Raw genomic sequence first — 57671 nt, 5'->3', positions numbered from 1 at the left:
ACTTTCTGATCCAGCGGAAGAAAAAGCCGTAGTGCGTTATGCCCGTGAACATAATCTCGGCAAGATTATTCTCGGTCGCCCGGCCTCGCGCCGCTGGTGGCGTCGGGAAACTTTTGCTGACCGACTGGCGCGCATCGCCCCCGATCTCGATCAGGTGCTGGTCGCGCTTGATGAACCGCCTGCCCGCACTCTTAATAACGCGCCAGATAGCCGCTCTTTTAAAGACAAGTGGCGGGTACAGATTCAGGGATGCGTGGTTGCCGCCGCGTTATGCGCCGTTATCACCCTAATTGCCATGCAGTGGCTGATGGCGTTTGATGCCGCCAACCTGGTGATGCTGTATCTGCTTGGCGTGGTGGTGGTGGCGCTATTTTATGGACGCTGGCCTTCGGTAGTTGCTACTGTCATTAATGTGGTGAGTTTCGATCTCTTTTTTATCGCCCCACGCGGCACGCTCGCCGTCTCTGATGTGCAATACCTGCTGACCTTCGCGGTGATGTTAACTGTCGGGCTGGTGATCGGGAACCTTACTGCTGGCGTGCGTTATCAGGCGCGGGTAGCCCGTTACCGCGAGCAACGCACGCGGCACTTATATGAAATGTCGAAAGCTCTGGCGGTGGGCCGCAGTCCGCAGGACATCGCCGCCACCAGCGAACAATTTATTGCCTCCACGTTTCATGCCCGCAGTCAGGTGCTGTTACCCGATGACAACGGTAAATTGCAGCCGTTAACACATCCGCAAGGAATGACGCCGTGGGACGATGCTATCGCGCAGTGGAGTTTTGATAAAGGCCTGCCTGCGGGTGCGGGCACCGACACGTTACCCGGTGTACCGTACCAGATTTTGCCGTTAAAAAGCGGTGAGAAAACCTACGGGCTGGTGGTGGTGGAACCGGGTAATCTGCGCCAGTTGATGATCCCGGAACAGCAGCGCCTGCTGGAGACGTTTACGCTGTTAGTCGCCAATGCGCTTGAGCGGCTGACGCTGACCGCCAGTGAAGAACAGGCGCGGATGGCAAGCGAACGTGAACAGATCCGCAACGCCCTGCTGGCGGCGCTTTCGCATGATTTACGCACTCCGCTTACGGTGCTGTTTGGTCAGGCTGAAATCTTAACGCTCGATCTGGCGAGTGAAGGTTCTCCGCACGCCCGTCAGGCCAGCGAGATTCGCCAGCATGTGCTGAACACCACCCGCCTGGTGAATAATTTACTCGATATGGCGCGAATTCAGTCCGGCGGCTTTAATTTGAAGAAAGAGTGGTTAACGCTGGAAGAAGTGGTCGGCAGCGCGCTGCAAATGCTGGAACCGGGTTTATCATCGCCCATCAACCTGTCATTGCCAGAACCGCTGACTTTAATCCTCGTTGACGGGCCACTCTTTGAACGGTTGCTGATTAATCTGCTGGAGAACGCGGTGAAATACGCGGGCGCACAGGCCGAAATTGGTATCGATGCCCACGTTGAGGGCGAAAATCTACAACTGGATGTCTGGGATAACGGCCCCGGTCTTCCGCCAGGCCAGGAGCAGACGATATTCGATAAGTTTGCTCGCGGAAATAAGGAGTCGGCAGTACCGGGCGTCGGGCTTGGGCTGGCAATTTGTCGGGCGATTGTGGATGTACACGGCGGCACCATTACCGCGTTCAACCGACCGGAAGGTGGTGCCTGTTTTCGTGTTACACTTCCCCAGCAAACTGCCCCTGAACTTGAAGAATTTCATGAGGATATGTGACAAACGTTCTGATTGTTGAAGATGAACAGGCTATTCGTCGCTTTCTGCGCACGGCGCTGGAGGGCGACGGTATGCGCGTCTTTGAGGCCGAAACGCTGCAACGCGGCTTGCTGGAAGCGGCAACCCGCAAGCCGGATTTGATTATTCTCGATCTCGGTCTGCCCGATGGCGATGGGATTGAGTTTATCCGCGACCTGCGCCAGTGGAGCGTAGTGCCGGTGATTGTGCTTTCCGCACGTAGTGAAGAGAGCGATAAAATCGCCGCGCTGGATGCCGGAGCTGATGATTACCTGAGTAAACCGTTTGGCATTGGCGAATTGCAGGCGCGTCTGCGCGTCGCTTTACGCCGCCACTCAGCTACCGCCGCGCCCGATCCGGTGGTGAAATTTTCTGATGTTACCGTCGATTTAGCGGCTCGGGTGATCCATCGCGGTGAGGAAGAGGTGCATCTCACCCCGATTGAGTTCCGCCTGCTGGCAGTGTTGCTCAATAATGCGGGAAAAGTGCTCACCCAGCGCCAGTTACTCAACCAAGTGTGGGGACCAAACGCAGTTGAACACAGTCACTATTTGCGGATTTATATGGGGCATCTGCGGCAAAAACTGGAACAAGACCCGGCTCGGCCTCGCCATTTTATTACTGAAACCGGTATTGGGTATCGGTTTATGCTTTGAATATTTATTCATTTTTTACACTTCTAAAAGAATTATTATTTTAAAATTAGCCCTGCTGAGACATTATTATTCAGCAGGGTTAATGCATTAACGAAACATAAACAATTAAATTACAAAATCAAAAAACAAAGCAACATTCTGTTTTGCACCGTCCATACTTTATGATTAACAACTTTTAGTTTGACCATTTTTTTGATCTTCTTCATAGATTAGAGACATTTCCTGGATAGAATAATTTTACCTTCAACTGATACAGAAAAAGGTAAAGGAAAATGGAAAATAATAACCGTGCAATGCCCCATATAAGGCGAACAACTCATATTATGAAGTTTTCCCATCGCAATAGCTTTGACTTTCATTTCTTTAATGCCCGCTAGTCTTCTGACTAAAGGGCACCTCAAAATACAGGTCTCCCTGTCTTTAAGCATCACAGGTTAATACCTGTATCCCTGGTGCTCATACATTGCTAACCCTTTTATACCCTTATTAATTCAGATCGCTACGTCGCAATCTGGACAGGTAGAGTATTGCCAGTTACCGGGCTGGTCGGGTTATTGCATCTACAAAAAGCAACCTACTGATTTATTTATCAGGGGTGATGTTTTGCTTTTTTCCGTCGTTATCAATTTCTCTTTTGAGAAATTGAGGACCTGCTATTACCTGAAATAAAGAGATGAAAAATGTCAGAATTAAAAATTGCCGTTAGTCGTTCTTGCCAGAATTACTTTTCCACTCATCGTGTATGCGTGAATATTGAAGAAACTAATTATATTGACGTTGCTGCCATTGTTTTATCGGTCGATGATGTTGAACGTGGAAAACTCGATGAAATAGACGCTACTGGCTATGGCATTCCTGTATTTATTGCCACGGAAAATGAAGAACATGTGCCTGCAAAATACCTGTCACGTATTTCGGGTGTCTTCGAACATTGCGAAGCGCGGAAAACGTTTTATGGTCGCCAGTTAGAAACCGCTGCCAGTCATTATGAAACCCAGTTACGCCCACCTTTCTTCCGCGCCCTGGTCGATTATGTCAATCAGGGTAACAACGCATTTGATTGCCCCGGTCATCAGGGCGGCGAATTTTTCCGTCGCCATCCGGCAGGTAACCAGTTTGTAGAGTATTTTGGTGAAACTCTTTTCCGTTCTGACTTGTGCAACGCCGACGTGGCAATGGGTGACCTGCTGATTCATGAAGGCGCACCGTGTATCGCACAACAACACGCAGCAAAAGTGTTTAATGCCGATAAAACCTACTTCGTTTTAAACGGCACCTCCTCTTCAAACAAAGTGGTATTAAACGCACTGCTGACACCGGGCGACCTGGTGCTGTTTGACCGCAATAACCATAAATCTAATCACCACGGGGCGTTGCTACAGGCTGGTGCAACACCGGTTTATCTGGAAACAGCACGCAACCCGTATGGCTTTATCGGTGGCATTGATGCGCACTGCTTCGAAGAAAATTACCTGCGCGAACTGATTGCAGAAGTCGCACCGCAGCGGGCAAAAGAGGCTCGTCCGTTCCGCCTCGCGGTTATTCAGTTAGGCACCTACGACGGTACAATTTATAACGCCCGTCAGGTAGTGGATAAAATTGGTCATCTGTGTGACTACATTCTGTTTGACTCCGCATGGGTCGGCTACGAGCAGTTTATCCCGATGATGGCCGACTGTTCACCGCTGCTGCTGGAGCTTAATGAAAACGATCCGGGCATTCTGGTTACGCAGTCAGTCCATAAACAGCAGGCGGGTTTTTCCCAGACATCACAAATTCATAAAAAAGACAGCCATATCAAGGGGCAAAAGCGTTATGTACCGCATAAACGCATGAACAATGCCTTTATGATGCATGCCTCTACCAGCCCGTTCTATCCGCTGTTCGCGGCACTGGACGTCAACGCTAAAATGCATGAAGGCGTAAGCGGTCGCAATATGTGGATGGACTGCGTGGCGAATGGCATTGATGCCCGCAAACTGATCCTTGAAAACTGTCAGCATATTCGTCCGTTCGTTCCTGAACTGGTGGATGGCAAGCCATGGCAGTCATATCCCACCGCTGAAATTGCCAATGACCTGCGTTTCTTCCAGTTTGTACCAGGAGAACACTGGCACTCTTTTGAAGGCTACGCAGAAAACCAATATTTTGTCGATCCGTGCAAGCTGCTACTGACTACCCCAGGCATTGATGCACGTAACGGCGAATATGAGGCATTCGGTGTTCCTGCAACCATTCTCGCTAACTTCCTGCGTGAAAATGGTGTCGTTCCAGAAAAATGCGACCTTAACTCCATTTTGTTCCTGCTGACTCCGGCAGAAGATATGGCCAAACTACAGCAGCTTGTCGCCCTGCTGGTACGTTTCGAAAAACTGCTGGAAGATGATGCGCCTCTGGCGGACGTACTGCCTTCCATTTACAAACAGCATGAAGCCCGTTACGCCGGTTATACCCTGCGTCAGTTGTGCCAGGAAATGCACGACCTGTATGCCCATCATAACGTGAAACAACTGCAAAAAGAGATGTTCCGTAAGGAACACTTCCCTCGCGTCAGCATGAATCCACAAGAAGCTAACTACGCCTACTTACGCGGTGAGGTGGAACTGGTTCGTCTGCCGGATGCAGAAGGGCGTATCGCAGCCGAAGGTGCCCTGCCTTATCCTCCGGGCGTGCTGTGTGTTGTTCCGGGTGAAGTCTGGGGCGGTGCAGTTCTGCGTTACTTCATTGCCCTGGAAGAAGGCATTAACCTGCTGCCAGGTTTTGCGCCGGAATTACAGGGGGTCTACATCGAAGAACATGACGGTCGCAAACAGGTCTGGTGCTATGTCATCAAATCAAGCGAAGCACAAAGCGCCCTGCTGAAGGGAGAAAAATTATGAGTCAGGCTAAAGCGAATAAAATGGGCGTCGTGCAGTTAACCATACTGACGATGGTCAACATGATGGGTTCCGGCATCATTATGCTGCCGACCAAACTAGCCGAAGTCGGGACGATCTCGATTATCTCCTGGCTAGTGACGGCTGTAGGATCAATGGCGCTGGCCTGGGCCTTTGCAAAATGCGGTATGTATAGCCGTAAATCAGGTGGTATGGGGGGTTATGCCGAATATGCCTTCGGTAAATCCGGTAACTTCATGGCGAACTATACCTACGGTGTGTCACTGCTGATTGCCAATGTCGCCATCGCTATTTCCGCCGTTGGCTACGGTACTGAGTTGTTTGACACAACCCTTTCGCCTGTTCAGATTGGTCTTGCCACTATTGCTGTGCTGTGGGTATGTACCGTGGCTAACTTTGGTGGTGCACGCATTACCGGGCAGATCAGTAGCATTACCGTGTGGGGTGTCATTATTCCGGTAATTGGCCTGTGCATTATCGGCTGGTTCTGGTTCAGCCCGACGCTTTACGCCGACTCCTGGAACCCGCATCATGCGCCGTTCTTTAGCGCGGTTGGTTCTTCCATCGCCATGACATTGTGGGCTTTTCTCGGTCTGGAATCGGCCTGTGCGAACGCTGAAGTGGTAGAAAACCCGGAACGTAACGTGCCAATTGCTGTTCTTGGCGGTACGTTGGGTGCGGCAGTAATTTATATCGTCTCTACTAACGTTATTGCCGGGATTGTGCCAAATATGGAGCTGGCAAATTCAACGGCACCGTTTGGTCTGGCCTTCGCACAGATGTTCACGCCAGAAGTCGGTAAAGTGATTATGGCGTTGATGGTGATGTCCTGCTGCGGTTCATTGCTCGGCTGGCAGTTCACCATTGCCCAGGTGTTTAAATCTTCTGCCGATGAAGGGTACTTCCCGAAAATTTTCTCTCGTGTAACCAAAGTGGATGCACCGGTTCAGGGAATGTTGACCATTGTGATTATCCAGAGTGGATTATCGCTGATGACCATTAGCCCGTCGCTGAACAGCCAGTTCAACGTGTTGGTTAACCTGGCCGTGGTGACCAATATCATCCCGTATATTCTGTCGATGGCGGCACTGGTGATCATCCAGAAAGCAGCTAATGTTCCGGCTGCTAAAGCGAAAGTGGCTAACTTTGTTGCCTTTATTGGTGCAATGTACAGCTTCTATGCGCTGTACTCGTCTGGGGAAGAGGCCATGCTGTATGGCTCCATCGTGACCTTCCTCGGCTGGACACTGTATGGTCTGGTATCACCCCGCTTTGAACTGAAAAATAAACACGGTTAATAAAGCGAAGTAAAAAAGGGCGATCGAATGATCGCCCTTTGGGATTATTAACAAAGTGCTCGTTGTTCATGCCGCAGGTGGCGCAAGCGCCTTATCCAGCCCACAAAATCGCGAAAATTCAATATATTGCACTATCCTCGTAGGCCTGATAAGCGTAGCGCATCAGGCAGTCATAAGTAAAAAGGGCGCTCTTCCGACCGCCCTTTTCTTATTTAATGTGTTTACGCGTTTTTCAGAACTTCGCTAACAATCTCAACCGCTTCTTTCTCGATCTGCTTACGATGTTCTTCACCAAGGAAGCTTTCGCAGTAGATCTTGTATGCGTCTTCCGTGCCTGACGGACGCGCGGCGAACCAGCCGTTGTCGGTCATCACTTTCAGGCCACCGATAGAAGCACCGTTGCCAGGCGCTGCGGTCAGACGTGCCGTAATCGGGTCGCCTGCCAGGGTGCTGGCGCTCACCATTTCCGGAGACAGCTTAGACAGCGCCGCTTTTTGCGCGGAAGTCGCAGCTGCCTGCAAACGGTTGTAGCTCGGCGCACCAAAGCGTTTCGCCAGTTCGTTGTAGTGTTCCTGCGGGTTCTTACCGGTGACTGCGGTAATTTCCGCAGCCAGCAGACACATGATGATGCCGTCTTTATCGGTCGACCACGGCGTGCCGTCGAAACGCAGGAAGGAAGCCCCCGCGCTTTCTTCGCCGCCAAAGCCGAAGCTGCCGTCGAACAGACCATCAACAAACCATTTGAAGCCTACCGGTACTTCCACCAGCTTGCGACCCAAATCGTTGACCACGCGGTCGATCATCGCAGAAGAAACCAGCGTTTTACCGACGGCAACATCTTTGCCCCACTGCGGACGATGCTGGAACAGGTAGTTGATCGCCACCGCCAGGTAGTGGTTCGGATTCATCAAACCAGCCGGAGTTACGATGCCGTGACGGTCATAATCCGGGTCGTTAGCAAACGCCAGGTCGAACTTATCACGCAGCGCCAGTAGACCCGCCATCGCACACTCGGAGGAGCAGTCCATACGGATCGCGCCGTCTTTATCGAGGTGCATAAAGCGGAAGGTTTGATCGACCTGATCGTTAACGATGGTCAGGTTGAGGTTGTAATACTCGCCAATGCGCTTCCAGTATTCGATACCGGAACCGCCCAGCGGATCAACGCCCAGCGTCAGGCCAGCTTTCTGAATCGCCGCCATATCAACGATATCAGCCAGACCTTCCACAAACGGCTGCACCAGATCCTGCTCTTTCACATGACCGGATGCCATCGCTTCGTCGAGGGAGATACGCTTCACGCCTTTCAGGCCATCAGCCAGCAGTGCGTTGGCCCTGTCTTCCACCACTTTAGTGACGTTGGTATCAGCCGGGCCACCATTTGGCGGATTGTACTTGATACCACCATCTTCCGGCGGGTTATGGGACGGCGTAATCACGATACCGTCTGCCAGCGGGCCACCTTTTTTATTGTGAACCAGAATGGCATTGGAAACGGCAGGCGTCGGGGTGAAACCATTGTTTTCCTGCACAATAACGTCTACACCGTTCGCTGCCAGCACTTCCAGTACGGAAATGAACGCAGGTTCGGACAGGGCGTGAGTATCTTTACCCACATAGCAAGGGCCAGTGATGCCGTTTTTCGCACGTTCTTCAGCAATTGCCTGAGCGATCGCCAGAATGTGCGGCTCGTTAAAGCTGTGGCGCGCTGCACTGCCACGGTGACCGGAAGTACCGAATTTCACCGCGTGCTCCGCATTCCCTGCTTCTGGTTTCAGTACATAATATTGCGCCGTCAGTTGGGCGACGTTAATCAAATCACTCTGTTGTGCAGGTTGACCTGCACGATTGTGGATTGCCATTGCTTTGTCCTTTATCTGCAACGTTGTTTTAAATTGTCCCGCAAACCTTCTCAATCAATTCCGCCGGGAATTGCATCGACTGCATGATATGTTCAATCATGCTGCATTTACGGCCAGTGTTAGTGTTGGTGATCACCCAATACGGCGTGCCTGGCACATGTTTCGGCTTGGTCTGATTACCATTTTTCAGCAGCGTTTGTTCATCTGCCGCAAAGTAAACGCGCGTGCGACCGTGCAACGATTCCGTTGCCTCGGCAAACGCCTGGGCGTCAAGAGAATATAGTGTAGACAACAGCAGCATAAAGCGGTTGACCGCGCGCTTCTGCTCTGCGTATTCATCGGAAAGCAGAAGTTCACGCATTGCGCGTACTTTGTCTTTAATCGTTTTGATCGGCTTCGCTTCGACGATAGCAGGCGACGCAATGCGAACCTCTTTCGTCACCGGAGCAGCAGGCTGTGATGCGGCGGAAAATTTCAACATGCGCCGTAAAATGTCGGATGCGCTCTCGCCGATATGCTTAGTGTGGCTGGCAATATAGCTGTAGAGTTCATCATCAACTTCAATCGTTTTCATCTTAATCCAGTGCGGTGTCTTAGCTGAATACAAGTCGCCAGGAGTATATGAATAAATCCCGGCAGCGGATAGCGTCAAGCCTGGCTTGCAGAAAAACTCGGATTAAACCTTATTTGTTGCAGCCCTGTGGCACAATGGTCAACATAATACCCTAACCCGACTTCGCGAAAAAAAGAACTTTGCCATGAAATTGAATATCCGCGCGCAATCTGCACAAAACCAGCATAATAATTCTCCCATCGTCCTCGTCCACGGTTTGTTTGGTAGTCTCGACAACCTCGGCGTGCTGGCGCGCGACCTGGTGAGCGACCACGATATCATCCAGGTAGATATGCGTAACCACGGACTTTCACCGCGCGATCCTGTGATGAATTATCCAGCAATGGCGCAAGATCTGCTGGATACGCTGGATGCACAACAGATCGAAAAAGCGACGTTTATCGGTCACTCTATGGGCGGTAAAGCCGTTATGGCGCTAACTGCACTGGCCCCCGACCGCATCGATAAACTGGTGGCTATCGATATTGCCCCCGTCGATTATCACGTTCGTCGTCATGATGAGATTTTCGCAGCCATCAACGCCGTCAGTGAATCCAACGCGCAAACGCGACAGCAGGCAGCAGCGGTGATGCGCCAGCATCTGAATGAAGAAGGGGTGATTCAGTTTCTGCTGAAATCTTACGTTGATGGTGAATGGCGTTTTAACGTGCCAGTGTTGTGGGATCAGTATCCGCATATTGTTGGCTGGACGAAAATTCCGGCATGGGATCACCCTGCCCTGTTTATCCCCGGCGGTAATTCACCGTATGTCACTGAACAATATCGTGATGATTTACTGGCGCAATTCCCGCAGGCTCGGGCGCATGTGATTGCGGGTGCGGGTCACTGGGTACACGCAGAAAAACCTGATGCGGTACTGCGCGCCATCCGTCGCTATCTCAATGATTAACGCAACTGATTAAAAACCCAGCGTCTGCGTCGCTTTCCGCGCGTGGGCGTTGGCGTGACTCATCGCGCTGATGTATTATGGCGCGCTATCCATCCGGGCAGACGCCCGGCTGATTGTTTCCCCCGAAGTCACCAAGATCATGGCCAAAGAACAAACGGACCGTACGACATTAGATCTGTTCGCGCACGAGCGTCGACCGGGACGACCGAAAACCAATCCGCTTTCGCGCGATGAACAGCTGCGTATTAATAAACGCAACCAGCTAAAACGCGACAAAGTACGTGGTCTTAAGCGTGTCGAACTGAAGCTGAACGCGGAAGCTGTCGAGGCGCTGAATGAGCTGGCAGAGTCGCGCAATATGAGCCGTAGCGAACTGATCGAAGAGATTTTGATGCAGCAGTTGGCGGCACTGCGTAGTCAGGGCATCGTTTAAATTTCCACTTTCATGTAGCACAGTGTGCAGTCCTGCCCGTTTGCTGATTCCGCAAGACTGCCTGTTCTGCTATGATTGCCTTTATCCGTGGGCAATTTGCCACCCCCATTTCAATAAGTTTCAAGAGGTTATTTCACTCATGGCTATCACTGGCATCTTTTTCGGCAGCGACACCGGTAATACCGAAAATATCGCAAAAATGATTCAAAAACAGCTTGGTAAAGACGTTGCCGATGTCCATGACATTGCAAAAAGCAGCAAAGAAGATCTGGAAGCTTATGACATTCTGCTGCTGGGTATCCCAACCTGGTATTACGGCGAAGCGCAGTGTGACTGGGACGACTTCTTCCCGACTCTCGAAGAGATTGATTTCAATGGTAAACTGGTTGCGCTGTTTGGTTGTGGTGACCAGGAAGATTACGCCGAATATTTCTGTGATGCATTAGGCACTATCCGTGACATCATCGAACCGCGCGGCGCGACTATCGTGGGTCACTGGCCAACTGCGGGCTACCATTTCGAAGCGTCAAAAGGTCTGGCAGATGACGACCACTTTGTCGGCCTGGCTATTGACGAAGACCGTCAGCCAGAACTGACCGCTGAACGCGTGGAAAAATGGGTTAAGCAAATTTCTGAAGAGCTGCATCTCGACGAAATTATCAACGCCTGATGTGATGCGGTGTAGGCTAATGCCTACGCCGTATTAATAGATAATGCCAATCAAAATAATTGCTACAAATTTGTAACTTTTGCCGTAGTACCTGTACAATGTTCCAGTATTGAAGTGGCCTTGCCGATGTAAATGTAAGCTAAGCCACGTTTTTATTAACAATATTTGCCAGGGACTTGTGGTTTTCATTTAGGCGTGGCAATTCTATAATGATACGCATTATCTCAAGAGCAAATTCTGTCACTTCTTCTAATGAAGTGAACCGCTTAGTAACAGGACAGATTCCGCATGACTGATAACAATACCGCCCTAAAGAAAGCTGGCCTGAAAGTAACGCTTCCTCGTTTAAAAATCCTGGAAGTTCTTCAGGAGCCGGACAACCATCACGTCAGTGCGGAAGATTTATATAAACGTCTGATCGATATGGGTGAAGAAATTGGTCTGGCTACGGTATATCGCGTACTGAACCAGTTTGACGATGCCGGTATCGTCACCCGCCACAATTTTGAAGGCGGTAAATCCGTATTTGAACTGACCCAACAACATCACCACGATCACCTGATCTGCCTCGACTGCGGCAAGGTTATTGAATTTAGTGATGAATCTATCGAAGCGCGTCAGCGTGAAATAGCCGCGAAACATGGCATTCGCCTGACTAACCATAGTCTCTATCTTTACGGTCACTGTGCCGAAGGCGATTGCCGCGAAGATGAGCACGCGCACGAAGGCAAATAAGCCAGCCTGAACGAGAAAAGCCAACCTGCAGGTTGGCTTTTTTATACACTGGAAATAAGAAAAGCGAGAGTTACAGCCCTCGCTTGAGGTTGTTGATAAACTGGCTCACTTGTCAATGTGGGTACGTTTTTCCCCTCACCCTAACCCTCTCCCCGAAGGGGCGAGGGGACTGTCCGAGTCCTTTTGGATTTTGTCACCAGTTTGATGCAAAAGTTACAGCCCTCGCTTTTTTGTTTTTACTGCGTAGCGTTATTACTGCGAATTTCCTGCCAGACTTTATCACAATCGGTTTTCACTGCCTGGTCATTACCGGTTTGCGTTGCGCGCAGACACTGCTGATAATCCAGCACCCGTACACTTTCCTGGTCGGCAAACTGCTGATGTTGTTTCTCTTTCTTCAGCACGTTTAACACGCTCTGGCAGGCCTCAATTTTTTCCGGCGAGCCTTGTGCGGTATTGATACAGGCGCTGTATGCCTCTTTCAGACGGCTGTCTTCCTGTGGCGCGGTCGATTGCGCACAAGCCACCAGCCCCGATGCCATCATGGCGATGAGAATCAGTTTTTTCATAGCAAATTCCTCAAACGTGCGGCAGGTGAAATGCCTGCCGCATCGGGCATCAGAAGATAGTGAACGGTGCGATAACCATGAATTTCACGTCACGCTCATCCTGGAAGATGTTGCCGTAACCGCCGCCCCAGCTTGGAATGTCGGAGTGGTTGTCGTATTCGGTGAAGTGCAGTTTGAACATCGTGCCTTTGGCGCGACCATCCTGAATGGTGTAGACCGCATCCAGGCTGTAAGCAGACTCTTCGATAGTCCGGTTTTTGTCGTAGTACGCATCCGGATTGCTCTGCCATGTCGCTGGTTTGGCATCCCATGCATAAACGTAGGAAGCGCCGATGGCGAAGCCGGGAAGATTCCAGTTTTTCAGGTCATACATCGCACCGAAGAAGACCGCTTTTTCGCCGTTGGCGTTAAAGTCAGAGCGGTTATCCCACCAGATATCCAGGCGACCGTTCGAGGAAGCGTAAGTTGGGGTCATACGTTGCAGGAAGTATCCCTGCTGACCATCGGCTTTAACCCAGGTGCCTTCGAGGCGCAAATCCACTACGTCAGCCGCCCGGTAGCCAAAGGTCAACGCCTGCAGCCAGGCGGTGCCGTCGTAAAGATCGTTGACGCTGCGATCGTCAACTTTGTCGCGCGTACCGTAGAACTGATAGCTGGTGGTTAACGGGCTACCGGCGATATCAAATTTATAGCTGGCTTTGGCAAAATACTGATCGATATACCCTTCAGCCTGCCCAAACGCCGCTTCCAGTACGAAGTTATTTTTGAAGTCGTACTTCGCCCCGAGGGAGTGCAGATAATCAACTTTGGTGGTTTTATCGTTCTGATAAAACTCATCCATTTCCAGATGCCACGGCGCTTTATATTCGTTCGTCCACATGTAGGAGAAGCTCAGCGCGCCTGCATCGCCGTAATCAAAATTAGCCCCGGCTTCCGCGCCCTGATAAGTGCCCGGCATAAAGCTCCAGTGCGGTGCTAACAGCGTCTGACCGGTTGGCTGAATATAACCTGCCCTCGCCCACACCGGACCGTATTTAAATTTGGCAGCTGCTTTATACAGGCTTATACCGCTTTTATCGCCGGACCAGTCTTCGTCATAAGCTTTATTACTTTTTGAAAACGCGATTTCGTTCGGGTGGGAGCTGTCGCCGTTTTCCGCCATTTCAATCGCCGTAAACGCGGCAATATCGAGGCCGAACATATCAGCAGCATAACCAGACTGAAAATCGAGGTTGGCGTTCCAGGTGGAGTGAGAAAGGTTTGTTTTGTATTTGTCGCCGTCGGTAACATCTTTACGGTCACGTTCACGCTGCCAGTAATAGATACCGCCGGTTAAGGTTGAATCGTCGATGAATCCTTCGGCGCGAGCCTCCGGTATTGCCATAAAGCCCGACATTGCTGTAACACCGGCGATAGCCAGCGCCAGCGTACTACGTTTGCCACTAAACGCACGCATGGGTTAATCCTCTTTGACGTATAAATTGCTGCACCGCAGGTGAACAGCGAAAAAAATAAAAATTAAAAAAGTAGCGTTGAGAAAAGTCTCGCTGACTACAGGAACAGACTATTTTTCGCGACGCGAATTATCAATCTCTTTCTGTAACGAGAATGTAAGAACATGAGCAACCGCACATATTTTGATGATTTTTGTTACAGGATTTAAGTTTGCAGCAGAAGAGCTTGTAGAAGAAAAAATATGTGGCTTTCCAGTAGGATGAAAACGGTTACATTTTATTGAATTATGATTTGTGGTTTTAAATTTATTTTACGGATAAATTGCGAAGCGGAATTAATTCGCGATGATAAGCAGAAAAAACGCCGCAGAGCGCGGCGTTTGGGATTGTTTGTATATTTCAGGCGTAAACGCCTTATCCGGCCTACAAAAGCACGCAAATTCAATACATTGCAGAGTTCACGTAGGTCTGATAAGCGTAGCGCATCAGGCAATTTAGCGTTTGAGACTGTTTGTGTGTTTCTTGCAGGATGCGGCATTTACGCCGCATCCTGCATGGTGAAACTTAAAATTACTCGCCAACCTTCGCCCAGGTATCACGCAGCCCAACGGTGCGGTTAAATACCGGTTTTTCCGCCGTAGAATGGCGGCTGTCGAGGCAGAAGTAACCTTCACGCTCAAACTGGAACGCTTTACCCGCTACCGCGTCTTTCAGCGACGGTTCAGCAAAGCCCTGTTTGATAACCAGCGATTCCGGATTAATCACCGACAGGAAATCATCCGCAGCGCCTGGATTCGGCACGCTGAACAGGCGATCGTACAGGCGGATTTCAACCGGCAGCGCATGTGCCGCGCTTACCCAGTGAATAACGCCTTTGACTTTACGACCATCAGCCGGATCTTTGCTTAAGGTGTCGGCATCGTAAGTACAGAAGATGGTGGTGATATTGCCTTCGGCATCTTTCTCCACACGTTCCGCTTTAATCACGTAAGCATTACGCAGACGCACTTCTTTACCCAGCACCAGACGCTTGTACTGCTTGTTAGCTTCTTCGCGGAAATCAGCGCGATCGATCCAAATCTCACTGCTAAACGGCACCTGACGGCTACCCATTTCCGGTTTGTTCGGATGGTTCGGCATGGTGACCATTTCGCCTTCGCCCTGATAGTTTTCGATAACCAGTTTCACTGGATCGATAACCGCCATTGCACGCGGCGCGTTTTCGTTGAGGTCTTCACGGATGCAGGATTCCAGAGATGCCATCTCAATGGTGTTGTCCTGCTTGGTCACGCCGATGCGTTTGCAGAACTCACGAATAGAAGCTGCGGTATAACCACGACGACGCAGACCAGAAATGGTCGGCATACGCGGATCGTCCCAGCCTTCTACGTGCTTGTCAGTCACCAACTGGTTCAGCTTACGCTTGGACATCACGGTGTATTCCAGATTCAGGCGCGAGAATTCGTACTGGCGCGGATGAACAGGAATGGTGATGTTGTCCAGAACCCAGTCGTACAGACGACGGTTGTCCTGGAACTCCAGCGTACACAGAGAGTGCGTAATGCCTTCCAGCGCATCGCTGATGCAGTGGGTGAAGTCGTACATCGGGTAGATGCACCACTTGTTGCCGGTCTGGTGGTGTTCAGCAAATTTAATACGGTACAGCACCGGATCGCGCATCACGATAAACGGCGAAGCCATGTCGATTTTCGCACGCAGGCAGGCTTTACCTTCTTCAAAACCGCCGGTACGCATTTTTTCGAACAGCGCCAGGTTCTCTTCAACGCTGCGGTCGCGGTACGGGCTGTTTTTACCCGGCTGCGTCAGGGTGCCACGATATTCGCGGATCTGTTCCGGCGTCAGTTCATCGACATACGCCAGGCCTTTATTGATCAATTCGATCGCATAGGCATGGAGCTGATCAAAATAGTCGGAGGAGTAACGAACGTTACCAGACCAGTGAAAACCTAACCATTCAACGTCGTTTTTGATCGACTCTACGTACTCGATATCTTCTTTTACCGGGTTAGTATCGTCGAAACGCAGGTTGCACTGGCCTTTATAGTCCTGGGCGATCCCGAAGTTCAGGCAGATAGATTTCGCATGACCAATATGCAGATAGCCATTTGGTTCTGGCGGGAAACGGGTGTGTACTGTGGTGTGCTTGCCACTGGCCAGATCTTCATCAATGATCTGACGAATAAAGTTAGTCGGGCGGGCTTCTGCCTCACTCATCGTGGATTCCTCAAAGCGTAAACAACGTATAACGGCGTATGATCTTATAAGCGGGACAGGCTGACAACTGTTAGTTAGAGAAAATAGAAAATCTCACTGAGATTATGGGGATGATTGATGAAAAAAAAAGCGGCGAAGATGATATCCGCCGCTTTTGCCACTCCTGTGTCATTGTTGGATGCGACGCTGGTGCGTCTTATCCAACCTGGACTGAGCTTTGTAGGCCTGATAAGACGCGTCAAGCGTCGCATCAGGCATGAAACAGATTACTTTTTGATTTCATACAGCGGCGTTTGACCCGCCACAACATGACCCTGGGCTTTAATGATCAGACCGCTGAAATCGTCGATATTGCTGCAAACCACCGGGCTAATCATCGAACGAGCGTTAGCATTCAGGTAATCCAGATCCATTTCCAGAATCGGTTGCCCTGCACTTACCTGCGCTCCCTCTTCCACCAGACGCTTAAAGCCTTTACCTTCCAGCGCCACGGTATCGATACCCATGTGGACGACGATCTCGGCGCCTTTTTCGGTTTCCAGGCAGAACGCGTGGTTGGTGTTGAAGATTTTTACGATAGTCCCTGCGGCTGGTGATACAACGATTTTATCCGTCGGTTTCACCGCCACGCCGTCACCCACCGCTTTGCTGGCAAATGCTTCGTCAGGCACCTGATCCAGTGCGACAACATCACCAGTGATCGGCGATACCAGCTCAGCGATAGACACTGCGTTTGGTACAGCCTGTGGTTTCGCAACCGGAGCGGCTGTTGCCGGAGCAGCTTCAGCAGAAGCAGCAGCTACCGGACCACGAGCAACGACTTTCTTCATCGCATCACCGATAGATTCCGCTTTCGCACCAACAATCACCTGGATGGTCTGTTTGTTCAGTTTCACCACCCCAGAAGCACCCAGACGTTTACACATCGCATCGTTGACGCGGGCTGAGTCCCCCACCGTCAGGCGCAGACGAGTAATACAGGCGTCAATCGCTTTCAGGTTGTCGCTACCGCCAACCGCAGCAATATAGTTGGTTGCCAGTTGAGTCAGACCTTCTTCAGTGTTGCTGTTGGCTTCTTCAGTAACAATTTCGTCTTCTTTATCTTCACGGCCTGGCGTTTTCAGGTTGAACATGCGAATGACCGCACTGAACACCACAAAGTAGATAACGAAGAAGATAACGCCCATCACCAGCAGCATCCAGACGTTCTGGCTGGCTGCCGGCAGGTTATACATCAACGCATAGTCGATGGCGCCCGCAGAGAAAGAGAAGCCCGCGTGAATACCCAGCAGCGTTGCCACAAACAGGCTGATACCGGTCAGCAGTGCGTGCAGGAGATACAGCAGCGGAGCAAGGAACATGAACAGGAATTCCAGCGGCTCGGTAACACCAGTCAGGAACGCGGTGATAGCAACGGAAAGCAGCATCCCGCCAACCATCGGACGACGCTCTTTCGGTGCTGCGAAGTACATCGCCAGTGCCGCCCCCGGCAGACCGAACATCATGATCGGGAAGAAACCGGACATGAACATCCCCGCAGTGCCGTCACCGGCATAGAAGCGGTTGATGTCGCCGTGGAAAACCGTCCCCGCCGCGTTGGTGAATTCACCAATCTGGAACCAGGCGATGGTGTTCAGCACCTGATGCAGACCGGTTGGGATCAGCAGACGGTTGATGAAACCAAAGATACCGGAACCCAGCGCGCCCGCAGAAACGATCCATTCACCACCAGCATGAATAGCGTGCTGCACCGGTGGCCAGACATAACCAAAAATAGCCGCCAATACCAGGCAGAAGAAGCCAGTGGCAATCGGCACAAAACGTTTACCACCGAAGAAGCTCAGGAAGTCCGGCAGTTTAATATCGGACCAGCGGTTATAGGCTGCACCACCGACCAGACCGGTAATGATACCCGCCAGTACACCCATGTTGATTTCCGGGTTGATGGTCACCATCGCTTTGGTTAACACAAAGTAACCTACCGCACCCGCCAGCGCCGCCGCACCTGCGCTGTCTTTGGACCAGCTGGATGCCACGCCGATGGCGAAGATTAATGCGAGGTTATCAAAAATCGCGCCGCCCGCCTGGGCAATAAACGCAACGTTAAGTAAATCTGGCTGACCGAATCGCAGCAACAGTGCCGCCACCGGCAGCACCGCGATAGGGAGCTGTAACGCCCTACCGAGTCGCTGAAAAAACCCTAAAATATTCATCTTATTCCCCCTACGAGAACCCTATTTGGCTCGTTTAAAGCCGTTTTTTATTTTGCTGCAAACTGTACTGCCGATGTTCTGTAATCATATTGTTAGATCATCTGCTACAGAGTGTGTAAAAAATTAATTCGTACCGCAAATTAAACGCGTGTCTTTTGTGAGTTTTGTCACCAAATATCGTTATCATTACTCCCTTTTACTGGCTAAACCAGAAAACTTATTTTATCATTCAAAAAATCAGGTCGGATTGACGCCTGTCTGCGCAAATCCAGGTTACGCTTAAAGATGCCTAATCCGCCAACGGCTTACATTTTACTTATTGAGGTGAATAATGAGACTGATCCCCCTGACTACCGCTGAACAGGTCGGCAAATGGGCTGCTCGCCATATCGTTAATCGTATCAACGCGTTCAAACCGACTGCCGATCGTCCGTTCGTGCTCGGTCTGCCGACTGGCGGCACACCGATGACCACCTATAAAGCGTTAGTCGAAATGCATAAAGCAGGCCAGGTCAGCTTTAAGCACGTTGTCACCTTCAACATGGATGAATATGTCGGTCTGCCGAAAGAGCATCCGGAAAGTTACTACAGCTTTATGCACCGTAATTTCTTCGATCACGTTGATATTCCAGCAGAAAATATAAACCTTCTCAACGGTAACGCCCCGGATATCGACGCCGAGTGCCGCCAGTATGAAGAAAAAATCCGCTCTTACGGTAAAATTCATCTGTTTATGGGCGGCGTAGGTAACGACGGTCACATCGCATTTAACGAACCAGCCTCTTCTCTGGCTTCTCGCACCCGTATCAAAACCCTGACTCATGACACGCGCGTCGCGAACTCTCGTTTCTTTGATAACGATGTTAATCAGGTGCCAAAATATGCCCTGACTGTCGGTGTTGGTACATTGCTGGATGCCGAAGAAGTGATGATTCTGGTTCTGGGTAGCCAGAAAGCACTGGCGCTGCAAGCCGCAGTTGAAGGTTGCGTTAACCATATGTGGACCATCAGCTGTCTGCAACTGCATCCGAAAGCGATCATGGTGTGCGATGAACCTTCCACCATGGAGCTGAAAGTTAAGACCTTAAGATATTTCAATGAATTAGAAGCAGAAAATATCAAAGGTCTGTAATTATTATCCCTGCCCTGACACCTTGTTCAGGGCAATATTATCTTTAAAATCGGGGGTCGGAATGTATGCATTAACCCAGGGCCGGATCTTTACCGGTCACGAATTTCTTGATGACCACGCGGTTGTTATCGCTGATGGCCTGATTAAAAGCGTCTGTCCGGTTGCGGAACTGCCGTCAGAGATTGAACAACGTTCACTGAACGGAGCCATTCTCTCCCCCGGTTTTATTGATGTGCAGTTAAACGGCTGCGGCGGCGTGCAGTTCAACGACACTGCGGAAGCGGTAAGCGTTGAAACGCTGGAAATCATGCAGAAAGCCAATGAGAAATCAGGCTGTACTAACTATCTGCCGACACTTATCACTACCAGCGATGACCTGATGAAACAGGGTGTGCGCGTAATGCGTGAGTACCTGGCAAAACATCCGAATCAGGCCTTAGGTCTGCATCTGGAAGGTCCGTGGCTGAACCTGGTGAAAAAAGGCACTCATAACCCGAATTTCGTGCGTAAACCCGATGCTGCACTGGTTGATTTCCTGTGCGAAAACGCTGATGTGATTACTAAAGTTACCCTGGCACCGGAAATGGTTCCTGCGGAAGTCATCAGCAAACTGGCAAATGCCGGGATTGTGGTTTCTGCTGGTCACTCCAACGCGACGTTGAAAGAAGCGAAAGCCGGTTTCCGCGCAGGTATTACTTTTGCCACCCATCTGTATAACGCGATGCCGTATATTACTGGTCGCGAACCGGGGCTGGCAGGTGCAATTCTCGACGAAGCAGACATTTATTGCGGTATTATTGCCGATGGCCTGCACGTTGATTACGCTAACATCCGCAACGCCAAACGTCTGAAAGGCGACAAACTGTGTCTGGTCACCGACGCTACTGCACCAGCAGGCGCCAATATTGAACAGTTCATTTTTGCGGGTAAAACAATATACTACCGCAACGGGCTTTGTGTGGATGAAAATGGTACGTTAAGCGGTTCATCATTAACCATGATTGAAGGCGTGCGTAATCTGGTCGAACATTGCGGTATCGCACTGGATGAAGTGCTGCGTATGGCGACGCTCTACCCGGCACGTGCAATTGGCGTTGAAAAACGTCTCGGCACGCTCGCCGCAGGCAAAGTGGCCAACCTGACCGCATTCACACCTGATTTTAAAATCACCAGGACCATCGTTAATGGTAACGAGGTCGTAACTCAATAAGAGAAAGTATGACACCAGGCGGACAAGCTCAGATAGGTAATGTTGATCTCGTAAAACAGCTTAACAGCGCGGCGGTTTATCGCCTGATTGACCAGTTCGGGCCAATCTCGCGGATTCAGATTGCTGAGCAAAGCCAGCTTGCCCCCGCCAGCGTAACTAAAATTACACGCCAACTTATCGAACGCGGGCTGATCAAAGAAGTCGATCAGCAGGCCTCCACCGGGGGCCGCCGCGCTATCTCCATCGTCACTGAAACTCGTAATTTCCACGCTATCGGCGTACGACTCGGTCGTCACGATGCCACCATCACTCTGTTTGATCTCAGCAGCAAAGTGCTGGCAGAAGAACATTATCCGCTGCCGGAACGTACCCAGCAGACGCTGGAACATGCCCTGCTGAATGCCATTGCTCAGTTTATTGATAGCTATCAGCGCAAGCTGCGCGAGCTGATCGCGATTTCCGTGATCCTGCCAGGGCTTGTTGACCCGGACAACGGTAAAATTCATTACATGCCGCATATTCAGGTGGAAAACTGGGGGCTGGTAGAGGCACTGGAAGAGCGTTTTAAAGTGACCTGTTTTGTCGGTCACGATATCCGTAGTCTGGCGCTGGCAGAGCACTACTTCGGTGCTAGTCAGGATTGCGAAGACTCCATTCTGGTGCGAGTACATCGCGGAACCGGGGCCGGAATTATCTCTAACGGGCGCATTTTTATCGGTCGCAACGGCAACGTCGGTGAAATTGGTCATATTCAGGTCGAACCACTGGGTGAACGCTGCCACTGCGGCAACTTTGGCTGTCTGGAAACTATCGCTGCCAACGCCGCCATTGAACAGCGGGTGTTGAATCTGTTAAAGCAGGGCTACCAGAGCCGCGTGCCGCTGGATGACTGCACCATCAAAACTATCTGCAAAGCTGCGAACAAAGGCGACGGTCTGGCGTCGGAAGTGATTGAGTACGTCGGTCGTCATCTGGGCAAAACCATCGCCATTGCTATCAACTTATTTAATCCGCAAAAAATTGTTATTGCCGGTGAGATAACTGAAGCCGATAAGGTGCTGCTCCCTGCTATTGAAAGTTGCATTAATACTCAGGCGCTGAAGGCGTTTCGCACTAATCTGCCGGTAGTGCGTTCCGAACTGGATCACCGCTCGGCAATCGGCGCTTTTGCGCTGGTAAAACGCGCCATGCTCAACGGTATTTTGCTCCAGCATTTGCTGGAAAATTAATGTGCTTTTATAGTGGCGCTTATTGTTGTCAATATTCTGGGTAGTCCATGACCATTAAAAATGTAATTTGCGATATCGACGGCGTGCTGATGCACGATAACGTCGCCGTACCGGGTGCAGCGGAATTTTTGCACGGGATTATGGATAAAGGCCTGCCGCTGGTGTTGCTGACCAACTATCCTTCGCAGACCGGGCAGGATCTGGCGAACCGCTTTGCCACTGCCGGTGTCGATGTGCCGGACAGCGTGTTTTATACCTCCGCGATGGCGACCGCCGATTTCCTGCGCCGCCAGGAAGGTAAAAAAGCGTATGTGGTGGGCGAAGGCGCGCTGATCCATGAGCTGTATAAAGCCGGTTTCACTATTACGGACGTGAATCCTGATTTTGTGATTGTTGGCGAAACGCGCTCATACAACTGGGATATGATGCATAAAGCGGCGTATTTCGTCGCCAACGGTGCACGCTTTATCGCCACTAACCCGGATACTCACGGGCGCGGTTTTTATCCGGCCTGCGGCGCATTGTGCGCAGGTATTGAGAAAATCTCCGGGCGTAAACCTTTTTATGTCGGTAAGCCGAGTCCGTGGATCATCCGCGCAGCATTAAACAAAATGCAGGCGCACTCGGAAGAAACAGTGATTGTCGGCGATAACCTGCGTACCGACATTCTGGCGGGCTTCCAGGCCGGTCTGGAGACGATTCTGGTGCTTTCTGGTGTTTCGTCGCTCGACGATATCGACAGTATGCCGTTCCGCCCAAGCTGGATTTACCCGTCGGTCGCTGAAATCGACGTTATCTGAATATCAACCACGTCTCAGGACGTGGTTTTTTATTTTCACCGCTCGCCAAAACTCATCCATTCAATAAAACACGTCAAAAATTATCGATTCATCAATAAACACGCCACTACACCCTACCCTGTTTCATCAATCAGCAATCACCATTACGTTTTTTATTTTTCCACCGCCAAATCGCTTGCGCACAGTGCTGCTTTGCGGCATTTTTTTAAACAAGCAAACACAACAAGCAGCAAACACCAGGTTAACGGAGAAGGTTATGTGTTCAATTTTTGGCGTATTCGATATAAAAACAGACGCAGTTGAGCTGCGCAAGAAAGCACTCGAGCTGTCACGCCTGATGCGTCATCGTGGCCCGGACTGGTCCGGTATTTATGCCAGCGATAACGCCATTCTCGCCCACGAACGTCTGTCAATTGTTGACGTTAACGCGGGGGCGCAACCTCTCTACAACCAACAAAAAACCCACGTACTGGCGGTAAACGGTGAAATCTACAACCACCAGGCATTGCGCGCCGAGTATGGCGATCGTTACCAGTTCCAGACTGGATCTGACTGCGAAGTGATCCTCGCGCTGTATCAGGAAAAAGGGGCGGAATTTCTCGACGATTTGCAGGGCATGTTCGCCTTTGCCCTGTATGACAGCGAAAAAGATGCATATCTGATTGGTCGCGACCATCTGGGGATCATCCCGCTGTATATGGGTTATGACGAACACGGTCAACTGTATGTAGCCTCAGAAATGAAAGCCCTGGTGCCGGTTTGCCGCACCATTAAAGAATTCCCGGCAGGAAGCTATTTATGGAGTCAGGACGGCGAAATCCGTTCTTATTATCACCGCGACTGGTTCGACTACGATGCGGTGAAAGATAACGTGACCGACAAAAACGAGCTGCGCCAGGCGCTGGAGGATTCCGTTAAAAGCCATCTGATGTCCGATGTGCCGTACGGCGTGCTGCTCTCGGGTGGTCTGGATTCCTCAATTATTTCCGCTATAACCAAGAAATACGCCGCCCGTCGCGTGGAAGATCAGGAACGTTCCGAAGCCTGGTGGCCGCAGTTGCACTCTTTTGCCGTGGGTCTGCCGGGTTCACCGGATCTGAAAGCGGCACAGGAAGTGGCAAACCATCTGGGCACTGTGCATCACGAAATTCACTTCACTGTACAGGAAGGTCTGGATGCCATCCGCGATGTGATTTACCACATCGAAACGTATGATGTGACCACTATTCGCGCTTCAACACCGATGTATTTAATGTCGCGTAAGATCAAAGCGATGGGCATTAAAATGGTGTTGTCAGGCGAAGGTTCTGACGAAGTGTTTGGTGGTTATCTTTATTTCCACAAAGCACCAAACGCCAAAGAGCTGCATGAAGAGACAGTACGTAAACTGCTGGCTCTACATATGTATGACTGCGCGCGCGCCAACAAAGCGATGTCAGCCTGGGGCGTGGAAGCGCGCGTTCCGTTCCTCGACAAGAAATTCCTCGATGTGGCGATGCGCATTAACCCACAGGATAAAATGTGCGGTAACGGGAAAATGGAAAAACACATCCTGCGTGAATGTTTTGAGTCGTATCTGCCCGCAAGCGTGGCCTGGCGGCAGAAAGAGCAGTTCTCTGATGGCGTCGGTTATAGCTGGATCGACACTCTGAAAGAAGTAGCGGCGCAGCAGGTTACTGATCAGCAACTGGAAACTGCCCGCTTCCGCTTCCCGTACAACACGCCAACTTCCAAAGAAGCATATCTGTACCGGGAAATCTTTGAAGAACTGTTCCCGCTTCCGAGCGCAGCAGAGTGCGTACCGGGCGGCCCTTCCGTCGCCTGTTCTTCCGCCAAAGCGATCGAGTGGGATGAAGCGTTCAAAAAAATGGATGATCCTTCTGGTCGCGCGGTTGGCGTTCACCAGTCAGCGTATAAATAAGAAGAGTATTAACGCCCCGGAGAATTCCGGGGCAATTTCAGTTACTGGGGAGCTTGTTGATTTTGATACGCAGTGAGGAAATGTTCCGGATTTGCTACATCGCTGTTTGACAACTCATCACTGTAAGCCACCGACCAGGTTGCCTGCTCATCCGGGATATGCAGGTTGCCATTTCCCTCTTTCAGGCGTAATAACTCAAAAGATTTGCCCTTAATTACGGCGGTATAGGATTTCTCACCGTCCTGTAATGCTTTCACTTTACAGCGAAAAATCTGACCATCGATGTCATTATCAACATGAGATACCTGAACGAGTGCTTCATTTTCCGCTTTCGGCCCGATTCGCATCATCCAGACCACTGCCCCTTCCTGACCACGATAACCAAAGACATACTTACCAATTTCCGGTCGAGCTGTATCGGCAAATGCGGATTGCATAAGTAATAAAGCACTGACCAGCACAGTGATAAAACGCAGCATATTATTCCCTCAATAAATCGCCTGAAGTGGTAGCAAAGATGCGGGCACCGCAATCCCTGCTCTGTCCAATCGTAACGGTGCAGTATTTCATGGGATAATTCTCGGGCGCTATTGTTGAATTCCGAATTTCATCCTGCATAGCAAAACAACTGAGAAAAACACGAAATAAACAATAATTGACGAATATAGCGCCACGCTGTTCGCAACCTAACCAAACAGTCACTTTCGAGCAATTTTCCTTGAAAAAGAGGTTGACGCTGCAAGGCTCTATACGCATAATGCGCCCCGCAACGCCGATAAGGTAACGCGAAAAAAAAAGATGGCTACGTAGCTCAGTTGGTTAGAGCACATCACTCATAATGATGGGGTCACAGGTTCGAATCCCGTCGTAGCCACCATCTTTTTTGCGGGAGTGGCGAAATTGGTAGACGCACCAGATTTAGGTTCTGGCGCCGCAAGGTGTGCGAGTTCAAGTCTCGCCTCCCGCACCATTCACCAGAAAGCGTTGTGCGGATGGGGTATCTCCACGCTGTAAGTTAGCCACATCGGCTGGCAATGATATAGTTTGAAGTTCTCCATTCTGTAAGAAATTTGTTGGGGTATCGCCAAGCGGTAAGGCACCGGTTTTTGATACCGGCATTCCCTGGTTCGAATCCAGGTACCCCAGCCATCTTCTTCGAGTAAGCGGTTCACCGCCCGGTTATTGGGGTATCGCCAAGCGGTAAGGCACCGGTTTTTGATACCGGCATTCCCTGGTTCGAATCCAGGTACCCCAGCCATCGAAGAAATAATCTGGCTACGTAGCTCAGTTGGTTAGAGCACATCACTCATAATGATGGGGTCACAGGTTCGAATCCCGTCGTAGCCACCAAATTCTGAATGTGTCGACTACGTTCGGCAAATTCGAAAAAATTTGTTGGGGTATCGCCAAGCGGTAAGGCACCGGATTCTGATTCCGGCATTCCGAGGTTCGAATCCTCGTACCCCAGCCAATTTATTCAAGACGCTTACATCGTAAGTGCACCCAGTTGGGGTATCGCCAAGCGGTAAGGCACCGGATTCTGATTCCGGCATTCCGAGGTTCGAATCCTCGTACCCCAGCCACATTAAAAAAGCTCGCTTCGGCGAGCTTTTTGCTTTTCTGCGTATATTCAATGTCGAATGCGATGTTGATACAGCTAATTTGAATTTGGCTCACGGTTCAGGGCAAACCAGCCTGGAAGCACACTCAGGCGCGGCTTTCCCCCTCACCCTAACCCCTCCCCGAGGGGCGAGGGGATCGTCCGCACGCTTTTGTAGCTTTGGTATCAACCGTTACGCTACAACCCTAACGCATATTTCAGCGCCTGACGTTTCAGTACGCCAGCACGCTCCGCCGCCATCAAACCAAGATTACGCATAAAACGCAGCGGCGGCAGATTATTGCTGAATCCGGCATAAAACAGATCCATACCGCTCTGCATAATGAAGTTATCCGCCATGCGCCGCATCTGGTAACGTTTGAGGATCGGATAACTGGCCCATGCTTCGCCGTAGCTGCGGGCGTTGACCAGAACATCAATCAGGGCATCGACATCACGATAACCAAGATTCACCCCCTGCCCCGCCAGCGGATGGATGGTGTGGGCGGCATCGCCCACCAGCGCCAGCCCCGGCTGAACATACTGCAATGCATGACGGCGCGTCAGCGGAAAAGCGCCTGCGGCAAGCGGCGTCACATAACCGAGACGCGACGGGAAATGTTTCGCGATCTCCGCCTGCAACTGCACCATATTCATATTCTGCAACTGGCGAATACGCGCCGGAGAGTCATACCACACCAGCGACGCCCAGTTATCAAACAGCGGCAGAAACGCGCGTGGGCCGTCCGGAGTAAACTGCTGCCAGGTGCTGTCGCCGGGATCGTTCTCGCACTGTACGCTAATCAACATACACAACTGCGCATACTGCCAGGCATGAACACCGATTCCCGCCATCTGCCGCACCTGCGAATTTGCGCCATCAGCACCAATGACCAGCTGCGCGCGGATCACTTCGCCGCCCTTCAGTTCCAGCTCCTGAAGATCATTATGGCGATGCAGCGCAATCAGCGAGGCTGGCACACGTAGCGTTACTTTCGGATGCGCTTCCAGCGCCTGCCACAGCGCCTGTTGCAGGACCGTGTTTTCCACCATATAGCCAAGCAGCGGTAACTTAAGTTCAGCGGCGTCAAACACCACATGCGCCGTTTCCCACTCCCACGTTTCCAGTCTGCGATAAGGATGGCAACGCATGGCCTGTACCGCATCCCAGACGCCTAAACCTTTAAGCAGAGACACCGACGCGGCGCTAATCGCTGAAATACGCACGTCCGGCTGGCTGTCGGCCACAAACGGCGCGGGTTCTGCGTGCTCGATTACCGTTACCGCAAATCCGTGCTGTGCCAGCCCCAGCGCCAGTGCGCCGCCGACCATTCCTCCGCCGACAATGGCAATTTCCGTTGGTTGATTTGTCATGGTCAATCATCCTGTTAGCAATATGCTTTAAGTTTACAGGATTTTTACCCCCAAGGGCTGATAACGCTCATACTGGTCACAACGGCAGCAAAGCATTACACTATGCGCCCTGCATTCCTGGCTACTATTTCGCAAGAGCAAGTCGATGACCAAAAAACTCCATATTAAAACCTGGGGCTGTCAGATGAACGAGTACGATTCATCGAAGATGGCCGATCTGCTGGATGCCACCCACGGCTATCAACTGACCGACGTGGCGGAAGAAGCGGATGTGCTACTGCTGAACACCTGCTCAATCCGCGAGAAGGCTCAGGAAAAAGTCTTCCATCAGTTGGGTCGCTGGAAACTGTTAAAAGAGAAGAATCCAGACCTGATTATCGGCGTCGGTGGCTGCGTGGCATCGCAAGAAGGCGAGCACATTCGCCAGCGCGCCCACTATGTCGATATTATTTTTGGGCCGCAAACGCTGCACCGCCTGCCGGAGATGATCAACTCCGTGCGCGGCGACCGCAGCCCGGTTGTAGATATCAGCTTCCCGGAAATCGAGAAATTCGACCGTCTGCCGGAACCGCGCGCCGAAGGGCCGACCGCGTTTGTCTCCATCATGGAAGGCTGCAATAAATATTGCACCTACTGCGTGGTGCCTTACACCCGTGGTGAAGAGGTAAGCCGTCCGTCCGACGATATTCTGTTTGAGATTGCCCAGCTTGCCGCGCAGGGCGTGCGTGAAGTCAACCTGCTCGGTCAGAACGTGAACGCCTGGCGTGGTGAGAACTACGACGGCACCACCGGATCGTTTGCCGATCTGCTGCGTCTGGTTGCTGCGATCGACGGGATCGATCGTATTCGCTTTACCACCAGCCATCCGATCGAATTCACCGACGATATCATCGAAGTGTATCGCGACACGCCGGAGCTGGTGAGCTTCCTGCACCTGCCGGTACAGAGCGGTTCCGATCGCATTCTGAACCTGATGGGGCGTACCCACACGGCTCTGGAGTACAAAGCGATCATCCGTAAACTGCGTGCGGCGCGTCCGGATATTCAGATCAGTTCTGACTTCATCGTTGGCTTCCCTGGCGAAACCACCGAAGACTTCGAGAAAACGATGAAGCTGATTGCCGACGTCAATTTCGACATGAGCTACAGCTTTATCTTCTCAGCACGTCCAGGAACGCCTGCCGCCGATATGGTTGATGATGTTCCGGAAGAAGAGAAGAAGCAGCGTCTGTATATTCTGCAAGAGCGTATTAATCAGCAGGCGATGGCATGGAGCCGCCGGATGCTCGGCACCACCCAGCGTATTCTGGTAGAAGGTACATCGCGTAAGAGCATCATGGAGCTTTCTGGTCGTACTGAAAATAACCGCGTGGTTAACTTCGAAGGCACGCCGGATATGATCGGTAAATTCGTCGATGTAGAAATTACCGACGTCTACCCGAACTCTCTGCGCGGTAAAGTGGTGCGAACTGAAGATGAAATGGGTCTGCGCGTGGCAGAAACACCAGAATCGGTGATTGCCCGTACTCGCAAAGAAAACGACCTTGGCGTGGGTTATTATCAGCCGTAATTCTCAGGCCCGCCGTTCCGGTGGGCCTTGTTTTTTCTCTCTTTATCCCCATCTTTATCGCAATGCTTGCGCCTTTTTCCTGTGGCGTGAATAATTTCCTTATAGGCCGGTGAATGTTCAGCTTCCGGCGGCATACAGATAAGAGGAACGGTTTGAACATAGACACTCGCGAAATCACCCTGGAGCCAGCAGACAATGCGCGTCTGTTGAGCCTGTGCGGCCCGTTTGATGACAACATCAAGCAGCTCGAACGCCGTCTCGGCATCGAGATCAATCGCCGCGATAACCACTTTAAACTGACCGGCCGTCCGATTTGCGTCACCGCTGCGGCAGACATTCTGCGTAGTCTGTATGTCGATACCGCCCCGATGCGCGGTCAGATTCAGGATATCGAGCCGGAACAGATCCACCTTGCGATTAAAGAAGCGCGAGTGCTGGAGCAAAGCGCGGAGAGCGTGCCGGAGTACGGCAAAGCGGTCAATATCAAGACCAAACGCGGCGTGATTAAGCCGCGCACGCCAAACCAGGCGCAGTACATCGCCAATATTCTCGACCATGACATTACCTTCGGCGTTGGCCCGGCGGGTACGGGTAAAACCTACCTGGCAGTGGCTGCGGCGGTTGATGCCCTGGAACGTCAGGAAATCCGCCGTATTCTGCTGACTCGTCCGGCGGTCGAAGCCGGTGAGAAACTGGGCTTCCTGCCTGGCGATTTAAGCCAGAAAGTAGACCCGTATCTGCGCCCGCTGTACGACGCGCTGTTTGAAATGCTTGGCTTTGAGAAAGTCGAGAAGCTGATTGAGCGCAACGTTATTGAAGTCGCACCGCTGGCCTATATGCGTGGTCGCACGCTGAACGACGCGTTTATCATTCTTGATGAGAGCCAGAACACCACCATCGAACAGATGAAGATGTTCCTGACCCGTATCGGTTTTAACTCAAAAGCGGTTATCACCGGTGACGTCACGCAGATCGACCTGCCGCGAAATACCAAGTCAGGCTTGCGTCACGCCATTGAGGTGCTCGCCGAAGTCGAAGAGATCAGCTTTAACTTCTTCCACAGCGAAGACGTGGTTCGTCACCCGGTGGTGGCGCGCATCGTTAACGCCTATGAAGCCTGGGAAGAAGCCGAACAAAAACGAAAAGCGGCGCTGGCAGCAGAGCGCAAGCGCGAAGAACAGGAACAAAAATGAGTCAGGTGATCCTCGATTTACAACTGGCATGTGAAGATAACTCCGGATTGCCGGAAGAGAGCCAGTTTCAGACATGGCTGAATGCGGTGATCCCGCAGTTTCAGGAAGAATCGGAAGTGACTATTCGCCTGGTCGATACCGCCGAAAGCCACAGTCTGAATCTGACCTATCGCGGGAAGGATAAGCCGACCAACGTGCTCTCCTTCCCGTTTGAAGTGCCGCCTGGCATGGAGATGTCGCTGCTGGGCGATCTGGTTATCTGCCGTCAGGTGGTTGAGAAGGAAGCACAGGAGCAAGGCAAACCACTGGAAGCGCACTGGGCGCATATGGTGGTGCACGGCAGTCTGCATTTGTTAGGTTACGATCACATCGAAGATGACGAAGCAGAAGAAATGGAAGCCCTCGAAACAGAGATTATGCTTGCTCTGGGCTATGAGGATCCGTACATTGCCGAGAAAGAATAATTTGCCAGGCATTTGACTGGCAGACGTCCCCGCCGTTGGTGATTAACGACGGCGTTTTGATTAACTAACATGAGAACCCATACGACGCCATGAGCGACGACAATTCACACAGTAGTGACACGATAAGCAACAAGAAGGGATTTTTCTCCCTGTTACTCAGCCAACTTTTCCACGGTGAACCGAAAAACCGTGACGAACTGCTGGCGCTGATCCGTGATTCCGGGCAGAACGACCTTATCGACGAAGATACGCGCGATATGCTCGAAGGGGTGATGGACATCGCAGACCAACGCGTCCGCGACATCATGATCCCCCGCTCCCAGATGATTACCCTGAAACGCAACCAGACGCTGGACGAATGCCTTGATGTCATCATCGAGTCCGCCCACTCACGTTTCCCGGTGATTAGCGAAGACAAAGATCACATTGAAGGGATTCTGATGGCGAAAGACTTGCTACCGTTTATGCGTAGCGATGCTGAAGCCTTCAGCATGGATAAAGTGTTACGTCAGGCGGTTGTCGTTCCTGAAAGTAAGCGCGTAGACCGGATGCTGAAAGAGTTTCGCTCTCAGCGTTACCACATGGCGATCGTCATTGACGAATTCGGCGGTGTTTCCGGTCTGGTGACCATTGAAGACATCCTGGAACTGATTGTTGGTGAGATTGAAGACGAGTATGACGAAGAAGATGATATCGACTTCCGTCAACTTAGCCGCCACACCTGGACCGTGCGCGCGCTGGCTTCCATCGAAGATTTCAACGAAGCGTTTGGCACCCACTTTAGCGATGAAGAGGTCGATACCATCGGTGGTCTGGTGATGCAGGCGTTTGGACATCTCCCGGCGCGTGGCGAAACCATCGACATCGACGGTTACCAGTTCAAGGTGGCGATGGCCGACAGTCGGCGTATTATTCAGGTTCATGTCAAAATCCCGGATGACTCACCCCAGCCGAAGCTGGATGAATAAAACCGAAACTGGATAGATAACTACATGGCTTTTGCCTCATTAATTGAACGCCAGCGCATTCGCCTGCTGCTGGCGTTATTATTCGGTGCCTGCGGAACGCTGGCCTTCTCTCCTTACGATGTCTGGCCTGCGGCGATTATTTCGCTGATGGGGTTGCAGGCGCTGACCTTTAACCGCCGTCCACTCCAGTCTGCCGCTATCGGCTTCTGCTGGGGATTTGGTCTCTTTGGCAGCGGTATTAACTGGGTCTATGTCAGCATCGCAACCTTTGGCGGGATGCCTGGCCCGGTTAACATCTTCCTGGTAGTACTGCTGGCGGCGTATCTGTCGTTGTATACAGGGCTGTTTGCCGGTGTGCTGTCGCGGCTGTGGCCGAAAACAACCTGGTTGCGCGTAACCATTGCGGCTCCTGCCCTCTGGCAAGTGACCGAGTTTCTGCGCGGTTGGGTGCTGACAGGTTTCCCGTGGTTGCAGTTCGGTTATAGCCAGATTGACGGCCCATTAAAAGGGCTGGCACCGATAATGGGCGTGGAAGCCATTAACTTCCTGCTGATGATGGTAAGCGGCATGCTGGCGCTGGCGCTGGTCAAACACAACTGGCGTCCGCTGGTGGTGGCCGTCGTGCTGTTTGCCCTTCCCTTCCCGCTGCGTTACATCCAGTGGTTCACCCCGCAACCGGAGAAAACCATTCAGGTTTCGATGGTTCAGGGCGATATTCCGCAATCGCTGAAATGGGACGAAAGCCAGCTTCTTAATACGCTGAAAATTTATTACAACGCGACGGCGCCGCTGATGGGCAAATCGTCGCTGATTATCTGGCCGGAGTCGGCGATAACCGATCTGGAAATTAATCAGCAACCGTTCCTCAAAGCACTGGACAGTGAGTTGCGCGATAAAGGTAGCTCGCTGGTAACCGGGATTGTCGACGCGCGCCTCAATAAGCAGAACCGCTACGATACCTACAACACCATCATTACGCTGGGTAAAGGTGCGCCGTACAGCTACGAATCAGCCGATCGCTATAACAAAAACCATCTGGTGCCATTTGGCGAGTTTGTCCCGCTGGAGTCGATTCTGCGTCCGTTAGCACCGTTCTTTGATCTGCCGATGTCGTCGTTCAGCCGTGGGCCATATATCCAGCCGCCGCTGTCGGTAAATGGTATTGAGCTTACTGCGGCTATTTGCTACGAGATCATTCTCGGCGAGCAGGTGCGCGATAATTTCCGTCCGGATACCGACTATCTGCTTACCATCTCTAACGATGCGTGGTTTGGTAAGTCTATCGGTCCGTGGCAGCACTTCCAGATGGCGCGAATGCGTGCGCTGGAGCTGGCGCGCCCGCTGCTGCGCAGCACCAACAACGGCATTACGGCGGTAATTGGTCCGCAAGGTGAGATTCAGGCGATGATCCCGCAATTCACCCGCGAGGTGTTGACCACTCACGTGACGCCGACCACCGGACTCACACCGTACGCACGTACCGGCAACTGGCCGCTGTGGGTACTGACAGCACTGTTTGGTTTTGCCGCTGTGCTGATGAGTCTGCGTCAGCGACGTAAATAATCCCTTCTTATTGTGCCGGAATACATCCCGTATTTCGGCACGCTCGCCGGATGCGGCATCAGTGCGTTATCCGGATGACAAAATACTTCCCTCCAACTTTGGCACATCTATTGCTTTGTTATACAAGGCAAACCTTGAACCGGCGTCAGTACAACCCGGTTGCACCACAGCAATCCACGGGCAGCACCAAAAGAGTGCATTTTAAGAATTTTGCTTCGGAATGGTGCGGTACATCTCGCAAAAACAAACAATAAAACAGCAATATCTTTACATTTAGCCAAACTAAATGTTACCTAACAAGCACAACACTGCACAATAAAGTTGCAGATGATAACAACACAAACACTCACAACGGGTATCCATGCGTTCTTAACGCAGGAGATAAAGGAGTTGGATATGCAATTACGTAAACCTGCCACAGCAATCCTGGCCCTGGCGCTTTCTGCAGGTCTGGCACAGGCAGAAGACGCTGCCCCGGCAGCTGGCAGTACGCTGGACAAAATCGCCAAAAACGGCGTGATTGTCGTCGGTCACCGTGAATCTTCAGTACCTTTCTCTTATTACGACAATCAGCAAAAAGTGGTGGGTTACTCGCAGGATTACTCCAACGCCATTGTTGAAGCAGTGAAAAAGAAACTCAACAAACCGGACTTGCAGGTAAAACTGATTCCGATTACCTCACAAAACCGTATTCCGCTGCTACAAAACGGCACTTTCGATTTTGAATGCGGCTCAACCACCAACAACCTCGAACGCCAGAAACAGGCCGCTTTCTCTGACACCATTTTCGTGGTCGGTACGCGCCTGCTGACCAAAAAAGGCGGCGATGTTAAAGATTTTGCCGATCTGAAAGATAAAGCCGTAGTCGTAACTTCCGGCACCACTTCTGAAGTTTTGCTCAACAAACTGAATGAAGAGCAAAAAATGAATATGCGCATCATCAGCGCCAAAGATCACGGTGACTCTTTCCGCACCCTGGAAAGCGGTCGTGCCGTTGCCTTTATGATGGATGACGCTCTGCTGGCCGGTGAACGTGCGAAAGCGAAGAAACCAGACAACTGGGAAATCGTCGGCAAGCCGCAGTCTCAGGAAGCCTACGGTTGCATGTTGCGTAAAGACGATCCGCAGTTCAAAAAGCTGATGGATGACACCATCGCGCAGGTGCAGACCTCCGGTGAAGCGGAAAAATGGTTTGATAAATGGTTCAAAAATCCAATTCCGCCGAAAAACCTGAACATGAATTTCGAACTGTCAGACGAAATGAAAGCACTGTTCAAAGAACCGAATGACAAGGCACTGAACTAATTACAAGAACCAGGGGCGGAAATTCCAGCCCTCTCGATTGTTACGTAGCACGGACAGACTATACGCCTGATGGTCGTTCCCCATCGGGCCTGAAAACCGCAATACGCTGGGTAACAATCTTCGAGGGTAGCAGTTAACGCTGCTACCCTCTTTTTTCTGGAGTAGATTTATGTCTATAGACTGGAACTGGGGTATTTTTTTACAACAAGCCCCGTTCGGCAACACCACCTATCTTGGTTGGATCTGGAGTGGTTTTCAGGTGACGATCGCTTTGTCGATCTGCGCCTGGATTATCGCTTTCCTCGTCGGTTCATTTTTCGGCATTTTACGTACCGTTCCAAACCGTTTTCTCTCCGGTCTGGGTACGTTGTATGTCGAACTGTTCCGCAACGTGCCGTTGATTGTGCAGTTCTTTACCTGGTATCTGGTGATCCCGGAGCTGCTGCCGGAGAAAATCGGCATGTGGTTTAAGGCCGAGCTGGATCCCAATATTCAGTTTTTCCTTTCATCCATGCTCTGCCTGGGGCTGTTTACCGCCGCCCGTGTTTGCGAACAGGTACGCGCCGCGATCCAGTCGCTGCCGCGAGGGCAAAAAAATGCCGCGCTGGCGATGGGCCTGACGCTACCGCAGGCTTACCGCTACGTACTGCTGCCTAATGCTTATCGCGTTATCGTCCCGCCGATGACTTCCGAGATGATGAACCTGGTGAAAAACTCCGCCATCGCCTCGACCATCGGTCTGGTGGATATGGCGGCGCAGGCGGGTAAATTGCTCGATTACTCAGCCCATGCCTGGGAGTCGTTTACCGCCATTACGCTGGCGTATGTGTTGATTAACGCTTTTATCATGCTGGTGATGACGCTGGTTGAACGTAAAGTTCGCCTGCCTGGCAACATGGGGGGCAAATAATGTACGAGTTTGACTGGAGTTCCATTGTCCCTTCCCTGCCATATCTGCTCGACGGGCTGGTGATCACCCTGAAAATCACCGTCACGGCAGTCGTGATTGGTATTTTGTGGGGCACGATGCTGGCGGTGATGCGTTTATCCAGCTTTGCGCCCGTGGCGTGGTTTGCCAAAGCCTACGTTAACGTATTCCGCTCGATTCCTTTAGTTATGGTTTTGCTGTGGTTTTACCTGATCGTGCCGGGTTTTCTGCAAAACGTGCTGGGATTATCGCCAAAAAATGATATCCGTTTAATTTCGGCGATGGTGGCGTTTTCGATGTTTGAAGCGGCCTACTATTCAGAGATTATCCGTGCTGGTATTCAAAGTATTTCTCGTGGTCAATCGAGCGCCGCGCTGGCGTTGGGAATGACTCACTGGCAGTCGATGAAACTGATTATTCTGCCGCAGGCGTTCCGCGCGATGGTGCCGCTGCTGCTCACTCAGGGCATCGTACTGTTCCAGGATACCTCACTGGTGTATGTGTTATCTCTGGCCGATTTCTTCCGTACCGCCTCAACCATTGGTGAGCGTGATGGTACGCAGGTTGAGATGATCCTGTTTGCTGGATTTGTTTATTTCGTTATTAGCCTTAGCGCATCGTTGTTGGTCAGCTACTTGAAAAGAAGGACAGCATAATGATTACCCTGAAAAATGTTTCAAAATGGTATGGTCACTTTCAGGTGCTGACCGACTGCTCAACCGAAGTGAAAAAAGGTGAAGTAGTGGTGGTTTGCGGCCCGTCTGGTTCCGGTAAATCAACGCTGATAAAAACCGTCAACGGCCTCGAACCGGTGCAGCAAGGCGAAATCACCGTTGATGGCATCGTGGTTAACGATAAGAAAACCGATCTGGCAAAGCTGCGTTCCCGCGTCGGAATGGTGTTCCAGCACTTCGAGCTGTTCCCCCATCTGTCGATTATCGAAAACCTGACGTTGGCGCAGGTGAAAGTACTTAAACGCGATAAAGCGCCGGCTCGTGAAAAAGCACTGAAACTGCTGGAGCGAGTCGGGCTTTCTGCTCACGCCAATAAGTTTCCGGCGCAGCTTTCCGGTGGTCAGCAGCAGCGTGTGGCAATCGCTCGCGCGCTGTGTATGGACCCTATTGCGATGCTGTTCGACGAACCGACATCGGCGCTGGATCCGGAGATGATCAACGAAGTGCTGGACGTAATGGTCGAACTGGCGAACGAAGGAATGACCATGATGGTGGTGACCCACGAAATGGGCTTTGCCCGTAAAGTGGCGAATCGGGTGATCTTTATGGACGAGGGTAAAATTGTCGAAGACTCGCCGAAAGACGCTTTCTTCGATGATCCGAAATCGGACCGAGCAAAAGACTTCCTCGCGAAAATCCTGCATTAATCACTCTGGCGCGCATAGCCAAGTGCGCGCCATCTCACGCTTTATCGTTTCGCCCCTCGTATCTGTTACATCCTGGCGTTACCCTTGTCGCAAAGAAGCACACAACAAGGAGCAACAATGGCACTGCCAATTCTGTTAGATTGCGACCCAGGTCATGACGACGCTATCGCAATAGTTCTCGCCCTCGCCTCACCAGAGCTTGATGTCAAAGCAATTACGTCTTCCGCCGGAAACCAGACACCAGAAAAAACCTTACGCAATGTTCTGCGTATGCTGACCTTGCTTAATCGCACCGATATTCCGGTAGCAGGCGGCGCGGTAAAACCGTTAATGCGTGAGTTGATTATCGCGGACAATGTGCACGGCGAAAGCGGTCTCGACGGCCCGGCATTACCGGAACCGGCGTTCGCACCGCAAAACTGTACGGCGGTAGAGCTAATGGCGAAAACGCTGCGTGAAAGTGCGGAACCTGTCACGATTGTGTCTACCGGACCGCAAACTAACGTTGCCTTGCTGCTCAATAGCCATCCGGAACTGCATAGCAAAATTGCCCGTATCGTGATTATGGGCGGCGCAATGGGGCTTGGTAACTGGACGCCTGCGGCTGAATTTAATATTTACGTTGACCCGGAAGCGGCAGAAATTGTCTTCCAGTCAGGGATCCCGGTGGTGATGGCCGGTCTGGATGTTACTCACAAAGCACAAATCCACATTGAAGACACTGAGCGTTTCCGCGCGATTGGCAACCCTGTTTCAACCATTGTTGCCGAACTGCTGGATTTCTTCCTCGAATATCATAAAGACGAAAAATGGGGCTTTGTCGGCGCACCACTGCATGACCCATGCACCATCGCCTGGCTGTTGAAACCGGAGTTGTTTACCACTGTTGATCGCTGGGTTGGCGTGGAAACACAGGGGAAATATACCCAGGGTATGACGGTTGTTGATTATTATCATCTGACTGGCAATAAACCGAATGCCACCGTCATGGTCGATGTTGATCGTCAGGGCTTTGTTGATTTACTGGCAGATCGTCTGAAATTTTACGCTTAATACACGTCATTGATTAAGATCACCATGTAAAAATGTGGTGGTCTTACTCTGGCGCTCTCTTTTTCCTTCAAGATATAAATGCAATGGATAATGCAGAACTCGCCATTGGTATCGATCTCGGTACTACCAATAGTTTAATTGCCGTCTGGAAAGACGGTGCCGCGAAATTAATTCCAAATAAATTCGGTGAATATTTAACACCATCCATAATTAGCATGGATGAAAATAATCATATTCTGGTCGGAAAACCGGCTGTATCACGGCGTACTTCACATCCTGATAAAACCGCTGCGTTATTTAAACGTGCAATGGGCAGTAATACCAACTGGCACTTAGGCAATGACACATTTAACGCGCCGGAATTGTCTTCTTTGGTATTACGTTCATTAAAAGAAGATGCCGAAGAATTTCTGCAACGCCCAATTAAAGATGTGGTGATCTCCGTTCCGGCTTATTTCAGTGATGAACAACGCAAACATACCCGTTTAGCAGCAGAGTTGGCAGGGTTAAATGCGGTACGCTTAATTAATGAACCCACGGCAGCCGCGATGGCTTATGGCCTGCATACGCAGCAAAACACCCGCTCGCTGGTTTTTGATCTCGGTGGCGGCACGTTTGACGTCACGGTGCTCGAATACGCCACGCCGGTGATTGAAGTTCACGCCTCCGCTGGCGACAACTTTCTTGGTGGCGAAGATTTTACTCATATGCTGGTGGATGAAGTTTTAAAACGCGCCGCAGTGGCTAAAAACATGCTCAACGAAAGTGAACTGGCAGCCCTGTACACCAGCGTGGAAGCGGCAAAATGTGGCAATCAATTACCGCTGCAAATTAGCTGGCAGTATCAGGAAGAAACGCGTGAGTGCGAATTTTACGAGAACGAACTGGAAGATTTGTGGCTGCCGCTGCTCAACCGCTTGCGTGTGCCAATCGAACAAGCATTGCGCGATGCGCGTCTGAAACCGAGCCAAATCGACAGTCTGGTACTGGTTGGTGGCGCGTCGCAAATGCCGCTGGTACAGCGAATCGCCGTGCGTCTGTTTGGCAAATTACCGTATCAAAGTTACGACCCGAGCACCATTGTCGCGCTGGGCGCAGCAATCCAGGCCGCCTGCCGCTTACGTAGCGAAGATATCGAAGAAGTGATCCTTACTGATATCTGTCCCTACTCTTTAGGCGTTGAAGTTAACCGCCAGGGCGTTTCAGGCATTTTCTCGCCGATTATTGAGCGAAACACCACGGTGCCTGTGTCGCGTGTAGAAACTTACTCGACCATGCACCCGGAACAGGATTCAATTACGGTGAATGTTTACCAGGGGGAAAACCACAAAGTTAAGAATAATATCCTGGTAGAGTCCTTCGATGTGCCGTTGAAAAAAAACGGGGATTACCAGTCTATCGATATTAGATTTAGCTATGATATCAACGGCTTGCTTGAAGTTGACGTACTTCTGGAAGACGGTAGCGTTAAGTCCAGAGTCATTAACCACAGCCCGGTGACATTGAGCGCGCAGCAGATTGAAGAGAGTCGGGCGCGGTTATCCGCATTGAAAATTTATCCGCGCGATATGCTCATCAACCGTACCTTTAAAGCCAAACTGGAAGAGTTGTGGGCGCGGGCGCTGGGCGATGAACGAGAAGAGATTGGTCAGGTGATCACCGATTTTGATGCGGCGTTGCAGTCAAACGATATGGCCCGCGTCGATGAAGTTCGTCAGCGGGCGAGCGATTATCTGGCAATTGAGATCCCCTGAACACGACTGCCGGATGCGGCGTAAACGCCTTATCCCGCCTACCCGTAGGTCGGATAAGATGCGTCAGCATCGCATCCGACATTGAAGGATAAGATGCGTCAGCATCTTATCTAACTAAACAACATCGCAATTTTGCCGAGTGCATAACCTATCACCAGCACCGTTAAGCTGATTTTGATAATGCTGGAAATGCTCTGTGGTTTTTCAACCTCATCATTCTTCTCTTCATGTGCTTCAGGTGTTGGCTCATCGACATCTTCATCCACCGGCTCAAGCTTCACTTTCGTCAACAGCATCCGGGTGATAATGGCCTCTAATGGATGGGCATCTCCGCGTTCCAGCCTCGCATTCAGGCGAGCCAGCATCTCTTGTTTCGGAAACGCTTCCAGCACAACCTGTTCCGCCACCCGATACAGATCCAGTAATGGTGAATCTTGCTCTGTCTCACTACCTACTCTCGATTTCCACCACGCCCATGCTTTGCGCTTATAAAACAGCGACTCGATAAATGATTGACCCAACGGCGATAATTTACCGCTATGTAAAATTTGCGCCCACAAAAGCCGCGTCAGGGCGCTCTCGCCTGGAACATATTTCAGCGGCTTACCTTGCGCATCAACCATGCTCTGCGCTTCGATAACCATCACTAACAGCGCGAAATAATCCGGGCAATGTTGCTGGCTCCACTGCAACAACAAATTATCGGCTTGTGTAGATGGGTAACTCTCCCGGTATGCACAGAGATCGGCAAGCAGGCTTTCCCCCTCGCCGCAGTACAACCGTTGTGCACAGTGGTAATAACGGGCATCTTCGCTTTCTGGTTCTTCCGCTTGCCACTGTTGGGCTACAGGAATGAGTTCCGCCATACCTGTTTGCATCGAGCTGTACCAGCGCAACAGTTTGCGATGTAACTTTGCATCATCAGGAATGAACCACGGACCTTCCATCGCTAAAAACGCAGTCACATAGTCAGGATGGTAACGACAGCAGCGTTCCAGCGCGAAGTAATACTCAACAGTCTGGTTCTGTAACGCGACGGGATATTCCAGAAGGCTGAGAAAATCGAAACAATCCCCAGCCTGAATAGCCTCAAGAAAAGCCTCCCGTTCTTCCTCGACCATTCCTTCGCTATCATTAAACGAATGCCAGTTCAAACGCTCTGCCAGCAAAGAAGCGCAATTTAATGAAAGGTATCGCGCTTCTATGGCGATTGCACACAGCGGCCAGCGTAATTGATCGACATCCTCCATGTTCCAGGTATTTAATTGCTGAATAAATTTCTGCCAGGCGGAGGGCTGAAAACGATCACTTTCTGAATCCAGTAATGTCCTGAATGCACGTAGTATTTCATGTTCAGCGGCGGCATCTTTATCTTCATTATCTGCTTCCTCGACAGGATTTACCGCCAGTCGCAGCGCCTCTTCATAGGCCTGGCGTAATGCTTTAAACTCCTGCGGATCGGTTTCGGGGTGACACAACGGTAAGCGAGCAAGATAAGCCTGACGGATAATCTCTGTTTGCGTCGTGCTTTCAATTTCGAGAATTTGCCAACATGTTTTCATAGGTCGCTCACATCCTTAAGCGTTGCCGGACATTCTGGTTGGACAGTTAACGGCTGCCAGGGAAGCGTGGCATAGAAACGATCGCTTCCTGCCACCAGCTCTTCAAACATCCGGCTCCCGGCGCTATCGTATTTGTACAGGGTTAGCGCCTCGCGTAGCGAAGCGTTGTCTTCACACTGAGAGGATTGCCAGTAGAGACGTCCTAACGAATAGGCAGAAAAATAGTGCATCCAGCTGTGATAGTAATGGTGAGCTCGTACATAAATGCGCGATTGCAGCCATAAACTCTCGTCTTCTGTCAGCCACTTGTTGAGCACACCGACGCGCGATAAAAAGCCCATGCGAACATAATCCCAGGCTTTGATTCCTGCCTCCCCACAACACAGGGCAGTTTCGGCAACAAATTGGGTATAAATCAACCCGCGTTCGGAGCCGCCAGCAATTAATGTTTTCCACTCATCAGGGGAAGAACGATGCCATGCCAGATATAAACCAGCTAAATTATTTGCGTGACCATCATCAGTCATTTGGTAAATAGTCTGAATTAAATCATCACGATTATTTATTCCCCAGGATGATGAGAGATCAAATTCTTTTATTCCGGTATACATTTTTGGCGAGTCATGTGCGGGCTTGCATCCCTGATTAAGAATTTCCATTGGCGTAGAAAGCGCAAATAGAAGGTGTTGTTCTTCCTTATCCATTTATTAACAATCCTTTAAGTACATTAACTGACTACTTTTTTATTAATGATGAGTATAAACTTGACGCTTTCAAAATAAAAAGAAAATCGAAGCATTGATAAATGAACAAAAAAATATATTTTATATTCGCAATATTTATAGTTGCGGCAATCACTTGTATTAGCCAACCTAAGAAAACGACCTTGCGCGATAAAGCTATGGCGAATTATGTCTTTGATTATTTAAGCGCACCGGGCAGTCTTCCGTTTACCACGGCAGCAACAGAGCTTTCCGCCATTCATGGTCACTCGACGTCACAATATAGCCTTGGCGGATTTTATCTTCATGGCAGCAATGGTAAGCCTCTGGATTACACGATGGCGAGATACTGGTATGAGCAATCGGCAGAACAGGAAAATCCGCGCGCGCAGAGCAAACTAGGTTGGATCTACCTGAAAGGATTGGGTGTAAAGCCCGATAGTCGAATGGCAATCCAGTGGTATAAACAAGCTGCGGAAAAAGGATATGCCCATGCTCAATACACTTTGGGTTTGATCTACAGAAACGGCACTGGAATTAACATCAACAATTATGAAGCACGCAAATGGCTGAAACTGGCGGCGGATCAACATTATAAAAATGCGGAAAGATTACTGGCTGAACTTCCCGCACATTAAGGTTGAGTTTCAACCCAGTAGATGGAGTATTTTCCCTATCAAACCGGCAAAGATAAAAATGTAGAAAATAATTTTGATGACGCCCAGGCAGCCCGATCCACCATTGTCAACGGGCACTGGCTTCGATTTCGGCTCTGGCTCGATGGTTTGTTGACCGGCAAAATTCGCTGACTGAATTAATAATCGCCGAATAATTAATGCTTCCAGCGGACAACGATCTTCTGCATCAAGACGGCTCAAGAGCGGCATTAATGATTCTTCCGTAGTTGGTTCGCCAGCACCAGGCGAAGGGGTAGAGCAGAACTATCAGCAAGCGATGTACTGGTATCTGAAAGCTGCCTTTGAATGGTTTACGAAAGCCGCTGAATGCAATGATGCCACCGCCTGGTATAACCTGGCTATTATGTACCATTATGGCGAAGGAAGACCTGCCGATCTCCGACAGGCTCTCGACTTATACCGTAAGATTCAGTCATCCGGTACAAGAGATGTCAATCAAGAAATCCGTGAGGTTGAAGATTTACTGTAGAGATAAAAACAAATAAGGGCCGGACGATTTTCATTCGACCCCAATTATCTTTATTGCTGTGCGAAATCAGACTATTACGGCTCGAACGGGCGTCTCTGGAACTGGTCATGACCGCATTTCGGGCATAGCGTCAGCACTTCCGGCGTGTAGATTGGGAGATGGAAGTGACATTTCTCGCAGACCAGATTCCCCAGCCCTACCACTTCTCCGCTGTGATAAACCCCGTGATGGTTGAGATCCTGGAAAACTTCGCGCCATTCAAGCTGCGTTTTATCGGTGATGTCTGCCAGTTCCTGCCAGAGACTTTCTTTAATCACCCGCATAAAAACACTGTCAGACTCTTCTTTCAGGCTCTCTTCATAGCTCATGGCGAACTCTTCCAGGTCACGCCTGACAGCTCGCGTCAACTCATCGACCTCGGTTCGCGTTAACTCCCCTGTTTTTATTACGCGCTCACGCGCCTGTTCCACCAGTGCGTCGATATCACGTTCGCCATTGCGCAGGCGTTCGCTCAGTGACGCGACCAGTTCACGGTAATATTGAGCAACCTTGTTCATCGTTTCATCTCCCGGGTCGTTAACTGACTATAATAATAGACGTTCTTTGTTCCTTGCTTTGCTAATACGCCCACAAACTCTGTAAATTAATGTATGAATAATCCGGGCATCATTTCAACGTCGAGTGCGCGAAAGGCTGTTTTGACGCGGACGTTTGGGCTATGCTATGCGGATCTGAAAAACCACCTCAACGCTACATTTGTAGCCGTATTGAAAACAGGACCACTGGCTGCCATGCAAGAGCAATACCGCCCGGAAGAGATAGAATCCAAAGTACAGCTTCACTGGGATGAGAAGCGCACATTTGAAGTAACCGAAGACGAGAGCAAAGAGAAGTATTACTGCCTGTCTATGCTTCCCTATCCTTCTGGTCGACTACACATGGGCCACGTACGTAACTACACCATCGGTGACGTGATCGCCCGCTACCAGCGTATGCTGGGCAAAAACGTCCTGCAGCCGATCGGCTGGGACGCGTTTGGTCTGCCTGCGGAAGGCGCGGCGGTGAAAAACAACACCGCACCGGCACCGTGGACATACGACAACATCGCGTATATGAAAAACCAGCTCAAAATGCTGGGCTTTGGTTATGACTGGAGCCGCGAACTGGCGACCTGTACGCCGGAATACTACCGTTGGGAACAGAAATTCTTCACCGAGCTGTATAAAAAAGGCCTGGTATATAAGAAGACTTCTGCGGTCAACTGGTGTCCGAACGACCAGACCGTACTGGCTAACGAACAGGTTATTGACGGCTGCTGCTGGCGCTGCGATACCAAAGTTGAACGTAAAGAGATCCCGCAGTGGTTTATCAAAATCACCGCTTACGCTGACGAACTGCTCAACGATCTGGATAAACTGGATCACTGGCCAGACACCGTTAAAACCATGCAGCGTAACTGGATCGGTCGTTCCGAAGGCGTGGAAATCACTTTCAACGTTAACGACTATGACAACACGCTGACCGTTTACACTACCCGCCCGGACACCTTTATGGGTTGTACTTATCTGGCGGTAGCGGCGGGTCACCCGCTGGCGCAGAAAGCGGCAGAAAATAATCCTGAACTGGCGGCTTTCGTTGACGAATGTCGTAACACCAAAGTTGCTGAAGCTGAAATGGCAACGATGGAGAAAAAAGGTGTCGATACTGGCTTTAAAGCGGTTCACCCATTAACTGGCGAAGAAATTCCGGTTTGGGCAGCAAACTTCGTATTGATGGAGTACGGCACAGGCGCAGTCATGGCGGTTCCGGGCCACGACCAGCGCGACTACGAGTTTGCCTCTAAATACGGCCTGAACATCAAGCCGGTTATCCTGGCGGCTGACGGTTCTGAACCGGATCTCTCCCAGCAGGCGCTGACGGAAAAAGGCGTGCTGTTCAACTCTGGCGAGTTCAACGGTCTTGACCATGAAGCGGCCTTTAACGCCATTGCCGACAAACTGACGGCAATGGGTGTTGGCGAGCGTAAAGTAAACTATCGCCTGCGCGACTGGGGTGTTTCCCGTCAACGTTACTGGGGCGCGCCGATTCCGATGGTGACGCTGGAAGACGGTACGGTGATGCCTACCCCGGACGACCAACTGCCGGTGATCCTGCCGGAAGATGTGGTAATGGACGGTATTACCAGCCCGATCAAAGCAGATCCTGAGTGGGCAAAAACCACCGTTAACGGTATGCCGGCGCTGCGTGAAACCGATACTTTCGACACCTTTATGGAGTCCTCCTGGTACTATGCGCGCTACACTTGCCCAGAGTACAAAGAGGGTATGCTGGATTCCGAAGCGGCTAACTACTGGCTGCCGGTGGATATCTATATTGGTGGTATCGAACACGCCATCATGCACCTGCTTTACTTCCGCTTCTTCCACAAACTGATGCGTGATGCAGGCATGGTGAACTCTGACGAACCAGCGAAACAGCTGCTGTGTCAGGGTATGGTGCTGGCAGACGCCTTCTACTATGTAGGCGAAAACGGCGAACGTAACTGGGTTTCCCCGGTTGATGCTATCGTTGAGCGCGACGAGAAAGGCCGTATCGTGAAAGCGAAAGACGCGGCAGGCCATGAACTGGTGTATACCGGCATGAGCAAAATGTCCAAGTCGAAGAACAACGGTATCGACCCACAGGTGATGGTTGAACGTTACGGCGCGGACACCGTTCGTCTGTTTATGATGTTCGCTTCTCCGGCGGATATGACTCTCGAATGGCAAGAGTCCGGCGTTGAAGGGGCTAACCGCTTCCTGAAACGTGTCTGGAAACTGGTTTACGAGCACACTGCGAAAGGTGATGTTGCGGCGCTGAACGTTGATGCACTGACTGAAGATCAGAAAGCTCTGCGTCGTGATGTTCATAAAACTATCGCTAAAGTGACCGATGATATCGGTCGTCGTCAGACCTTCAACACCGCAATTGCGGCGATTATGGAGCTGATGAATAAACTGGCGAAAGCGCCGACCGATGGCGAGCAGGATCGCGCGCTGATGCAGGAAGCCCTGCTGGCCGTTGTCCGTATGCTTAACCCGTTCACGCCGCACATCTGCTTCACGCTGTGGCAGGAACTGAAAGGCGAAGGCGATATCGACAACGCGCCGTGGCCGGTTGCAGACGAGAAAGCGATGGTGGAAGACTCCACGCTGGTGGTGGTGCAGGTTAACGGTAAAGTCCGTGCCAAAATCACCGTTCCGGTAGATGCAACGGAAGAACAGGTTCGCGAACGTGCTGGCCAGGAACATCTGGTAGCAAAATATCTTGATGGCGTTACCGTGCGTAAAGTGATTTACGTACCGGGTAAACTCCTCAATCTGGTCGTTGGCTAAGCGCGGGAGGAAGCGTGCGATATCTGGCAACATTGTTGTTATCTCTGGCGGTGTTAATCACCGCCGGGTGTGGCTGGCATCTGCGTGATACCACGCAGGTTCCTTCCACTATGAAGGTCATGATCCTGGACTCAGGCGACCCGAACGGGCCGTTAAGCCGTGCGGTGCGTAATCAGTTACGTCTGAACGGTGTCGAGTTGCTTGATAAAGAAACCACGCGTAAGGACGTTCCATCCCTGCGTTTGGGCGCTGTATCAATCTCCCAGGATACCGCTTCAGTTTTCCGTAATGGTCAAACTGCTGAATATCAAATGGTGATGACCGTCAGCGCGTCGGTATTGATCCCTGGCCGTGACATCTACCCGATTAGCGCCAAAGTCTTCCGTTCGTTCTTCGATAACCCGCAAATGGCGTTAGCGAAAGATAATGAGCAAGGCATGATCATTCAAGAGATGTACGACCGTGCTGCCGAACAGCTGATTCGTAAGCTGCCAAGCATTCGCGCTGCGGATATCCGTTCCGACGAAGATACGTCGAAAACAACGGATACTGCAGCAACGCCTGCACGCGTCTCAACCACACTGGGTAACTGATGATTCGGTTGTACCCGGAACAACTCCGCGCGCAGCTCAATGAAGGGCTGCGCGCGGCGTATCTTTTGCTTGGTAACGATCCTCTGTTGTTGCAGGAAAGCCAGGACGCTGTTCGTCAGGTGGCTGCAACACAAGGATTTGCAGAACACCATACTTTTTCCATTGATCCCAACACCGACTGGAATGCGATATTTTCGCTATGCCAGGCCATGAGTCTGTTCGCCAGTCGACAAACGCTATTGCTGCTGTTACCAGAAAACGGACCAAATGCGGCGATCAATGAACAACTTCTGACACTGACCGGACTGCTGCATGACGATTTGCTGTTGATCGTGCGCGGCAATAAATTAAGCAAAGCGCAGGAAAATGCTGCCTGGTTTACTGCTCTTGCTAATCGAAGCGTGCAGGTAACCTGTCAGACACCGGAGCAGGCTCAGCTTCCTCGCTGGGTTGCTGCGCGTGCAAAACAGCTCAACTTAGAGCTGGATGACGCTGCAAATCAGATGCTCTGCTATTGTTATGAAGGTAACCTGCTGGCGCTGGCACAAGCACTGGAGCGTTTATCGCTTCTCTGGCCGGACGGCAAACTGACATTACCGCGCGTTGAGCAGGCAGTGAATGATGCCGCGCATTTCACCCCTTTTCATTGGGTTGATGCTTTGTTGATGGGCAAAAGCAAGCGCGCATTGCACATTCTTCAGCAACTGCGTCTGGAAGGCAGCGAGCCGGTTATTTTGTTGCGCACATTACAACGTGAACTGTTGTTACTGGTTAATTTGAAACGTCAGTCTGCCCATATGCCGCTACGCGCGTTATTTGATAAGCATCGCGTTTGGCAGAACCGGCGGGGCATGATGGGCGAAGCATTAAATCGCTTAAGCCAGCCGCAGTTACGTCAGGCCGTGCAACTTTTGACACGAACGGAACTCACCCTCAAACAAGATTACGGCCAGTCGGTGTGGGCAGATCTGGAGGGATTATCTCTTCTGTTGTGCCATAAACCACTGGCCGACGTATTTATCGATGGTTGATATGAAATCTTTACAGGCTCTGTTTGGCGGCACCTTCGATCCGGTGCACTATGGTCATCTTAAACCCGTGGAAACGCTGGCGAATCTGATTGGCCTGACGCGAGTGACTATTATCCCTAACAATGTTCCTCCGCATCGTCCACAGCCGGAAGCAAACAGCGCGCAGCGAAAACATATGCTTGAACTGGCTATTGCCGATAAACCACTGTTTACCCTTGATGAACGTGAGTTAAAACGCAATGCCCCCTCTTACACTGCGCAAACACTCAAAGAGTGGCGACAGGAACAAGGCGCCGATGTGCCACTGGCGTTTATTATTGGTCAGGATTCACTGCTGACTTTTCCCACCTGGTACGAATACGAAACGATCCTCGACAATGCGCATTTAATTGTCTGTCGGCGTCCTGGCTACCCGCTTGAAATGGCGCAACCACAATACCAGCAGTGGCTGGAAGATCATTTGACGCATAATCCGGAAGATCTGCACCTTCAATCTGCCGGTAAAATTTACCTCGCTGAAACGCCGTGGTTTAACATCTCGGCGACCATCATCCGCGAACGCTTGCAAAACGGCGAATCATGTGAAGATTTGTTGCCGGAATCGGTATTGACCTACATTAACCAACAAGGCTTGTATCGCTGATAGCTGTCATCACGGAGGGAATGATGCGACTGTGGTTAATTCGTCACGGCGAAACGCAGGCAAATGTCGATGGATTGTACAGCGGTCATGCGCCGACGCCACTGACTGCACGCGGTATAGAGCAAGCGCAAAGCCTGCATACCCTGTTGCGTGATGTTCCCTTCGATATGGTTTTATGTAGTGAACTGGAACGCGCGCAGCATACCGCGCGGCTGGTTCTCAGTGACCGCCAGCTCCCTGTACAAACCGTCCCTGAGCTTAATGAAATGTTTTTTGGTGACTGGGAGATGCGGCATCACCGCGATTTGATGCAAGAAGATGCCGAAAACTATAACGCATGGTGCAATGACTGGCAGCATACCGTCCCAACTAACGGTGAAGGTTTTCAAGCGTTTTCGCAGCGGGTAGAAAGGTTTATTGCCAGATTTGTTGAATATCAGCACGACAAAAATATATTAGTCGTCAGCCATCAGGGCGTGTTGAGTCTGTTAATTGCCCGCTTACTTGGTATGCCAGCCGGGGCGATGTGGCATTTTCGTGTAGACCAGGGCTGCTGGAGCGCCATTGAAATCAATGACGCATTCGCAACTCTACGTGTCCTCAATAGCCGTGCTATATGGCACAGGGATGCATGACTTTTCTGTTTTTTTGCATGTAAGGTGCAGCGCCCATTGACAGCCCCGGACAGGCTGATATTCTCCGCAGCCAGACTTTTTCCGCTAAACACGACTTTGTAGAAATTGTTTTACAAAAATGGCGATGCAATCTGCGGCGCGGGGTGGGATGATAGCCCACTTTCGAAAGCCGATTCGGCGACAATTGTCCCGAAATCGCCTCTGGTTCAGGTATACTGACAAACCGTTTTTATCTTTTTAATTCACCCAGGGGGAAAACTTGCAGGGTAAAGCACTCCAGGATTTTGTTATCGACAAAATTGATGACCTCAAAGGTCAGGACATCATCGCCTTAGACGTTCAGGGCAAATCCAGCATCACCGACTGCATGATCATCTGTACGGGTACGTCCAGCCGTCATGTTATGTCCATTGCTGACCACGTTGTTCAGGAGTCTCGTGCTGCTGGTCTATTGCCGCTCGGCGTAGAAGGTGAAAACAGCGCCGACTGGATTGTCGTTGATTTGGGCGAAGTTATTGTCCATGTCATGCAGGAAGAGAGCCGTCGCCTGTATGAACTGGAAAAACTCTGGAGTTAATGTGTGAAGCTGCAACTTGTGGCCGTGGGAACGAAAATGCCGGACTGGGTACAAACCGGTTTTACTGAGTACCTGCGTCGTTTTCCGAAAGATATGCCTTTTGAGCTGATTGAAATTCCGGCTGGAAAACGCGGCAAGAACGCGGACATCAAGCGCATACTCGACAAAGAGGGTGAGCAGATGCTGGCAGCCGCAGGCAAAAACCGCATTGTCACCCTCGACATTCCAGGCAAGCCCTGGGACACACCGCAGTTAGCCGCTGAACTGGAACGATGGAAGCTTGATGGCCGCGACGTCAGCCTGCTTATTGGCGGGCCTGAAGGGTTATCACCTGCCTGTAAAGCAGCGGCAGAACAAAGCTGGTCGCTTTCCGCGCTGACCCTCCCCCATCCGCTGGTTCGCGTACTGGTCGCAGAGAGTCTGTACCGGGCGTGGAGCATTACCACCAACCATCCTTATCATCGTGAGTGATAAGAAAGCTTTGAGTAGAAAACGCAGCGGATGAAACTACAGAACTCTTTTCGCGACTATACGGCAGAGTCCGCACTGTTTGTGCGCCGGGCGCTGGTCGCCTTTTTGGGAATTTTGCTGCTGACCGGCGTGCTTATCGCCAACCTGTATAATCTGCAAATTGTTCGTTTTACCGATTATCAGACCCGTTCTAATGAAAACCGCATCAAACTGGTGCCTATAGCCCCCAGTCGCGGCATTATCTACGACCGTAACGGCATCCCTCTGGCACTCAACCGCACTATCTATCAGATAGAGATGATGCCGGAGAAAGTCGATAACGTGCAGCAAACGCTGGATGCCCTGCGCAGCGTCGTCGATCTGACCGATGATGATATCGCTGCATTCAGAAAAGAGCGCGCACGTTCACACCGTTTCACCTCGATTCCAGTGAAAACTAACCTGACCGAAGTACAGGTGGCGCGCTTTGCCGTCAATCAGTACCGTTTTCCCGGGGTGGAAGTTAAAGGCTATAAACGCCGTTACTATCCTTACGGTTCGGCGTTGACCCACGTCATCGGCTATGTGTCGAAAATCAACGATAAAGACGTCGAACGCCTGAATAATGACGGCAAACTAGCCAACTATGCGGCAACGCATGATATCGGTAAGCTGGGAATTGAGCGTTACTATGAAGATGTGCTGCACGGTCAAACCGGTTATGAAGAGGTTGAAGTTAACAACCGTGGTCGCGTCATCCGCCAGTTAAAAGAAGTACCGCCGCAAGCCGGACACGATATTTACCTGACGATAGATCTCAAACTCCAGCAGTATATTGAAACACTGCTGGCAGGCAGCCGCGCGGCTGTAGTAGTCACCGATCCGCGCACGGGCGGTGTGCTGGCGCTGGTTTCCACGCCAAGCTATGACCCAAACTTGTTTGTTGACGGTATCTCCAGCAAAGATTATTCCGCATTGCTGAACGACCCGAACACACCGCTGGTAAACCGCGCCACGCAAGGGGTTTATCCACCGGCGTCTACGGTTAAACCTTATGTGGCAGTTTCAGCATTAAGTGCGGGGGTGATCACTCGCAATACTACGCTGTTTGACCCAGGCTGGTGGCAGCTGCCTGGTTCGGAAAAACGTTACCGTGACTGGAAAAAATGGGGCCATGGTCGCCTGAATGTCACAAGATCGCTGGAAGAATCTGCAGACACCTTCTTCTACCAGGTGGCCTACGATATGGGGATCGATCGCCTTTCCGAATGGATGGGTAAATTCGGTTATGGCCATTACACCGGTATCGATCTTGCAGAAGAACGTTCCGGTAACATGCCTACCCGCGAATGGAAACAAAAACGCTTTAAAAAACCGTGGTATCAGGGTGACACCATTCCGGTCGGTATCGGTCAGGGTTACTGGACAGCGACCCCAATCCAGATGAGTAAGGCACTGATGATCCTGATTAATGACGGTGTCGTGAAGGTTCCGCATTTGCTGATGAGTACCGCCGAAGACGGCAAACAGGTGCCATGGGTACAACCGCATGAACCGCCAGTCGGCGATATTCATTCCGGTTACTGGGAGCTGGCGAAAGACGGTATGTACGGGGTTGCTAACCGCCCTAACGGTACGGCACATAAATACTTTGCCAGCGCACCGTACAAAATTGCGGCGAAATCGGGTACAGCTCAGGTCTTCGGTCTGAAAGCGAACGAAACCTATAATGCGCACAAAATTGCTGAGCGTCTGCGTGACCACAAATTGATGACCGCCTTTGCGCCGTATAACAATCCACAAGTGGCTGTCGCCATGATTCTGGAGAACGGCGGCGCAGGCCCGGCGGTCGGTACGCTGATGCGCCAGATCCTCGACCACATTATGCTGGGCGATAACAACACCGATCTGCCTGCGGAAAACCCAGCGGTTACCGCAGCGGAGGACCATTAATCATGACGGATAATCCGAATAAAAAAACATTCTGGGATAAAGTCCATCTTGATCCCACGATGCTGCTGATTTTACTGGCATTGCTGGTCTACAGTGCTCTGGTAATCTGGAGTGCCAGCGGCCAGGATATCGGCATGATGGAGCGTAAAATCGGTCAGATCGCAATGGGTCTGGTCATTATGGTCGTAATGGCGCAAATCCCTCCGCGCGTTTATGAGGGATGGGCGCCCTATCTCTATATCATCTGTATTATTTTGCTGGTGGCGGTAGATGCCTTTGGTGCCATCTCTAAAGGTGCTCAACGCTGGCTGGATCTCGGTATCGTCCGTTTTCAGCCGTCGGAAATTGCCAAAATAGCCGTACCGCTGATGGTGGCGCGCTTTATCAACCGCGACGTTTGTCCGCCGTCGTTAAAAAATACCGCTATCGCGCTGGTGCTGATATTTATGCCCACGCTGCTGGTCGCAGCGCAGCCTGATCTGGGGACATCAATTCTCGTTGCGCTTTCCGGTCTGTTCGTACTGTTCCTCTCTGGCCTTAGCTGGCGCCTGATCGGCGTTGCAGTGGTGCTGGTAGCAGCGTTCATTCCGATTCTGTGGTTCTTCCTGATGCATGATTACCAACGCCAGCGCGTAATGATGCTCCTCGACCCGGAATCAGACCCTCTTGGCGCGGGTTATCACATTATTCAGTCTAAAATAGCTATTGGCTCCGGCGGATTACGCGGCAAAGGCTGGCTGCATGGTACTCAGTCACAGCTTGAATTTCTGCCCGAACGCCATACCGACTTTATCTTCGCGGTACTGGCAGAAGAGCTGGGATTAGTGGGTATTTTGATTCTGCTCGCTCTCTATATTCTGCTGATCATGCGCGGACTGTGGATAGCCGCCAGAGCACAAACCACCTTTGGTCGCGTCATGGCTGGCGGCTTAATGCTGATATTATTCGTTTATGTCTTCGTAAATATTGGTATGGTAAGCGGTATTCTGCCGGTTGTAGGGGTTCCGCTCCCACTGGTCAGTTATGGAGGATCGGCGCTTATAGTGCTGATGGCTGGGTTCGGGATTGTGATGTCAATCCACACCCACAGGAAAATGTTGTCGAAAAGCGTGTAAGAGGTGCGCAATGCGTAAGCAGTGGCTCGGGATCTGCATCGCGGCAGGAATGCTCGCGGCATGTACAAGCGATGATGGTCAGCAACAGACGGTAAGTGTACCGCAGCCTGCGGTATGTAACGGCCCAATAGTTGAGATTGGCGGGGCAGAACCGCGTTTCGAACCACTGAACGCGACAGCGAATCAGGATTACCAGCGCGATGGCAAAAGCTACAAAATCGTGCAGGATCCATCACGCTTTAGTCAGGCTGGCCTGGCTGCTATTTATGATGCCGAACCGGGCAGCAATCTGACGGCCTCAGGTGAAGCATTCGATCCGATGCAGCTAACAGCGGCACACCCGACGCTGCCGATCCCCAGCTACGCGCGAATCACTAACCTGGCTAACGGTCGGATGATTGTGGTGCGCATTAACGATCGTGGTCCCTACGGCAACGACCGCGTAATTTCACTTTCGCGCGCGGCAGCCGACCGTCTTAACACCTCGAACAACACCAAAGTTCGCATCGACCCGATTATCGTCGCCCAGGATGGTTCACTTTCTGGCCCAGGTATGGCTTGTACTACTGTCGCCAAACAGACTTATGCCCTGCCTGCACCACCCGACTTAAGCGGCGGCGCGGGAACAAGCTCAGGGTCTGGCCCGCAGGGTGACATTCTTCCGGTCAGTAATGCGACGCTAAAAAGTGAAGATCCAACCGGCGCGCCGGTAACCAGCAGCGGTTTTCTCGGCGCACCAACGACCTTAGCACCTGGTGTACTGGAGGGCAGCGAACCGACGCCGGCACCGCAGCCAGTGGTCACAGCTCCGGCTTCAACGCCTGCAACAACACCAGCAATGGTGACACCGCAAGCAGCTTCGCAAAATGTCAGCGGTAACTTTATGGTGCAAGTCGGTGCTGTCAGCGATCAGGCGCGCGCTCAACAGTATCAACAGCAGTTAGGACAGAAGTTCGGCGTCCCCGGTCGTGTGACCCAAAACGGCGCAGTCTGGCGGATCCAGCTTGGCCCATTTGCCAGCAAAGCCGAAGCCAGTAGCTTGCAGCAACGTTTACAAACCGAAGCCCAATTACAGTCATTTATTACCACCGCGCAGTAGCGTAAAGCAGGCAACTGAAGTGTCAATTTCTGTAAATGACGTTAACAAAGTCACGCGGAAAGTCAGATGCCTGCCGGTAGTGCATTTGCTATAGTAGGGCACTTTTTTTAATTCCATCACGGATGTCGTAGTTCAGACCATGAATACCATTTCTTCCGCTCGTATCATGAAGCGCCTGGCGCTCACCACGGCTCTTTGCACAGCCTTTATCTCTGCTGCACATGCCGATGACCTGAATATCAAAACTATGATCCCGGGTGTACCGCAGATCGACGCGGAGTCCTACATCCTGATCGACTATAACTCCGGCAAAGTTCTCGCCGAGCAAAATGCAGATGTCCGCCGCGATCCTGCCAGTCTGACCAAAATGATGACCAGCTACGTTATCGGTCAGGCAATGAAAGCGGGTAAATTTAAAGAAACTGATTTAGTGACCATCGGCAATGACGCCTGGGCGACCGGTAACCCGGTGTTTAAAGGTTCTTCGCTGATGTTCCTCAAACCTGGTATGCAAGTGCCGGTTTCACAGCTTATCCGTGGTATTAACCTGCAATCCGGCAACGATGCTTGTGTTGCTATGGCAGACTTTGCCGCCGGTAGTCAGGATGCTTTTGTTGGCCTGATGAACAGCTACGTTAACGCGCTGGGTCTGAAAAATACCCACTTCCAGACCGTGCACGGTCTCGACGCTGACGGCCAGTACAGCTCTGCACGTGATATGGCGCTGATCGGCCAGGCACTGATTCGTGATGTGCCAAATGAATACTCTATCTATAAAGAGAAAGAGTTCACCTTTAACGGTATTCGTCAGCTCAACCGTAACGGCCTGCTGTGGGATAACAGCCTGAATGTCGACGGTATCAAAACCGGCCATACTGACAAGGCAGGTTACAACCTTGTTGCTTCCGCGACAGAGGGTCAGATGCGTCTGATCTCCGCAGTCATGGGCGGACGTACTTTCAAAGGCCGTGAAGCTGAAAGTAAAAAACTGCTGACCTGGGGCTTCCGTTTCTTCGAAACCGTTAACCCGCTGAAAGTAGGCAAAGAGTTCGCCTCTGAACCGGTTTGGTTTGGTGATTCTGACCGTGCTTCGTTAGGTGTTGATAAAGACGTTTACCTGACCATTCCACGTGGCCGCATGAAAGACCTGAAAGCCAGCTACGTGCTGAACAGCAGTGAGCTTCATGCGCCGCTGCAAAAGAATCAGGTCGTCGGTACTATTAACTTCCAGCTTGACGGTAAAACCATTGAACAACGTCCGTTGGTGGTGTTACAGGAAATTCCGGAAGGTAACTTCTTCGGTAAAATCATTGATTACATTAAATTAATGTTTCATCACTGGTTTGGTTAAAAATTAAACACTTGAAAGTGTAATTTCCGCCCCCATATACTAAGCATCAGTAAAAACTCCCGCCTTCTGGCGGGAGTTGCTATTTAATTACGTTACGCCGGAGCTGACATGAAAACCAAACTTAACGAACTGCTTGAATTCCCTACTCCTTTTACCTACAAAGTAATGGGGCAGGCGTTACCTGAGCTGGTTGATCAGGTGGTTGAAGTGGTACAGCGCCATGCGCCAGGTGACTACACCCCAACGGTAAAACCAAGCAGCAAAGGCAACTACCACTCGGTATCTATCACTATCACCGCCACTCATATCGAGCAGGTTGAAACACTGTATGAAGAACTGGGCAAAATCGATATTGTCCGCATGGTTCTGTAACTCGCTTTACCATTACCCGGCCTCCTGGTCGGGTAACTCCCCTCCCTCCTCTGTGATATACTTTTTCTCCACTTTTACTCATTCTCCACGGAGATGCCGTTTTGTATCAGGATAAAATTCTTGTCCGCCAGCTCGGTCTTCAGCCTTACGAGCCAATTTCCCAGGCTATGCATGAATTCACCGATACCCGCGATGAAAATACCCTTGATGAGATCTGGCTGGTCGAGCACTATCCGGTATTCACTCAGGGACAAGCAGGAAAAGCGGAGCATATCTTAATGCCGGGCGATATTCCGGTGATCCAGAGCGACCGTGGCGGTCAGGTGACTTATCACGGCCCAGGTCAGCAGGTAATGTACGTTCTGTTTAATCTTAAACGCCGCAAACTGGGTGTGCGTGAGCTGGTGACCTTACTCGAACAAACGGTAGTGAATACCCTGGCTGAACTGGATATTGATGCACATCCTCGTGCCGATGCTCCGGGTGTCTATGTCGGGGAAAAGAAAATTTGCTCGCTCGGCTTACGTATTCGGCGCGGTTGTTCATTCCACGGCCTGGCATTAAACGTCAATATGGATCTTTCGCCATTTTTACGTATTAACCCTTGTGGTTATGCGGGAATGGAAATGGCTAAAATATCGCAATGGAGACCTGATGCGACAACCGATAATGTTGCACCACGGTTGCTGAGAAATATTTTAGCACTGCTAAATAATCCTGCCGTAGAATATATACCTGCTTAACGACGCTCATAAATGACCCAACTTGCACTGGGTCATTACTCATGCCCACATTTATGTCCTCTTTAACCGTTGCTGGCCTCTGGAGAGATAGCTCTTTTCAGCATTAAATGAGGAGCAAATGGATTTTGCTGCCTATTACAACAAATTCATCCGGCGTGCCCCAGACTTCATGAATGATTGATGTTACCGATAACGCCATTTGAAAAAATTATTGTTACAGCCAGATCACAGAGATAAACGACAAAATGGCACAAACCAACAACAATTTTACATTTTCGCGACCGCTTTGGCTGCTTTCTGGACCGTTTCAATGATATACTGCCAGTCGTTAATTCAAAAATAGTTGATAATTACAACAATCTATTGAGTTGAACGCTTTCCTTCGTAATTCGCAACTGGAACACGCACGCTATGAGTAAACCCATTGTGATGGAACGCGGTGTTAAATACCGCGATGCCGATAAGATGGCTCTTATCCCGGTTAAAAACGTGGCAACAGAGCGCGAAGCCCTGCTGCGCAAGCCGGAATGGATGAAAATCAAGC

General features: G+C 51.0%; 53 protein-coding genes, 7 tRNA genes and 3 pseudogenes (2 of these 63 only partly in view). 51 read left to right on the top strand and 12 right to left on the bottom strand.

Translation table 11 applies throughout. The annotated features are described in order from the left end of the window. The 6 genes and pseudogenes from kdpD to potE form a co-directional block, all read left to right on the top strand. Positions 1–1732 carry the 3' portion of a two-component system sensor histidine kinase KdpD gene (kdpD, locus tag HEM79_RS06290; protein ID WP_176242960.1) on the top strand. 953 nt of this gene lie to the left of the window's left edge, so 1732 of the gene's 2685 nt are visible here — the last part of the coding sequence; its start codon lies off the left edge, out of view; the stop codon is at positions 1730–1732. Continuing rightward, a complete protein-coding gene (gene kdpE / locus HEM79_RS06285) occupies positions 1729–2406 on the top strand; it encodes a two-component system response regulator KdpE (RefSeq protein ID WP_000186091.1) in 678 nt (225 codons plus the stop codon). Before kdpD ends, kdpE begins: the two co-directional genes overlap by 4 nt. A 186-nt stretch (positions 2407–2592) precedes the next feature. Then, positions 2593–2712, top strand: a pseudogene (locus HEM79_RS22985) (TonB-dependent receptor). Further along, the gene (gene speFL, locus HEM79_RS06280; protein WP_107164369.1) at positions 2679–2783 is read left to right on the top strand and encodes a leader peptide SpeFL; all 105 of its coding nucleotides are present in this window, start codon (positions 2679–2681) and stop codon (positions 2781–2783) included. The pseudogene HEM79_RS22985 and the gene speFL overlap by 34 nt, the downstream one beginning before the upstream one ends. Positions 2784–3086: 303 nt before the next feature. Further along, positions 3087–5285, top strand: a complete 2199-nt coding sequence (gene speF, locus HEM79_RS06275; RefSeq protein WP_176242961.1) for an ornithine decarboxylase SpeF — start codon at positions 3087–3089, stop codon at positions 5283–5285. After that, the gene (gene potE, locus HEM79_RS06270) at positions 5282–6601 is read left to right on the top strand and encodes a putrescine-ornithine antiporter (RefSeq protein ID WP_000075810.1); all 1320 of its coding nucleotides are present in this window, start codon (positions 5282–5284) and stop codon (positions 6599–6601) included. Before speF ends, potE begins: the two co-directional genes overlap by 4 nt. 221 nt (positions 6602–6822) lie before the next feature. Here the strand turns inward: potE and pgm are convergent, their stop codons facing one another. Together pgm and seqA are read right to left on the bottom strand one after the other, a co-directional pair. After that, positions 6823–8463: a phosphoglucomutase (alpha-D-glucose-1,6-bisphosphate-dependent) gene (gene pgm / locus HEM79_RS06265; protein ID WP_001297249.1), complete on the bottom strand. Its 1641-nt coding sequence runs from the start codon at positions 8461–8463 to the stop codon at positions 6823–6825. Between the two features lie 28 nt (positions 8464–8491). Continuing rightward, complete coding sequence (gene seqA / locus HEM79_RS06260; protein WP_001515978.1) at positions 8492–9037, bottom strand: replication initiation negative regulator SeqA; 546 nt, start codon at positions 9035–9037, stop codon at positions 8492–8494. A gap of 184 nt (positions 9038–9221) precedes the next feature. On the opposite strand from seqA, the gene ybfF reads away from it, so the two are divergent. From ybfF to fur, 5 genes are all read left to right on the top strand, one after another. Next, positions 9222–9986 (top strand): esterase, encoded by a 765-nt coding sequence (ybfF, locus tag HEM79_RS06255; protein ID WP_016159081.1) that lies wholly within the window; start codon positions 9222–9224, stop codon positions 9984–9986. Positions 9987–10125: 139 nt separating this feature from the next. Further along, a complete protein-coding gene (gene ybfE / locus HEM79_RS06250) occupies positions 10126–10419 on the top strand; it encodes a LexA regulated protein (RefSeq protein ID WP_024165168.1) in 294 nt (97 codons plus the stop codon). A gap of 139 nt (positions 10420–10558) precedes the next feature. Further along, positions 10559–11089: a flavodoxin FldA gene (gene fldA, locus HEM79_RS06245; RefSeq protein ID WP_010346538.1), complete on the top strand. Its 531-nt coding sequence runs from the start codon at positions 10559–10561 to the stop codon at positions 11087–11089. Between the two features lie 209 nt (positions 11090–11298). Further along, complete coding sequence (uof, locus tag HEM79_RS06240) at positions 11299–11385, top strand: fur leader peptide (RefSeq protein WP_001406816.1); 87 nt, start codon at positions 11299–11301, stop codon at positions 11383–11385. Beyond that, positions 11378–11824: a ferric iron uptake transcriptional regulator gene (gene fur / locus HEM79_RS06235; RefSeq protein ID WP_000131706.1), complete on the top strand. Its 447-nt coding sequence runs from the start codon at positions 11378–11380 to the stop codon at positions 11822–11824. The genes uof and fur overlap by 8 nt, the downstream gene beginning before the upstream one ends. Positions 11825–12060: 236 nt before the next feature. Here fur and chiQ read toward each other — a convergent pair whose 3' ends face one another. The 3 genes from chiQ to glnS form a co-directional block, all read right to left on the bottom strand. Continuing rightward, on the bottom strand, positions 12061–12393 hold the full coding sequence (chiQ, locus tag HEM79_RS06230) for a ChiQ/YbfN family lipoprotein (RefSeq protein WP_176242962.1): 333 nt from the start codon (positions 12391–12393) through the stop codon (positions 12061–12063). Positions 12394–12442: 49 nt separating this feature from the next. Next, on the bottom strand, positions 12443–13849 hold the full coding sequence (gene chiP, locus HEM79_RS06225; RefSeq protein WP_001201179.1) for a chitoporin ChiP: 1407 nt from the start codon (positions 13847–13849) through the stop codon (positions 12443–12445). 568 nt (positions 13850–14417) lie between these two features. Next, complete coding sequence (gene glnS, locus HEM79_RS06220; protein WP_176242963.1) at positions 14418–16082, bottom strand: glutamine--tRNA ligase; 1665 nt, start codon at positions 16080–16082, stop codon at positions 14418–14420. Between the two features lie 117 nt (positions 16083–16199). Between glnS and HEM79_RS06215 the strand changes: the two genes are divergently transcribed. After that, a complete protein-coding gene (locus HEM79_RS06215; protein ID WP_176242964.1) occupies positions 16200–16379 on the top strand; it encodes a hypothetical protein in 180 nt (59 codons plus the stop codon). Here the strand turns inward: HEM79_RS06215 and nagE are convergent. After that, positions 16349–18295 (bottom strand): PTS N-acetyl glucosamine transporter subunit IIABC, encoded by a 1947-nt coding sequence (nagE, locus tag HEM79_RS06210; protein WP_176242965.1) that lies wholly within the window; start codon positions 18293–18295, stop codon positions 16349–16351. The two genes, HEM79_RS06215 and nagE, sit on opposite strands and share 31 nt — an antisense overlap. Before the next feature lie 331 nt (positions 18296–18626). On the opposite strand from nagE, the gene nagB reads away from it, so the two are divergent. The 5 genes from nagB (at position 18627) to asnB (ending at position 24587) form a co-directional block, all read left to right on the top strand. Beyond that, complete coding sequence (gene nagB / locus HEM79_RS06205; RefSeq protein ID WP_001237072.1) at positions 18627–19427, top strand: glucosamine-6-phosphate deaminase; 801 nt, start codon at positions 18627–18629, stop codon at positions 19425–19427. 61 nt (positions 19428–19488) lie between these two features. Further along, complete coding sequence (gene nagA, locus HEM79_RS06200; protein ID WP_000271177.1) at positions 19489–20637, top strand: N-acetylglucosamine-6-phosphate deacetylase; 1149 nt, start codon at positions 19489–19491, stop codon at positions 20635–20637. Positions 20638–20645: 8 nt separating this feature from the next. Further along, positions 20646–21866 (top strand): DNA-binding transcriptional regulator NagC, encoded by a 1221-nt coding sequence (gene nagC, locus HEM79_RS06195; protein WP_176242966.1) that lies wholly within the window; start codon positions 20646–20648, stop codon positions 21864–21866. Positions 21867–21913: 47 nt separating this feature from the next. Continuing rightward, the gene (gene nagD / locus HEM79_RS06190; RefSeq protein ID WP_000153129.1) at positions 21914–22666 is read left to right on the top strand and encodes a ribonucleotide monophosphatase NagD; all 753 of its coding nucleotides are present in this window, start codon (positions 21914–21916) and stop codon (positions 22664–22666) included. 256 nt (positions 22667–22922) lie between these two features. After that, positions 22923–24587: an asparagine synthase B gene (gene asnB, locus HEM79_RS06185; protein ID WP_105284740.1), complete on the top strand. Its 1665-nt coding sequence runs from the start codon at positions 22923–22925 to the stop codon at positions 24585–24587. 41 nt (positions 24588–24628) lie between these two features. Here the strand turns inward: asnB and HEM79_RS06180 are convergent, their stop codons facing one another. Then, positions 24629–25066 carry a hypothetical protein gene (locus HEM79_RS06180; protein ID WP_176242967.1) on the bottom strand — a complete coding sequence of 146 codons (438 nt, stop codon included), beginning with the start codon at positions 25064–25066 and terminating at the stop codon, positions 24629–24631. Between the two features lie 321 nt (positions 25067–25387). Between HEM79_RS06180 and HEM79_RS06175 the strand changes: the two genes are divergently transcribed. From HEM79_RS06175 to HEM79_RS06145, 7 genes are all read left to right on the top strand, one after another. Beyond that, a tRNA-Met gene (locus HEM79_RS06175) sits at positions 25388–25464 on the top strand. Between the two features lie 8 nt (positions 25465–25472). Continuing rightward, positions 25473–25557, top strand: a tRNA-Leu gene (locus HEM79_RS06170). Between the two features lie 104 nt (positions 25558–25661). Then, positions 25662–25736 (top strand) — tRNA-Gln (locus tag HEM79_RS06165). A 34-nt stretch (positions 25737–25770) separates the two neighbouring features. Continuing rightward, positions 25771–25845, top strand: a tRNA-Gln gene (locus tag HEM79_RS06160). A 15-nt stretch (positions 25846–25860) separates the two neighbouring features. After that, a tRNA-Met gene (locus tag HEM79_RS06155) sits at positions 25861–25937 on the top strand. 46 nt (positions 25938–25983) lie between these two features. Beyond that, positions 25984–26058, top strand: a tRNA-Gln gene (locus tag HEM79_RS06150). Between the two features lie 37 nt (positions 26059–26095). After that, a tRNA-Gln gene (locus HEM79_RS06145) sits at positions 26096–26170 on the top strand. Between the two features lie 215 nt (positions 26171–26385). On the opposite strand, the gene ubiF is transcribed toward HEM79_RS06145, so the two are convergent. After that, positions 26386–27561: a 3-demethoxyubiquinol 3-hydroxylase gene (gene ubiF / locus HEM79_RS06140; RefSeq protein WP_176242968.1), complete on the bottom strand. Its 1176-nt coding sequence runs from the start codon at positions 27559–27561 to the stop codon at positions 26386–26388. Between the two features lie 145 nt (positions 27562–27706). Here ubiF and miaB point away from each other — a divergent pair, with 145 nt between their 5' ends. The 11 genes from miaB (at position 27707) to hscC (ending at position 39740) form a co-directional block, all read left to right on the top strand. Continuing rightward, positions 27707–29131 (top strand): tRNA (N6-isopentenyl adenosine(37)-C2)-methylthiotransferase MiaB, encoded by a 1425-nt coding sequence (gene miaB, locus HEM79_RS06135; RefSeq protein WP_000162740.1) that lies wholly within the window; start codon positions 27707–27709, stop codon positions 29129–29131. A 152-nt stretch (positions 29132–29283) separates the two neighbouring features. Beyond that, entirely contained in the window at positions 29284–30324 is a 1041-nt protein-coding gene (locus HEM79_RS06130; protein WP_002430212.1) for a PhoH family protein, read from the top strand. Then, positions 30321–30788: an rRNA maturation RNase YbeY gene (gene ybeY, locus HEM79_RS06125; RefSeq protein ID WP_000084457.1), complete on the top strand. Its 468-nt coding sequence runs from the start codon at positions 30321–30323 to the stop codon at positions 30786–30788. Before HEM79_RS06130 ends, ybeY begins: the two co-directional genes overlap by 4 nt. Positions 30789–30877: 89 nt before the next feature. Next, on the top strand, positions 30878–31756 hold the full coding sequence (corC, locus tag HEM79_RS06120) for a CNNM family magnesium/cobalt transport protein CorC (RefSeq protein WP_001278605.1): 879 nt from the start codon (positions 30878–30880) through the stop codon (positions 31754–31756). A gap of 24 nt (positions 31757–31780) precedes the next feature. Further along, the gene (lnt, locus tag HEM79_RS06115; protein WP_176242969.1) at positions 31781–33319 is read left to right on the top strand and encodes an apolipoprotein N-acyltransferase; all 1539 of its coding nucleotides are present in this window, start codon (positions 31781–31783) and stop codon (positions 33317–33319) included. Positions 33320–33715: 396 nt separating this feature from the next. Continuing rightward, positions 33716–34624: a glutamate/aspartate ABC transporter substrate-binding protein GltI gene (gltI, locus tag HEM79_RS06110; RefSeq protein WP_016159089.1), complete on the top strand. Its 909-nt coding sequence runs from the start codon at positions 33716–33718 to the stop codon at positions 34622–34624. Positions 34625–34793: 169 nt separating this feature from the next. Further along, positions 34794–35534, top strand: a complete 741-nt coding sequence (gene gltJ / locus HEM79_RS06105; protein WP_000020941.1) for a glutamate/aspartate ABC transporter permease GltJ — start codon at positions 34794–34796, stop codon at positions 35532–35534. Next, entirely contained in the window at positions 35534–36208 is a 675-nt protein-coding gene (gene gltK / locus HEM79_RS06100) for a glutamate/aspartate ABC transporter permease GltK (protein ID WP_000272824.1), read from the top strand. Before gltJ ends, gltK begins: the two co-directional genes overlap by 1 nt. Continuing rightward, a complete protein-coding gene (gene gltL, locus HEM79_RS06095) occupies positions 36208–36933 on the top strand; it encodes a glutamate/aspartate ABC transporter ATP-binding protein GltL (RefSeq protein ID WP_000631384.1) in 726 nt (241 codons plus the stop codon). The genes gltK and gltL overlap by 1 nt, the downstream gene beginning before the upstream one ends. 117 nt (positions 36934–37050) lie before the next feature. Further along, the gene (gene rihA / locus HEM79_RS06090; protein ID WP_176242970.1) at positions 37051–37986 is read left to right on the top strand and encodes a pyrimidine-specific ribonucleoside hydrolase RihA; all 936 of its coding nucleotides are present in this window, start codon (positions 37051–37053) and stop codon (positions 37984–37986) included. 83 nt (positions 37987–38069) lie between these two features. After that, positions 38070–39740 (top strand): molecular chaperone HscC, encoded by a 1671-nt coding sequence (gene hscC / locus HEM79_RS06085; protein ID WP_176242971.1) that lies wholly within the window; start codon positions 38070–38072, stop codon positions 39738–39740. A 110-nt stretch (positions 39741–39850) separates the two neighbouring features. Here hscC and djlC read toward each other — a convergent pair whose 3' ends face one another. Further along, positions 39851–41302, bottom strand: a complete 1452-nt coding sequence (gene djlC / locus HEM79_RS06080; protein ID WP_176242972.1) for a co-chaperone DjlC — start codon at positions 41300–41302, stop codon at positions 39851–39853. Then, a complete protein-coding gene (locus tag HEM79_RS06075) occupies positions 41299–42006 on the bottom strand; it encodes a DUF1266 domain-containing protein (RefSeq protein ID WP_105284734.1) in 708 nt (235 codons plus the stop codon). The genes djlC and HEM79_RS06075 overlap by 4 nt, the downstream gene beginning before the upstream one ends. A 101-nt stretch (positions 42007–42107) precedes the next feature. Here HEM79_RS06075 and HEM79_RS06070 point away from each other — a divergent pair, with 101 nt between their 5' ends. Beyond that, positions 42108–42662, top strand: coding sequence for a tetratricopeptide repeat protein (locus HEM79_RS06070; protein ID WP_016159093.1), 555 nt, complete (start codon positions 42108–42110; stop codon positions 42660–42662). Positions 42663–42671: 9 nt separating this feature from the next. On the opposite strand, the pseudogene HEM79_RS06065 reads toward HEM79_RS06070, so the two are convergent. Further along, a pseudogene (locus HEM79_RS06065) lies at positions 42672–42941 on the bottom strand (J domain-containing protein); the annotation flags it as partial. A 4-nt stretch (positions 42942–42945) separates the two neighbouring features. On the opposite strand from HEM79_RS06065, the pseudogene HEM79_RS06060 reads away from it, so the two are divergent. After that, positions 42946–43191: pseudogene (locus HEM79_RS06060) on the top strand (tetratricopeptide repeat protein); the annotation flags it as partial. A gap of 74 nt (positions 43192–43265) precedes the next feature. Here the strand turns inward: HEM79_RS06060 and HEM79_RS06055 are convergent. Beyond that, a complete protein-coding gene (locus HEM79_RS06055) occupies positions 43266–43748 on the bottom strand; it encodes a zinc ribbon-containing protein (RefSeq protein ID WP_001044880.1) in 483 nt (160 codons plus the stop codon). A gap of 234 nt (positions 43749–43982) precedes the next feature. Here HEM79_RS06055 and leuS point away from each other — a divergent pair, with 234 nt between their 5' ends. The 14 genes from leuS to lipA form a co-directional block, all read left to right on the top strand. Next, positions 43983–46565: a leucine--tRNA ligase gene (leuS, locus tag HEM79_RS06050; protein ID WP_176242973.1), complete on the top strand. Its 2583-nt coding sequence runs from the start codon at positions 43983–43985 to the stop codon at positions 46563–46565. A gap of 14 nt (positions 46566–46579) precedes the next feature. Further along, positions 46580–47158, top strand: coding sequence for an LPS assembly lipoprotein LptE (gene lptE, locus HEM79_RS06045; protein WP_001269666.1), 579 nt, complete (start codon positions 46580–46582; stop codon positions 47156–47158). Continuing rightward, positions 47158–48189 (top strand): DNA polymerase III subunit delta, encoded by a 1032-nt coding sequence (gene holA / locus HEM79_RS06040; protein ID WP_016159099.1) that lies wholly within the window; start codon positions 47158–47160, stop codon positions 48187–48189. Before lptE ends, holA begins: the two co-directional genes overlap by 1 nt. A gap of 1 nt (position 48190) precedes the next feature. Beyond that, positions 48191–48832 carry a nicotinate-nucleotide adenylyltransferase gene (gene nadD, locus HEM79_RS06035; RefSeq protein ID WP_024191079.1) on the top strand — a complete coding sequence of 214 codons (642 nt, stop codon included), beginning with the start codon at positions 48191–48193 and terminating at the stop codon, positions 48830–48832. A 23-nt stretch (positions 48833–48855) separates the two neighbouring features. Next, positions 48856–49467 carry an adenosylcobalamin/alpha-ribazole phosphatase gene (locus HEM79_RS06030; protein ID WP_105286574.1) on the top strand — a complete coding sequence of 204 codons (612 nt, stop codon included), beginning with the start codon at positions 48856–48858 and terminating at the stop codon, positions 49465–49467. Positions 49468–49726: 259 nt separating this feature from the next. Next, positions 49727–50044: a ribosome silencing factor gene (gene rsfS, locus HEM79_RS06025; RefSeq protein ID WP_001161665.1), complete on the top strand. Its 318-nt coding sequence runs from the start codon at positions 49727–49729 to the stop codon at positions 50042–50044. 3 nt (positions 50045–50047) lie between these two features. Continuing rightward, positions 50048–50515 (top strand): 23S rRNA (pseudouridine(1915)-N(3))-methyltransferase RlmH, encoded by a 468-nt coding sequence (gene rlmH / locus HEM79_RS06020; protein WP_000776104.1) that lies wholly within the window; start codon positions 50048–50050, stop codon positions 50513–50515. Positions 50516–50545: 30 nt separating this feature from the next. Continuing rightward, on the top strand, positions 50546–52447 hold the full coding sequence (mrdA, locus tag HEM79_RS06015; RefSeq protein ID WP_000776182.1) for a peptidoglycan DD-transpeptidase MrdA: 1902 nt from the start codon (positions 50546–50548) through the stop codon (positions 52445–52447). 2 nt (positions 52448–52449) lie between these two features. After that, complete coding sequence (gene mrdB / locus HEM79_RS06010; protein WP_000131717.1) at positions 52450–53562, top strand: peptidoglycan glycosyltransferase MrdB; 1113 nt, start codon at positions 52450–52452, stop codon at positions 53560–53562. Positions 53563–53572: 10 nt separating this feature from the next. Further along, positions 53573–54661 carry an endolytic peptidoglycan transglycosylase RlpA gene (gene rlpA / locus HEM79_RS06005; RefSeq protein ID WP_016159101.1) on the top strand — a complete coding sequence of 363 codons (1089 nt, stop codon included), beginning with the start codon at positions 53573–53575 and terminating at the stop codon, positions 54659–54661. Between the two features lie 139 nt (positions 54662–54800). Beyond that, positions 54801–56012: a D-alanyl-D-alanine carboxypeptidase DacA gene (gene dacA / locus HEM79_RS06000; protein WP_001092444.1), complete on the top strand. Its 1212-nt coding sequence runs from the start codon at positions 54801–54803 to the stop codon at positions 56010–56012. Between the two features lie 108 nt (positions 56013–56120). Then, a complete protein-coding gene (gene ybeD, locus HEM79_RS05995; protein ID WP_176242974.1) occupies positions 56121–56384 on the top strand; it encodes a DUF493 family protein YbeD in 264 nt (87 codons plus the stop codon). Between the two features lie 101 nt (positions 56385–56485). Next, complete coding sequence (lipB, locus tag HEM79_RS05990) at positions 56486–57127, top strand: lipoyl(octanoyl) transferase LipB (RefSeq protein ID WP_000284038.1); 642 nt, start codon at positions 56486–56488, stop codon at positions 57125–57127. Between the two features lie 411 nt (positions 57128–57538). Further along, positions 57539–57671, top strand: partial view of a lipoyl synthase gene (gene lipA, locus HEM79_RS05985; protein ID WP_038355248.1) — the 5' end (the start) only. Its footprint extends 833 nt past the window's final position; 133 of the gene's 966 nt are visible here — the first part of the coding sequence; its start codon is at positions 57539–57541; the stop codon falls past the right edge of the window.

Origin of the sequence: Escherichia sp. 93.0816 (assembly GCF_013368855.2) — a bacterium.
GTDB lineage: Bacteria > Pseudomonadota > Gammaproteobacteria > Enterobacterales > Enterobacteriaceae > Escherichia > Escherichia ruysiae.
Note: the sequence above shows the minus strand (reverse complement) of the source record. Positions and strands in the feature narration are given on the sequence as shown.

Coding starts and splice junctions, on each gene's coding strand:
- speFL (WP_107164369.1), top strand. CDS start 2,679: ATGGAAAATAATAACCGTGCAATGCCCCATATAAGGCGAACAACTCAT.
- speF (WP_176242961.1), top strand. CDS start 3,087: ATGTCAGAATTAAAAATTGCCGTTAGTCGTTCTTGCCAGAATTACTTT.
- potE (WP_000075810.1), top strand. CDS start 5,282: ATGAGTCAGGCTAAAGCGAATAAAATGGGCGTCGTGCAGTTAACCATA.
- pgm (WP_001297249.1), bottom strand. CDS start 8,463: ATGGCAATCCACAATCGTGCAGGTCAACCTGCACAACAGAGTGATTTG.
- seqA (WP_001515978.1), bottom strand. CDS start 9,037: ATGAAAACGATTGAAGTTGATGATGAACTCTACAGCTATATTGCCAGC.
- ybfF (WP_016159081.1), top strand. CDS start 9,222: ATGAAATTGAATATCCGCGCGCAATCTGCACAAAACCAGCATAATAAT.
- ybfE (WP_024165168.1), top strand. CDS start 10,126: ATGGCCAAAGAACAAACGGACCGTACGACATTAGATCTGTTCGCGCAC.
- fldA (WP_010346538.1), top strand. CDS start 10,559: ATGGCTATCACTGGCATCTTTTTCGGCAGCGACACCGGTAATACCGAA.
- uof (WP_001406816.1), top strand. CDS start 11,299: ATGATACGCATTATCTCAAGAGCAAATTCTGTCACTTCTTCTAATGAA.
- fur (WP_000131706.1), top strand. CDS start 11,378: ATGACTGATAACAATACCGCCCTAAAGAAAGCTGGCCTGAAAGTAACG.
- chiQ (WP_176242962.1), bottom strand. CDS start 12,393: ATGAAAAAACTGATTCTCATCGCCATGATGGCATCGGGGCTGGTGGCT.
- chiP (WP_001201179.1), bottom strand. CDS start 13,849: ATGCGTGCGTTTAGTGGCAAACGTAGTACGCTGGCGCTGGCTATCGCC.
- glnS (WP_176242963.1), bottom strand. CDS start 16,082: ATGAGTGAGGCAGAAGCCCGCCCGACTAACTTTATTCGTCAGATCATT.
- HEM79_RS06215 (WP_176242964.1), top strand. CDS start 16,200: ATGAAAAAAAAAGCGGCGAAGATGATATCCGCCGCTTTTGCCACTCCT.
- nagE (WP_176242965.1), bottom strand. CDS start 18,295: ATGAATATTTTAGGGTTTTTTCAGCGACTCGGTAGGGCGTTACAGCTC.
- nagB (WP_001237072.1), top strand. CDS start 18,627: ATGAGACTGATCCCCCTGACTACCGCTGAACAGGTCGGCAAATGGGCT.
- nagA (WP_000271177.1), top strand. CDS start 19,489: ATGTATGCATTAACCCAGGGCCGGATCTTTACCGGTCACGAATTTCTT.
- nagC (WP_176242966.1), top strand. CDS start 20,646: ATGACACCAGGCGGACAAGCTCAGATAGGTAATGTTGATCTCGTAAAA.
- nagD (WP_000153129.1), top strand. CDS start 21,914: ATGACCATTAAAAATGTAATTTGCGATATCGACGGCGTGCTGATGCAC.
- asnB (WP_105284740.1), top strand. CDS start 22,923: ATGTGTTCAATTTTTGGCGTATTCGATATAAAAACAGACGCAGTTGAG.
- HEM79_RS06180 (WP_176242967.1), bottom strand. CDS start 25,066: ATGCTGCGTTTTATCACTGTGCTGGTCAGTGCTTTATTACTTATGCAA.
- ubiF (WP_176242968.1), bottom strand. CDS start 27,561: ATGACAAATCAACCAACGGAAATTGCCATTGTCGGCGGAGGAATGGTC.
- miaB (WP_000162740.1), top strand. CDS start 27,707: ATGACCAAAAAACTCCATATTAAAACCTGGGGCTGTCAGATGAACGAG.
- ybeY (WP_000084457.1), top strand. CDS start 30,321: ATGAGTCAGGTGATCCTCGATTTACAACTGGCATGTGAAGATAACTCC.
- corC (WP_001278605.1), top strand. CDS start 30,878: ATGAGCGACGACAATTCACACAGTAGTGACACGATAAGCAACAAGAAG.
- lnt (WP_176242969.1), top strand. CDS start 31,781: ATGGCTTTTGCCTCATTAATTGAACGCCAGCGCATTCGCCTGCTGCTG.
- gltI (WP_016159089.1), top strand. CDS start 33,716: ATGCAATTACGTAAACCTGCCACAGCAATCCTGGCCCTGGCGCTTTCT.
- gltJ (WP_000020941.1), top strand. CDS start 34,794: ATGTCTATAGACTGGAACTGGGGTATTTTTTTACAACAAGCCCCGTTC.
- gltK (WP_000272824.1), top strand. CDS start 35,534: ATGTACGAGTTTGACTGGAGTTCCATTGTCCCTTCCCTGCCATATCTG.
- gltL (WP_000631384.1), top strand. CDS start 36,208: ATGATTACCCTGAAAAATGTTTCAAAATGGTATGGTCACTTTCAGGTG.
- rihA (WP_176242970.1), top strand. CDS start 37,051: ATGGCACTGCCAATTCTGTTAGATTGCGACCCAGGTCATGACGACGCT.
- hscC (WP_176242971.1), top strand. CDS start 38,070: ATGGATAATGCAGAACTCGCCATTGGTATCGATCTCGGTACTACCAAT.
- djlC (WP_176242972.1), bottom strand. CDS start 41,302: ATGAAAACATGTTGGCAAATTCTCGAAATTGAAAGCACGACGCAAACA.
- HEM79_RS06075 (WP_105284734.1), bottom strand. CDS start 42,006: ATGGATAAGGAAGAACAACACCTTCTATTTGCGCTTTCTACGCCAATG.
- HEM79_RS06070 (WP_016159093.1), top strand. CDS start 42,108: ATGAACAAAAAAATATATTTTATATTCGCAATATTTATAGTTGCGGCA.
- HEM79_RS06055 (WP_001044880.1), bottom strand. CDS start 43,748: ATGAACAAGGTTGCTCAATATTACCGTGAACTGGTCGCGTCACTGAGC.
- leuS (WP_176242973.1), top strand. CDS start 43,983: ATGCAAGAGCAATACCGCCCGGAAGAGATAGAATCCAAAGTACAGCTT.
- holA (WP_016159099.1), top strand. CDS start 47,158: ATGATTCGGTTGTACCCGGAACAACTCCGCGCGCAGCTCAATGAAGGG.
- nadD (WP_024191079.1), top strand. CDS start 48,191: ATGAAATCTTTACAGGCTCTGTTTGGCGGCACCTTCGATCCGGTGCAC.
- HEM79_RS06030 (WP_105286574.1), top strand. CDS start 48,856: ATGCGACTGTGGTTAATTCGTCACGGCGAAACGCAGGCAAATGTCGAT.
- mrdA (WP_000776182.1), top strand. CDS start 50,546: ATGAAACTACAGAACTCTTTTCGCGACTATACGGCAGAGTCCGCACTG.
- mrdB (WP_000131717.1), top strand. CDS start 52,450: ATGACGGATAATCCGAATAAAAAAACATTCTGGGATAAAGTCCATCTT.
- rlpA (WP_016159101.1), top strand. CDS start 53,573: ATGCGTAAGCAGTGGCTCGGGATCTGCATCGCGGCAGGAATGCTCGCG.
- dacA (WP_001092444.1), top strand. CDS start 54,801: ATGAATACCATTTCTTCCGCTCGTATCATGAAGCGCCTGGCGCTCACC.
- ybeD (WP_176242974.1), top strand. CDS start 56,121: ATGAAAACCAAACTTAACGAACTGCTTGAATTCCCTACTCCTTTTACC.